A 51,133-nucleotide genomic window follows, 5' to 3' on the forward strand; every position below is an offset into this window, starting at 1 on the left:
GGGTGCGGGGGGTCGGCCCCCCGCAAGAGACGGGCATGAGCGAAGCGAAGCGGGGGGTGCGGGGGGTCGGCCCCCCGCAAGAGACGGGCATGAGCACCTCGAAGGCCGGTCCTGTGCACGAGACGGGCGGGGTGACACCTGAGCTGGGGCTCGATCTGCTGGGGGTGGAGGCGGAGACGTTCGCGGCGACGCCGACGCTGAACCTGCGGATCGGGCTGCGGCGGCTGGACGGCGGTCCCGTGCAGTGCGTCCTGCTCACCACGACGGTGACGATCGCGGCGGCGCGCCGGGGCTACGACGACGGCGAGCGCGAGCGGCTGGCGGGCGTGTTCGGCACGCCGGACATGTGGGACCGGTCGCTGCACGGCCTGACGTGGGCGCGCGTCGGCGCCACGGTGCCGTCGTTCCGCGGCGGGACGGAGGTGACGCTGGCGGTGCCGTGCGGGCACGACATGCAGGTGGCGGCCGACCGGTACCTGCACGCGCTCGGCGGCGGCGACGTGCCGCTCGACCTCACTTTCAACGGCACCGTCTTCTATCCGGGCGAGGACGGGCGGCTGCGCACCGGGCAGATCCCGTGGCACCACGAGGCCACGGGCGTGCTGCCGGTCCAGGCGTGGCGCGACCTGATGCGCCGCTACTACGGCACCGCGCGCTGGCTCCGCCTGGACGACGACTGCTTCGCCCGGCTGTCGGCCTACCGGGCGCGGCGCGCGCACTCCTCGTTCGACGACACGGTCGACGAGCTGCTCCGCCGGGCCGAGAGGCTGCGCGACGAGGAGGAGGAAGAGTGGACCGCGTGAGGTCGATCGCGGACGCGGTCCTCTACGAGGGCTACCTGCTGTGGCCCTACCGGCAGTCGGCCTTGAAGAACCAGCGGCGGTGGACGATCGGCGGCGTCTACCCGCGGCCGTACGCCGAGCGGGAGGACGACCGCTGGACGGTGCACGCCGAGTTCGTCCTGGAGACCGCGCCGGGCGCCGATGTCGAGGTGACGCTGCGGTTCCTGCAAGAGGTGCACCGCCAGGTCGTCGACGGCGACACGCCGGTCGAGCGGGTCCGCTTCGGGGACGAGACGTTCACGACCTGGCAGGAGGCCCGCGAGCGGGAGCTGACGACCGGCCGGGTCCCGGTCGATCGTCTCCTGGACGGCGCCGTGCGGCTGCCGGTCGCCATCGCCGCGGGCGCCGAAGATGAACGGATCGACGGGGACGTGCGGTTCACCCGGTCCTGGGGCCGCGTGGACGGGTGGGCGGAAGTGTCGGCCGTGCCCGCGGGGGACGGCGCCGTGCGGGTGCGGGTGGAGGTCGTCAACGCCGCCGACGCGGGGGAGCGCGCGGAGGCGGTCCGGTCCGGGATGCTGTGCGCGCACGTCGTCGCGCACACCACCGGCGGCTCGTTCGTCTCGCCGACCGATCCGCCGGAGGCGCTGGCCGGGGCGGTGGCGGAGTGCGGCAAGGACGGGCTGTGGCCGGTGCTCGCAGGGCGGCCCGGCACCTACGACACCGTCCTCGCGGCGCCGATCGTCCTGTACGACTGGCCGCAGGTGGCGGCGGAGAGCCCCGGCGACCTGTTCGACGGGACGGAGATCGACCGGCTGCTGATCCTCAGCGTGCTCAGCCTGACCGAGGAGGAGCGGCGGGAGATGGCGGCGACGGACCCGAAGGCGCGGGAGATCCTGGAGCGGTGCGGCGCCCTGTCCGCGGGCGAGCTGCTCGCCCTGCACGGCGCGCTGCGCGACCCGCGGAGGGACGTGTGGTGAGCGGGCGGGCGATCGCCGGCGGCGCGGAGCCGGCGCCCGGGAGCCGGGTCCGGCTGCGTCCCCGCGGCGGCGCGGACATCTTCGACCTGGCCCTCGTCGGGCGCGCCGCCACCGTCGAGCGGGTCGAGGAGGACATGGAGGGCGGCCTGCACCTGGTCGTGGCGGTGGACGGCGACCCGGGGCGCGACCTCGGCGCCCGCGACCAGCTCGGGCACCGGTTCTTCGTCCGGCCGGACGAGGTGGAGCCGCTGCCGGGGGAGGCGCCGCCGCGGCAGGTGCTCGTCGCGGGCATCGGGAACGTGTTCCACGGCGACGACGGGTTCGGGGTGGAGGTCGTCCGGCGGCTGAGGGCACGGGAGACGCCGCCGGGCGTTGACGTCGTCGACTTCGGCATCCGCGGTCTCGATCTGATGTACGCGCTCGGGGACGGGTACCGGACGGTGGTGCTGGTCGACGCGGCGGAGCGCGGCCACGCGCCCGGAACCGTGTCGCTCATCGAGCCGGACCGCGACGGCCAGGACGGCTTCGGCGCCGCCGTCGACGCGCACGGCCTCGACCCCGCGCGGGTGCTGAGGCTGGCCAGGGAGAACGGGGCCGTCCCGCCGCGGGTGCTGCTCGTGGCGTGCGAGCCGTCGGCGCGGACCACGGAGGCGACATGGGAGATGGAGCTCAGCGCCGCGGCCGGCGCGGCGGTCGAGGAGGCCGTCCGGCTGGTCGAGGGGCTGCTGGAAGAGGAACTCGCTCAGGGGGGAGCAGGGACATGAGGAAGGGAATCCACATCGGTCCGGGCATGCTCAGGCTGATGGCCGGGCTGTTCGCGGCGGGCGCGCTGGTCGTGCTCGTGAAGGAGATGCCGGCGCTGCGCCGGTACCTCAAGTCCGAGTCCATGTGATCGGGGTGCCCGATCGGACGCTGATGACGACGGTCGAGCGGCAGCTCGTCGGCTACCTGAAGGACGCGCACGCGCTGCAGGAACACGTCGAGGCCGCGCTGAGCGAGCTGCTGACCACCGCGGCGGACGAACCCCGCATCTGCCGCCCGCTCGGGCGGTACGCGGAACGGTCGCGGGCGCACACGCGGGCGATCGAGGGGCGGCTGCGCGCGCACGGCGCGGCGCCGTCGATCATCAAGGACGCGGGGATGCTGTTCGCCGCCGTGGTCGAGGGCGGGCTCGGGCGCAGCCGCCGCGACCGCGCCGGCAAGCACGTGCGGGACGCCTACGTCGCCGTCCACCTGCAGATCGCGGCGGGCGAGATGCTGCGGCGGGTCGCCGAGCGCGCGGGGGACCGCGAGACGGCGGCGGTCGCGGCGGCGATGTGCGACGACGCCCACGCGATGTCGCGGGAGCTGTCGGACCGGTGGGACCTCGCCGTGGAGATGTCGCTCCGCCGGCACGGGGTGCGGGACGTCCCGCCGCCGCCCGGAGGTGGTGACCGGTGACCGGCGCCGCGGCCGAGGTCTTCCGGCGGCGCGCGGAACCGGCCGCCGCCCTCGCGGACGAGGCCGGCGCGATCGCCGCCGCCTGCCACGCGATGGCGGTCCGGTTCCACCGCGGCGGGCGCCTGTTCACGTTCGGCAACGGCGCCGCCGCGACGGACGCGCAGCACGTCGCGGTCGAGTTCGTCCACCCGGTGATCGTCGGGAAGCGGGCGCTGCCGGCGCTGTCGCTCACCGGCGACGTCGCGACCCTCACCGGCGTGTGCGCCGGCGCCGGGTTCGACGACGTGTTCGCGCACCAGGTCCGCTGCTTCGGCGGCCCGGACGACATCGCGTTCGGGATCTCGCCGGACGGCCGCTGCGGCAACGTCCTGCGCGGCCTGCGGAGCGCGCGGGACCTCGGCATGCTGACGGTCGCGCTCGCGGGCGGCGACGGCGGGACGCTCGCCGGGGCGGCCGACCATCTGGTGACCGTGCGGTCCGCCGATCCGCTGGTCGTCAAGGAGGTGCACGTCACGGCGTACCACCTGCTCTGGGAGCTGGTGCACGTGTTCCTGGAGCAGCCGGGCGTGCTCGCCAAGGAGGTGGTCGCGTGACGGAGTGCACCGGTGACCACTGCGTGACCTGCTCGGACGAGGCGGTCCCCGTCGTGGTCGCGCGACTCCTCGGCGACGGCCTCGCCGACGTCGACACCGGGGGCGGCCGGCTGGAGCGGGTCAGCGTCGCGCTCGTGGACGCGAGGCCCGGCGACACCGTGCTCGTCCACGCCAAGGAGGCGATCGGGGTCGTGACATGACCGACATGCTCTATCCGTTCCTCTACGCGGGCGGCTCGGGCCTGGACACCCTCATGGAGGACGTCCGCCGTTCCACCGCGGAGAAGGTGCGCGACATCGTCCGGCTGCGCGAGGCCGTGCTGGAGGAGTACGGCGCGGACCTCGCCGGCTGCGCCGCGCGGATGGCGGACGCGTTCCGCTCCGGCGGCCGGCTCTTCACGTTCGGCAACGGCGGCAGCTCGACGGACGCTCAGGACGTCGCCGCGCTGTTCCTCAACCCGGGAGGGGCGGCGTTCCTCACCCCGGGCGGGGCCGCGCGCCCGCTGCCGGCGCTGGCGCTCACCACCGACGTCGCGGTCGTCACCGCGCTGTCCAACGACGTCGGGTTCGAGGTGGTGTTCGCCCGGCAGCTCGCCGCGTTCGGGCGTCCGGGCGACATCGCGCTGGCGCTGTCCACCAGCGGGAACTCCGACAACCTGATCGCCGCGCTGCGGGAGGCGGCGCGGCGGGGGATGGTGACGGCCGGCCTCGCCGGATACACCGGCGGGCAGATGGCGGAGCTGCCGGGCCTGCACCACCTGTTCGTCGTCCCGTCGTCGTCGGTGCACCGGATCCAGGAGGCGCAGACGACGATCTACCACGCGCTGTGGGAGCTGACGCAGCGGGAACTCACACGGGAGGCCGTCTGATGTGCCTGGCGATACCGGGCGAGATCGTGGAGATCATGCCGGACCGCCCGCTGGCGACGGTGGACGTCACCGGCGTGCGGCGGGCCGTGAACATCGCCCTGCTCGACGGGGAGCGGCTCGCCGTCGGCGACTGGGTCCTCATCCACGTCGGGTTCGCCATGTCGCGGATCGACGAGGCGGAGGCGAAGGCCACGCTGCGGATGCTGGAGGGCGTCGGCGCGGCCTACGACGATGAGATCGACGCGCTGCGGGAATCGGGGATCGGCTGATGCGCTTCGTCGACGAGTACCGGGACGCGGAGAAGGCGCGGGCGCTCGCGGCGTCGATCGCCGCGCTGTGCGAGCCCGGCCGGCAGTACAAGTTCATGGAGGTGTGCGGCGGCCACACGCACACCATCTACAAGCACGGCATCGAGGACTACCTGCCGGAGAGCGTCTCGCTGGTGCACGGGCCGGGCTGCCCCGTGTGCGTGATCCCGATGGGGCGGGTGGACGACGCGATCCACATCGCCTCCCGGCCCGACGTGATCATGGCGTCGTTCGGCGACATGATGCGGGTGCCGGGCGGGAGCGGCTCGTTCCTGGACGCCAAGGCCGCCGGCGCCGACATCCGGATGGTGTACTCGCCGCTGGACGCGCTGAGGATCGCCGAGCGGAACCCGTCCCGGCGCGTGGTGTTCATGGGGATCGGGTTCGAGACGACCGCGCCGTCCACCGCGATGACGGTGCTGCGGGCGGCGGCGGCCGGGGTGGAGAACTTCTCGGTGTTCTGCAACCACGTCACGATCCTCCCGGCGATCAAGGCCATCCTCGACTCGCCCGACCTGCGGCTGGACGGCTTCCTCGGCCCCGGCCACGTGTCCACCGTGATCGGCTGCGGGCCGTACTCGTTCATCCCCGGCGACTACGGCAGGCCGCTGGTCGTCGCGGGGTTCGAGCCGCTGGACCTGCTGCAGTCGGTGCACATGCTGCTGGCCCAGCTCGCGTCGGGCCGGGCGGAGGTCGAGAACCAGTACGGCCGGGTCGTCCCGTGGGACGGCAACCCCAGGGCGCTGGACGCCATCGCCCGCACCATGGAGCCGCGCCCGTACTTCGAGTGGCGCGGCCTCGGCTTCATCTCCAACTCCGCCCTCCGGCTGAAGGACGAGTACGCGGCCTTCGACGCCGAGCGCGTCTTCGACATCCCGGGCGGCCGGGTCGCGGACCCGAAGGCGTGCCAGTGCGGGGAGGTGCTGAAGGGCGTCCTGAAACCGTGGGAGTGCAAGGTCTTCGGGACCGCCTGCACTCCGGAGACGCCGATCGGCACCTGCATGGTCTCGTCCGAGGGGGCGTGCGCCGCCTACTACAACTTCGGCCGTTTCACCCGTGAGCGCGTCAAGGAGGCGACCCGATGACGATCCGCGAAGAGCAGGTCCTCGACCGCATCGACCGGGCGCGCGGGCGCAAGGCCCGGCTCCGCGAGGACACCATCACGCTCGCGCACGGCGCCGGAGGCAAGGCCACCCGCACGCTGGTCGACGCCGTGTTCCGCGAGGCGTTCGGCAACCCGCTGCTGGACCGGATGGACGACTCGGCGCGGTTCACGCTGAACGGCGCCGACCTCGCCTTCACCACCGACTCCTACGTGGTGTCCCCGCTGTTCTTCCCCGGCGGCGACATCGGCGACCTCGCCGTCAACGGGACCGTCAACGACCTGGCCGTCTGCGGCGCCCGCCCGCTGCACCTGTCGGCCGGGTTCATCCTGGAAGAGGGCTTCCCGGTCGCCGACCTGCGCCGCGTCACCGCGTCGATGCGGGCCGCGGCCGACGCCGCGGGCGTCGACATCGTCACCGGCGACACCAAGGTCGTCGAGCGCGGGAAGGCCGACGGCTGCTACGTCACCACCGCCGGCGTGGGCGTCGTGCGCGCCGCGCCGTCCGGCGAGCTCAGGCCGGGCGACGCCGTGCTGGTGACCGGGCCGATCGGCGAGCACGGCGTCACGATCATGCTGGCCCGCGGCGAGCTGGACATCGAGGCCGACCTGCGCTCGGACACCGCGCCGCTGAACTGCCTGCTCGCGGGCCTGGCCGACGCGTGCCCCGGCGGCGTCCGCCGGATGCGGGACGCCACCCGGGGCGGCGTGGCGACCGTCCTCAACGAGCTGGCGTCGGACGCGGGGCTGGCGGTGGCGGTGGACGAGGACGCGATCCCCGTCCGCCCCGCCGTGCGCGGCGCCTGCGAGCTGCTCGGCATCGACCCGCTGTACGTGGCGTGCGAGGGCCGCGCGGTGGCCGTGGTCGCGCCCGAGCACGCGGACGCGGCGCTGGCGGCGCTCCGCGCCCACCCCCTCGGCGCGGAGGCCGCCCTCATCGGCCATGTCCGGGACGACCCGTCCGGGCTCGTCCTGATGAAGACCGCCTTCGGCGGCACCCGCATCGTCGACCTGCTCGTCGGGGACCCGCTGCCCCGGATCTGCTGACGCGGGCCCCGTCAGCCGACCGGCCCGGCCGACCACCGGGGTCAGTCGACCAGCGCCCCGGCGGAGATGTTGACCTGCGTCGAGGTCAGGCTGGCGGCGTGGTCGGAGGCCAGGAACGCGGCGACGCGGCCGACGTCGGCGAGCGTCGCGGCGCGCTTGGTGAGGGTGGCGTCCACCATCTGCTGCTTGACCGGCTCCGTCTCCGGCATGTCCGGGATGGTCTCGGCGATGCCGCCGGTGCGCATCGACAGGACGCGGACCGAGTGCGGCCCGAGCTCGCACGCCCACTGGCGGCGCATCGCCTCCACCATGTCGTTGCCGACCTGCACGTTCCCGAGGCCGGCCATGCGGTTCCCGCTGTCGGAGCCGCCGAAGTGCAGGATCACGCCGGAGCCCTGCTTGACCATGTGGCGCGCGGCGGCCTGGGTCGTCAGCAGGAACGACAGGGCGACCTTCTCCAGCGAGCGGGCGAAGGCCGCGGGCTCCGCCTCGATCATGGGGCCGAACAGGGCGTCGTGGGAGATGACGTTGACCACGATGTCGACGCTGCCCGAGGTCTCCGCGACGGAGTCGACCCAGCCGTTCACCGCGTCCCGGTCCAGGGCGTCCACGCGGGCCGTCTCGGCGAGGCCGCCCTTGCCGCGGACGTCCTCGGCGACGATGTCGAGCGTCGCCGGGGTGCGGCCGGCGAGGAACACCCGCGCGCCCTCGGCCGCGAAGCCGCGTGCCATGGCACCGCCGATCTGTCCGCCGCCGCCGAAGACGATCGCGGTCTTGTTCTCCAGAAGCATGCCGTTCTCCGTCCGTCCGGGGCCGCCCGTCCGGTGCGGCCCGCCGATCGGAACCGACGCTAGGCGCGCGGCCGGACGGCCCGCATCGGTCGCGGTACGGGCCTTGAACGGCGCAGGTCAGAGGGCGAATCAGGCCTGCGGGGCGGTTCGGCTGCGGGCGCGTGACGGGACGGCGCGGAGAGGGTAAGTCATGTGTCCGATACGAGGCGGGCGAGCTCCACACGGCGGGTCACACCGATCTTCGGATACGCCTTGTAGAGGTGGTGCCCGACGGTGCGCGGGCTCAGGAAGAGCTGCGCGCCGATCTCGCGGTTGCTGAGCCCGGCCGCGGCGAGCCGGACGACCTGCAGCTCCTGCGGGGTCAGCCGTTTCAGCGGGTCGGCGTCCCCGGCGCGGGCCGCCGGGCGGTCGCCGAGGACCTCCAGCTCGGCGCGGGCGCGCTCGGCCCAGCCGGCCGCGCCGAGCCGGGCGAACGCGTCCCGGGCTGCGGCCAGCTCGGTCCCGGCCTCGGTGCGGCGGCGCCGCCGGCGCAGCCACTCGCCGTAGAGGAGCCGGGTCCTGGCCGCGTCGTAGGCGTGGTCGCCGTGCAGGTCCAGCGCGGCGCGGTAGTGCTCCTCGGCCGCGCCACCGTCCGCGAGGAGGGCGCGGCAGCGCGACAGCAGGGCGGTGCACGAGGCGGCCGCCGCCCACGCCTCGAACGCGGGGAGGTGGGTCCGGGCGAGGTCCGGGCGCCCGGCCCGCACCGCGGCCTCCGCGTGGTCCGGCACGGCGCGGATCAGCACGTCGTACCGCGCGGGGCCGGAGCACACCTCGTCCAGCCGCTCAAGGGCGGCCTCGGCGCGCCCGCCGGCGAGGTCGAGAAGGCCGAGCCCCCACGACGCCAGCGCCGTGTTGGTCGGGTGCACATCGGCGTGCTTGCGGAGGCCGGTCGCCATGGCGCGCGACCGCTCCGGGTCCGGCTCCAGCCGCACCACGATGCACCGGAGCGCGGTGACCTGTATGTCCATGCCGATGTCGGCGGCCAGCGACAGGCCCTCCTGCGCGGCCGAGTCCGCGCCGCGCAGGTCGCCGAGCAGCAGCCGGCCGATCGCGAGGGGCTCCAGGATGTAGGGCAGCAAGCCGAGCGCGCCCTCGGCCCTGGCCTGCGCCGCCAGCCGCTCCAGCAGCTCGGTCGCGGGACGGTCGGCGGCCACGAGCAGCCCCATGAAGCCGCCGATGATGTTGTCGACGACGTCCTCGACGAGGCCGTCCCGCGCCGCCTCGAACAGGGCGCGCATCGCGGGGACCGCGCCGGGCGCGCCGGCCGCGCCGCCGGCCAGCCGCCCGTAGGCGATCAGGCCCGCGGCGACCGGCGCCTTCGCCGACCCCGCCGGAAGCTCGATCTGGCGGAGCAGGTCGACGCTCTGCCGCACCAGGTCGTGCGCGCCGGCGTCCCGGGCGCACCAGACGGCCTCGGTCAGCATCGACACGGCCCGCTCGGGGTCGCTCGCGGCGATCAGCGCCGCGCCCCGCAGCGCCAGTGCCGCGTCCGCGGCCGGCGAGGTGCGCTCGTAGGCGACCTGGGCGCGGACGAAGGTGGCCTCGGCGACGATCCCGGCGTCCTCGGTGTTGTGCTCGGCCTCGGCGGCGAGGCGGGTGGCCTGGTCGGGGCGGCCCGCGTCGTAGGCGGCCCGCGCCGCCTGGACGAGCCGGCGGGCCTTGCTCTCGGCCGCGGTGCTGAGCCGCGCCGCGCGCTCGTAGGCGGCGGCGACGGCGGCCGACCCGCCGCGGCGCCCGGCGCGGTGCGCGACCCGCTCCAGCTCGGCCGCGACGTCCTCGTCCGGGCCGGTGGCGGAGGCCGCCAGGTGCCAGGCGCGGCGGTCGGCGTGCCCGTCGCCGGCGAGCGTCGCGGCCAGGGCGCCGTGCACCTCGATCCGCCGGTGGTGGGGGGCGTCCTGGTAGGTGACGGCGCGGATGAGCGGGTGCCGGAACCGCACCTCGTCGCCGTCGAGGACGACGAGCCCGGCCTCCTCGGCGGGACCGAGGTCGGCCGGCGTGAGCCCGAGCGCCTCCCCGGCGCGCAGCACGACGCCGAGGTCGGCGGTGGCGTCGGCGGCGACCACTAGCAGCAGCCGGCGGGTGGCGTCCGGCATCTCGGCCAGCCGGCGGCGGAAGGTCTCCTGGACCCGGCCGCCGACCGGCAGCGGCCCGGCGTGCCGGGCCGGGCGGGACTGGAGCGCGCTCGCCAGCTCGATGAGGGCGAGCGGGTTGCCGGCCGCCTCGTCCAGCAGCCGCTCCCGCACCGGGACGGTCAGCGCCGGCGCGTGCGCGGTCACGAGCTGCTCGGCGGCGGCGCGGTCCAGCCCCGCCAGCCGGACGACGTCGAGGCCGTGGCCGGGGAAGGGGCGGGCGCCGTCCCGCACCGCGAAGAGCATCGCGATCCGGTCGGCGCCGAGACGGCGGGCGGCGAACAGCAGCGCGTCCAGCGAGGCGGTGTCGAGCCACTGCGCGTCGTCGACCAGGCACGCCAGCGGCCGGTCGGCGGCCAGCTCGGACAGCAGGGTGAGGGTGGCCGCGCCGATCAGGAAGCGGTCGCCGGCGGGCCCGTCGCCGACGCCGAACGCCGACCGCAGCGCCGCCGCCTGCCGCGCCGGCAGCGCGCCGAGCCGGTCGATGTGCGGGTGCAGCATCAGGTGCAGGCCGCTGAACGCCAGCTCGGTCTCGGACTCGATGCCCACACCGCGGACGAGCCGCAGGTCCCCGGCGCCGGACGCGATCCGGTCGAGGAGCGCGGTCTTGCCGATCCCCGCCTCCCCTTGGAGGACCACCGTCCCGCTGCGCCCGTCGCGCGCGCCGTCGAGCAGCCGGGTGACGCGGTCCATCTCGCGGTCTCGCCCCATGAGCACGCCGAAACAGTACAAGGCGGGACGGTGCCGGGATACCGGCCTTGACCGGAGAGCCTGTCCGGTGGCCGGGACCGGCACCGGTCCGTCTTTCCTGGGCTTGGGGCTGTTTTGCCGTGAATTGACCGGGTAACCCGGCGCAGTACCCGAGTGGACGACGAAATGGACAGGACATGAACTTCCGGACCGGGCTGGCGGCGGGGACCGCCGCGGGCGCGGGCGGAGCGCTGGCCGTGCTCTCGGCCCGCCGGCTGGGACGCCGCGTGCTGGACCGGGCCCTCGCCCGGTTCGGGCGGCGGCTCGACCGCGAGGTCCGGCGCCTCACCGCGAAGGCGGAGCAGGGCGGGCCGCTGGTCAAGGCCGCGCTGGCCGGGTTCACCGCGCTGCGGGAGGGCAGGTCCCCGTTCCGCGCGCTGCTGAGCTTCGGCTGGACGGCCCTGAAGGAGACCCTTGCCCGCATCTTCGGGCGTGGGCGGAGGGGGAAGCTGACCAACATCGTCGAACAGACCGACATCGGTGCGCCGCGCCGCCTGGTCTACGACCAGTGGACGCGGTTCCAGGACTACCCGTCCTTCATGAAGAAGGTCGTCAGCGTCGCCCAGCTCTCCGACGAGAAGCTGAGCTGGAAGGCGAAGATCTTCTGGTCCAGCCGGACGTGGGAGTCGTCGATCGTCGAGCAGGTCCCCGACGAGCACATCGTGTGGCGCTCGAAGGGACCCAAGGGGCATGTGGACGGGACGGTCAGCTTCCACGAGCTGTCGCCCGACATGACCCGCGTCCTGCTCGTCCTGGAGTACCACCCCGTCGGCCTCTTCGAGCGGACCGGCAACCTCTGGCGCGCCCAGGGCCGCCGCGTCCGCCTGGAGCTCAAGCACTTCCGCCGCCACGTGATGACGCACGCGCTCACCCGCCCGGACGAGGTGGAGGGCTGGCGCGGCGAGATCCGCGACGGCGAGACCGTCACAACCCCGTAGTGAGGAACCGGACATGAAACGAGGAAGCACGATCGGGCGGCTGCCCGTCGGCGCCATCGCGAAACGGCTGCCGGGCGGGCGGCGCAAGCGCACCCCCGGCCTGAGCACCATCACCAAGGCCCTGCCCGGCCTGCCCGGCGGGCGGACCGCCGGGACGGCGGGCGGCCTGCTGCTCGGCGCCGGCGCGGCCGTCGCCGCGAGCCGCGCGCTGACCGGGCGCCGGAACGAGCAGGGCTCGTCCGACTCCGGCGAGCAGGAGCAGGGCAAGGGCCGCGAGAAGGAGGCGCCGGAGCAGAGCGGCGCCACGAACGAGGCCGGAAACGACACCAAGGACGAGAAGGACGAAGGGTCCGGCAAGTCCGAGGAGAAGCAGTCGGCCGGCAAGGGCCTGTTCGGACGTCTCAAGGACACCGTCGGCGGCGTCCTCAAGGGCGGCGGCAAGGGCGGCAGCGGCGGCGGGAAGAAGGTGAAGGTCACCAACATCATCGAGCACACCGACATCGGTGCGCCCCGCCGCCTCGTCTACGACCAGTGGACGCAGTTCCAGGACTACCCGTCCTTCATGAAGAAGGTCATCAGCGTCGACCAGGCCGACGAGACCAAGCTGAACTGGAAGGCCAAGATCTTCTGGTCCAGCCGGACGTGGGAGTCCACGATCGTCGAGCAGGTCCCGGACGACCACATCGTGTGGCGCTCGAAGGGGCCGAAGGGGCACGTGGACGGGACGGTCAGCTTCCACGAGCTGGCGCCGAACCTGACCCGGGTCCTGGTCGTCCTCGAATACCACCCGCAGGGCTTCTTCGAGAAGACCGGCAACATGTGGCGCGCCCAGGGCCGCCGCGCCCGGCTCGAACTGAAGCACTTCCGCCGGTACGTGATGACGAACTCGATCACCCGCGCCGACGAGATCGAGGGCTGGCGCGGCGAGATCCGCGACAGCGAGGTCGTCAAGACGCACGAGGAGGCGCTGGAGGAAGAGGAGAAGTCCGGCAAGCGCGGTGACGCCGACTCCTCGTCCTCGAAGAACGCCAAGAGCTCCGGCAACTCCCGCGGGTCCAAGTCGGCCTCCAAGAACTCCAAGACGGCCGAGGACCGCGAGGAGGAGTACGAGGAGGTCCGCTGACCCCGGCGGCCCGCCGGCCGGTCAGCGGATCAGCCGGGCCAGCTCGACGCGCGAGCGGATCCCGAGCCGGGTGAAGACGTTGCGCAGATGGTGGTCGATGGTCCGCGGGCTGAGCAGCAGCCGCGCCGCGATCTCCCGGTTGGTGGCCCCCTCGGCCGCCAGCCGGGCGATGTGGGCCTGCTGCGCGGTGAGCTTCGCGACGCCGGCCGCCGCGCGGGACGCGTCGTCGCCCGACCCGGCGGCGCGCAGCTCGGCGCGGGCCCGCGCGGCCCACGGGACGGCGCCGTAGCGTTCGAAGATCCGCAGCGCGGCGCGCAGGTGCTCGCGGGCGGCGCGGGGCCGCCGCCCGCGCCGCAGCCGGTGCCCGAAGAGCAGCTCGGTGCGGGCGAGCTCGAACACGGCGCCGGCGGCCTCGTGCAGGCGCAGCGCCTCGGCGAAGTGCTCCTCGGCCTCGCCGTCGCGGCCGGCGAGCAGCGCCCGGCAGCGCCGGGAGAGCGCCCGCGGCCCGGGGCCGGTGCCGGCGGCGTCCGTCCAGCGGCCGAAGTGCTCGAACGCCCGCGCGGCCCGGTCGTGCTCACCGGTGCGCACCAGCGCCTCGACCAGGTGCGGGACGGCGAGCAGCCGCGCCGGCGGGTGGGCGAGCCCGGCGCCGCCGGGCAGGGCGAGGCGGGCGGCGGCGTCGGCGGGCCGGTCCGCGGCGAGGTCCAGGCAGGCGGGCGCCCACGAGCCGAGCGCGGCGGCGCGGGTGAGGCCGTGCTGGTCGGCGGTCCCGGCCAGCCGCTCCAGGTGGCCGCGCGCGGCGTCCTCGTCGCCGTTGAACGCTGCGGTGAGCGCGAGCGTGGCGTGGTGCTCGGCGGCGTGCCCGTGCAGGCGGGTCGCCCGTGCGAGGCGCAGCCCGTCGTGGCACGCGGCGATGGGCGCCGGCGGGTGGCCGAGCAGCGCCTCGCAGCGGCCGGCGACCACGAGCGCGAACGACTCGGCGGGCGCGTCGCCGGACCGGCGGGCGGACGCCACGGCCCCGGCCGCCAGGGCGCGGGCGGCGGTGCCGTCGCCGAGCGCGAACGCCGAGAGCGCCGCCCACGCGCCCGCCGCGGGGTCGGTGACGGCCGCGCCGAGGCCCGCGGCGCGGCCGAGACGGTCCGCCGCCTCGCGGTACCGGCCGCGGATCGCGGCGGCGACGCCGGCGAGGTGGTCGAGCATCAGCCGGGTGCGCGGGCCGGGCCGCGCGAGATCGAGGGAGGCGCCGCGGCCCGCGACCTCCAGGTAGGCGCGGTGGTCGCCGGACGCGTCGGCGGCCTCGGCCGCCCACATCAGCGCGTCCAGCGCGGCCTCCGCGTCCTTTCCGGCGAGCCCTTCGGCGGCGTCGCGCAGCATCGGCAGCGCCGCCGCGGGGGAGCCGGCCGCCGCCTCGATCCGGCCGCGCAGGCCGGCGGCGCGGGCGGCGTGCGTCCCGTCGCGGCCGTCCGGGCGGGCCTGCCGGAGCATGGCGCGGGCCCGGCGCGACCGCCCGCTCGCCCAGGCGTCGTCGGCGGCGGCCAGGTAGCGGTCCGTCCGGGTGGCGTGGTCGACGGTCAGCGCGGCGGCGCGCTGCCAGGACCGCCAGGAGTCGGCGTACCGGCCCGCCGTCCGCGCCGCGGCCGCGGCGTCCGCCAGCTCGGCGGCGAGCCCGTCGTCGGGCTCGCCGGACACGGCCGCGCGGTGCCAGAGCCGCCGGGGGCGCTGCCATTCCTGGACGAGCGCGGCGGCGAGCAGCGCGTGGGCGCCCTGCCGCTCCTCGCGCGACGCGTCCGCCCACAGCGAGGACCGGACGAGCCGGTTCCGCACCGTGACCCCCTCGCCCTCGAACCGCAGCAGCCCGGACTCGCGGGCCGCGTCCAGGTCGCCGGCGCCGATGCCGTCCGCCCGCGCGGCCCGCGCCACGGTCGCGGCGCCGAGCCATTCCTCCGCCGCCGCCATCAGCACGAGCCGCCGCGCTCCTGCCGGAAGCCGCAGGTAGCGGCGGCGGTGCAGGGCGCGCAGGGCGCTGGCGGCCGGGAGCGCCCGCGGCGGCGGCGCGGCGCCGGACAGCTGCCCGGGGGTCAGCGCGGCGGCCAGGTCGCGGATCGCGGCGGGCCGCCCGCAGGCCAGGTCGACGATCTCCTCGGCGAGGTCGCCGCGCGCCGCGCCGTCGAAGGCCCCGTCGAAGGCGTCGCCGAGCGCGTCCCGTAACACGCGGCGGCCGGCGTCCTCGTCCAGCGGCGCGAGCCGGAGCCGGTGGACGCCGGCGAGCCCGCCGGGGTCGCGGCGGCCGTCGCGGACGGCGAACAGCACCGCCACCGGCTCCTCCTCGACGCGGCGGGCGGCGAACGCCAGCACCTCCAGCGAGCCCCGGTCGAGCCACTGCACGTCGTCCGCCCGGCACAGCACGGGCCCGTTCCGGGCGGCCCGGCCCAGCAGCTCGCACACCGCCGTGAACAAGACGAACGGCTCGGCGCGCGGCGCGCCGTCCAGGATCGTCGCGAGGGCGTCCCGGTGCGCCGGCGGCAGCCGCGCGACCTCGCCGGCCAGGGGCCGCAGCAGCCGGTGCAGCCCCGCGTAGGGGACGGCGGTCTCCCCGGGGACGCCGGTCGTCCCGAGCACCCGGAACGCCTTGCCCTTGCGGGATCCGGGCGTGCGCACGGTGACCCTCCCCACGGCGGCCTCCAGCAGCGCCGTCCGGCCGATCCCGGCGTCCCCGGTGATCGCCAGGGCGCCGCCGTGCCCGTCCCGGGCCCGGTCGAGCATCACCTCGATCGCCTGGAGCTCGCGTTCACGTCCGTGCAGCCGTTCGTGTGCCCGTTCGTGTGCCATGCGGGTCCCTCCTCGGCGGGAACCGACCCCGCCCGCGGCCGTCCGGCCCCTATTGGACGAGATCTCAAAAAGGGAAGGGGCCCATAGGGCACCACGGGGACCCGCCACCGGTCCAGAGCAGGTCCCCGTTTCGGGGACGCGGCGCAATCCGGGCGGGCGCCGATTGTGAGCGGGCACAGTCCCGGCGTCCCGCGATGGCCCGCCCCGTGCCCGCGATGGCACGATGAGGCCCCTGCGTTGTGCTGGAGGTGCCGCCGATGACGGGAGGACGATCCGGGACGGCCGGTCAGGTCGACGCGGACCGCACGATCATGCGCAAGGCGGTGCTGCGCCTGGCGGACCGGCTGCCCGATCTCGCCGACCGGCTCACCGCCGAGATCCTGTCCGGGGACCGCGGCGACCGCGACGACCCGTACCGCGGCGACGTCTGGGAGATGTGCCACACCGGGCTCGGGCACGGCCTCGACACGATCCTCGACCCGGACCGGGGCCGCGCCGACCTGGAGTGGGCGCGGCGGCTCGGGCAGCGCCGGGCCCACCAGGGGCAGCCGCTCGACCAGCTGCTGCGCTCCTACCGGCTCGCCGGACGGGTGTTCTGGGAGGCCGTCGTCGAGGTCGTCGGGCGGCACGACCCGGAGAACGTCCCGGCGCTGATCCGGCAGGCGACCCGCACCTGGGACACGATCGACCAGCAGTCCGGCGCCGCGGCCGCCGCGTACCACCGCACCGAGCTGGACCTGGCGCGGCGCAGCGAGGAGCGCGTCCAGGCGATCGTGGACGCGCTCCTGGACGGGCAGGGCGCCGACGGCGGGCTGCTCGCGACCGCCACGTCCGTCCTCGGCCTGCCCGCGACCGGCCGCTACGCCGTGGTCATGCTCGGCGCGGAGGGCGGCTTCGGCGACGGCGTCGACCGGCGCCCCGGCGACACGGGCGGGATGCGGTTCATCTGGCGGCTGCGCACCGACGCCCAGGTGGCGCTGGTCGCGCTCGGCGCCGCCGGGCTCGACGACCTGGTCGCCGCCGTCCGCCCCTGCGCGCGCTCGCACGCCGGCGTCAGCCCGGTCGTCGGCTCCCTCGCCGAGCTGGGCGGCGCCCGCTGGTTCGCCGAGCTGGCGCTGCGGACGTGCCGCGGCCCCGGCAACCAGATCGCCCGCCTGGACCGCCGGCTCCCCGACGCCCTGGTGCTGTCCCAGCCCCGCCTCGCCGGCCGGCTCGGGCATGTCGCGCTCGGCGGCCTGGCGGAGGTGGAGCCGGGGTTCCGCGACGCCCTGCTGGCGACGCTGGAGACCTGGCTGGAGTGCGAGGGGTCCGCGGCCCGCGCGGCGGACCGGCTGTTCTGCCACCGCAACACCGTCCTCAACCGGCTCCGCAAGATCGAGCAGCTCACCGGGCGGACGCTGGCCCGGCCCGGCGACCTCGTCGAGCTCGTCCTCGCGCTGAGCGCGCTCCGCCTCCACGGGGCCGCGGACGGCGCGCACGCCGAAGGGCCGCCCGCGCGCAACGGCGACGGGCGGCCCAGCCGATGAACCGGGCTACGAGTTCGGGCAGGTGTCCCGGTATTCGGAGATGTTCGCGTCCCGGCCGGGCGCCGGGCACAGGAACTGGTCGTAGCGGGTGTCGTTGTCGATGTACCGCTTGAGCCAGGAGATGCTGTACTTCGCGATGGTCGTGTTCGAGATGTTCGGCGCGAAGTGGCTGGCGCCGTTCAGCTCCAGGTACGCCTTCTCCGACGACGCCGGGATGCTCGTGTAGAACGGCTCGGAGTGCGAGGCGACCGGCGCGATCGAGTCCGCCTCGGCGCCGATGATCATGGTGGGGACGCGCACCCCGGAGAAGTTCTTCTGCAGGTTCCACGGCGTCAGCGGGATCGCCGCCTGGAGCTGCGGGCGGTCCTCGGCGGCCTCCAGCGAGCCGCCGCCGCCCATCGAGTGGCCCATCACGCCGAGCCGGCTCGCGTCGATCCGGGACCGCACGCCGCTGCGCTGGGTGAGGTAGTCGAGCGCGGAGAGCATCTGCCGCGCCCGGCTGCTCGGCTGGTCGGAACGGGTGTTGGTGTCGATCGTGAAGACGACGAAGCCCTGCGAGGCCAGCCGCGGCCCGAGCCACGCCATGCTGCTCTGGTCGGCGGTGAACCCGGGCGTGACCACGACGGCGCCGAACGTCCCCTCGGCGGTGCTCGTCGGGTAGTAGATCGTCCCGCCGCCGAAGCCGGTCACGACGAGCGACGACACGCTCGTCTGCGAGGTCGCGAAGGGGCCGCGCAGGGCCTCGATGCTCTGCTCGGTCGGCGCGGGGCCGCGTTCGTACGGGTTGTCGGCGGCCCGGGCGGCGACCTGCGGGGCGGTGAGGGCGCCGGCGGTCAGCGCCGCGGCGACCAGGGTCTTCGCCGCGCGGGCGGTGATGGGGTGCACGTCGGTTCGCTCCTGTTCGGGGGGCGGAGCCGTGGGCCGGCTCCGGGACGCGCACATTCTCGGCAGCCGCCCGCCCCGCGGACATCGGCGAAATCGCCGGTCATCCCGCGGCGACCGCCCTGACCGGCCCGGACGGGGCCCGTGTCACGGCTGCCAGTGGTCTGCCAGCGGTCTGCCAGGCCCTCTTCCGAGACTCGGAGGCGGAGAAGGGAGACCAGCATGGACGACGTCCTCATCATCGGGGCCGGGCCGACCGGCCTCACCCTCGCGGTGGACCTCGCGCGCCGCGGAGTCCGGCACCGGATCATCGACCCGGGCACCCGCGCGGGGTCGCGCGGGAAGGGGCTGCAGCCCCGCACCATGGAGGTCTTCGACGACCTCGGCGTGATCGGCGCGGTGCTCGGCGCCGGCGGCGCCTACCCGCCCATCCGCGCCTACGCGGGCACGGAGGTCGTGTGGGAGGGGGAGATGGGCGAGCGGAAGGAGCCGTCCGACGCCGTTCCGTACCCGAACGGCCTCATGGTGCCGCAGTGGCGCACCGAGGAGATCCTCCACGACCGCCTGGAGGAGCTGGGCGGACGGGTGGAGCGCGGCGAGCTGGCCGGCTTCACCCAGGACGCCGAGGGGGTGACCGCCGTGCTCGCCGACGGCACGACCCTGCGGGCCGCCCACCTCGTCGGCGCGGACGGCGGCAGGAGCGTCGTCCGCAAGACCCTCGGCATCGCGTTCGCGGGCGAGACCCGCGAGGAGGAGCGGATGCTCATCGGGGACGTGCGGACCGCCGACCTCGACCGCGACCACTGGCACACCTGGGCCGACATGCAGACCCGGACGCTGCGCGTGGGGCTGTGCCCGCTCGCCGGCACGGACGACTTCCAGTTCACCGCCCCCCTTCGGCCGGACGAGGACCCGGAGCTCACCCTGGCCACGTACCAGAAGATGCTGGAGGAGGGCAGCGGCCGGACCGACGTCCGCCTGACCGACCTCACCTGGAGCTCCATCTACCGGGTCAACATCCGGATGGCCGAGCGTTTCCGGGCCGGCCGGGTCTTCCTCGCCGGCGACGCCGCCCACGTCCATTCGCCGGCGGGCGGGCAGGGCCTCAACACCGGCGTCCAGGACGCCTACAACCTCGGCTGGAAGCTGGCCACCGTGATCAAGGGCGGCCCCTCCGCGCTCCTCGACACCTACGAGGAGGAGCGCCTGCCCGTGGCCGCCGGAGTGCTGGGCCTCAGCACGAAGCTCTACCAGAAGGCCGCCGAGGGACAGGCGGACGCCCTCAAGCGCGGCGAGGAGACCCAGCAGCTCCTTCTGGCCTACCCCGACAGCTCCCTGTCCGAGGGTTCGCTCGGCGGTACCCGCGCCGCTGACGCCGTCCTGCACGACGGGTCCGGTGCACGGGTCCGCCTGCACGACCTGCTGCGCGGCCCCCATGCCACCGTCCTGGCCTTCGGTGTGCGGGTGGGCATCGAGCACTCGGACGTCCGCGTCGTCACGGTCGGCGGGCCGGGCGGCCACACCGACCCCGGCGGCCGGCTGCGGGCCGCGTACGAGGGAGCCGAGGCCGTCCTGATCCGCCCGGACGGCTACATCGCCTGCGCCGGCGACGCGACCATGGTCCAGGCACACCTGGCGCGCCTCACCGCCCCCGCGTAAGGGCCGCGACCGGCCTGCGCCGCCGTATCAGGCGCGGGCCCTGGTGGTGCCGCCGTTGGCGTGCAGGATCTGGCCGACGAGCGTCGGGAGCCGCTCGTCGGCCAGGAACGCGATCGCCGCCGCGATCTCCTCGGGCGTCGCGATGCGGCCGAGCGGCACCCGGGCGGCGTACCGGTCGCGGATCTCCTCGACCGTCACCCCGGCGAACTCCGCGTCCACCTCCAGCCGGGGCGTGTCGATCACGCTCGGCGCGACCGCGTTCACCGCGATGCCGAGCGGGGCCAGCTCCCGCCCGAGCGACTTGGCGAGCGCGACGATGCCGGCCTTCGCCGCGGAGTAGGCGGTCGCGTGCGGCCAGCCGATCAGCCCCCACTCGGACGCGACGAACACCATCCGGCCGCCGCCGCGCTCCACCATCCCCGGCATGACGGCCTGCGCGCACGCGAACGTCCCGCCGAGGTCGACGTCGATGGCGCGCCACCAGCCGGCGAGGTCGTCGATCTCGGGGAACGGGGCCATCGTCATCTGGGCGGCGCCGGTGACGAGGAGGCCGACGTGCTCGCCCGTCTGGCGTTCGAGCCGCTCGACCATCGCGGCCACCGCGCCCGGGTCGGACACGTCCGCCGGCGCGGCGACGCCGCCCAGCTCGGTGGCGAGGGCGGCGACGTCGCGGCCGGGCTGGTCGTTGACGGCGACCAGGCGGCCGCCGGCCGCCAGCCGCCGCGCGACGGCCTCGCCGAGCCCGCCGCACGCCCCGGTGATCAGCGCGACGGTCATCAGATCACCGCTCCGGCGTTCGGGGAGAGGATCTCGCCGGTGCAGAACGTCCCGTCCTCGATCAGGTACGCGGTGGCGAGCGCGATCTCCTCCGCGGCCGCCAGCCGCCCGGTGGGCAGGGTCTGCAGGTAGGACGGCCTGCGCCACGGCGAGTCGGACGCCAGCAGCGGCGTGTCGGTGGGGCCGGGCGCCACCCCGTTGACCCGCACGCCGGACGGCGCCAGCTCGGCCGCCAGCGACCGGACGAACCCGATCATCGCGCCGTTGGCGGCGGTGTAGTGGGCCTCGGCGTGCCCGCCGCCGACGGCCAGGTCGGAGACGACCGCGACGACGCTGCCGCGGCCGCGCTCCACCATCCCGGGCGTCACGACCCTGCACACGTTGACCAGGCCGCCGAGGTGCACCCGCAGCATCCGCCGCCAGTCGGCCCAGGCGATGTCGGACACCGGGACGATCGCGTAGTGCCCGGCCCCGCAGACCACCGCCTCCACCGTGCCGAGCTCCCGCTCGATCCGCCGGACCGCCGCGGTCACCTGCGCCTCGTCCGCCACGTCCACGCTCACCGACTGGTCGGCCTCGGGGGCGGGACGCAGGTCCAGCCCGGCGGTCCGCCACCCGCGCCCGGACATCTCGCGCATCGTCGCGACGCCGATGCCGCCGGCCGCGCCGGTGACGAGCGCGACCCGTCCCCGCATCCGATCACCCCGCCTCCGCCGAAGCTCCGGCTCACCCTGGAAAGCTCCAGGCAAACCCGGCATCGCACCAGGTGACAAGGGACGTGGGGATTTCTTGGCCGAACGCACCGCGCCACGCCCGGCCTTTCGTGCCGTTCTCCAAAAAGTCGGTCACGGGCGCGGGCCATCGCCGGGGCGGGGTGAGAAGGTGAGGCTGTGACCAGCGATCCCGTGGTGCCGCGCGTCACCGTCCGGCAGCTCCTGGCGGTGCCGCGCTTCCGGCTGCGCCTGGTCGCCGGGGAGGCCGGGCTCGACCGCCCGGTCCGCTGGGCGCACTCCACCGAGCTGCTCGACCCGGGCCCCTACCTGCGCGGCCACGAGCTCGTCCTGACGGCCGGCGCGTCGCTGCGGGACGCGGGCACGTGCGCGGCGTTCGCCGACTCGGTGAAGGCCGGCCGCGGCAGCGCGATCGGCTACGGCGTCGGCGACGTGGCCGACACCGTCCCCGAGGCGCTGTGCCGGGCCTGCGACCGCACCGGCCTGCCGCTGCTGGAGGTGCCGGCCGAGGTGCCGTTCCTCGGCTTCACCGAGTGGTTCGCCGAGCAGGCCGCGTCCACCTCCGACGAGCGGCACGAGCGGGAGGAGACCGGGCGGCTGCTGCGCATGGTCCGGGACGGGCTCGCCTCCGCCGAGACGCTCCGCACGCGGGTCGACGACGCCGGGCTCGACCCCGCGTCCCTGCTCGTGATCGCGATGGACGGCGTCGAGGACGAGCTGCCGGGGGTGCTCGGCCTGGACGGCGACACGGCCCTGCTCATCACCAACGACGCGCACGCCTGGACCGAGCCCGCGGGGATCGGCAGCCCCGGCGGGCTGGAGCACCTGCCGGTCTCCCTCACCGAGAGCCTCGCCGCGCTGGACGCCGCGCGCCGCTCCGGAGGGGTCGTGCACGCCTCCGACCTCGCCACCTTCCCGGCCCTCCTCGGCCGGCTCGACCAGGACCAGCTGGCCCCGTTCATCGAGCAGATCGCCCGGCCGCTGAGCGACTACGACAGCGCGCACGGGACGCGGCTCGTCGAGACGCTCCGCACGTTCCTGGACATGGGCGGCGCGGTCGGCGCGACGTCCCGCGCGCTGTTCCTGCACCCCAACACGCTGCGCCACCGGCTCTCCCGGATCGAGGCGCTCACCGGCCGCAATCCGCTGCGCTTCGAGGACCGGGTGGCGCTCGCGATAGCGGTGTGGGCGGGACGCTGATCCTCCGGCTCCCGCGCGTATTCATCAATGTCCCGAATGGCACCGCTGACGGAGCCGAATATCGCGTTTCCCGCCGCCCCGGTCAAGCCGGGGCTAAGTTTGCGGAAGGCGGGAGTTCGCATGCCGGAAGGAGCGCCAGACCGATGACGGATGTCACCCCCGGCCCCGAAGAGGGATCCGACTCGAAGATCAATACCGACGTTCCGCAGTCGGCCCGCATCTGGAACTACTGGCTCGGCGGAACCGACAACTACGAGATCGACCGGATCGCCGGCGACCAGTACGTCGCGCTCTATCCGGGAATCGTGGACATCGCCCGCGCCGGCCGCTATTTCATGGACCGCGCGATCCGTTTCCTGGCCCTCGATCGCGGGATCCGCCAGTTCATGGACTGCGGCACGGGGCTGCCCACCGTCGACAACACCCACGAGATGGCCCAGCGCGCCGCCCCCGACGCCAAGGTCGTCTACGTCGACAACGACCCGCTCGTCCTCGCGCACGCCCGCGCCCTCCTGACCGGCACCCCCGAGGGACGCACCTCCTACATCGACTGCGACCTGCACGACCCTAAGACGATCATGGGCCGGGCGGCGGAGATCCTCGACCTCTCCCGGCCGGTCGGGCTGCTGCTGATCGGCGTGATGGGGCACGTCGTCGACCCCGGCGAGGCCTACGGCGTCGTCCGCGGGCTGATGGAGCCGCTCGCGTCCGGCAGCTACCTGATCCTGCACGACTCCACCGACCAGAACGAGGCGTTCAACGCGGCGCAGCGCGCCTACGACGAGACCGGCGCGATCCCGTTCCGGCTGCGCAGCCCCGAGTTCATCCGCGGCTACTTCGACGGCCTGGAGATGGTCGAGCCCGGGCTGGTCACGAGCGGTGCGTGGCGCCCCGAGGTGGGGTCCATGGACATCGAAGATCTTCCGACCCTGTGCGCCGTGGCGCGCAAACCCTGACGCCCGAGACAGGTCGCAGACGGTCTTATTCCCGACGCGGAGCGTGAAGCTATAGTTGGAGCGGTCGTTCTCGCCATCCTCCGTTGAGGAGTCCCCCTTGGCCTCCGTCACGATCAACGACAACCCGCGGTCGCCGTCGGCGCGCGTCCGCTCGGCACTCGCCCAGGGGGACCCGTTCGTCCCGCGGATGCTGCTCGGCCGGAGGCTCCGCGAGCTGCGCGAGGCGGCGCGGCTGTCCCGGCGGGACGCGGGGCGGCGGCTGCACGGCTCCGAGTCCAAGATCACCCGGCTGGAGCTGGGCCGGACCGCGGCCAGGCCCGCCGACGTCGCCCGGCTGCTGGCCGTCTACGGCGCGGACGGCGACGAGCGCACCCTCCTGCTCGCGCTCGCCGAGCAGACGGGCGCCCGCGCCTGGTGGCAGGACGACGGCGACATCGTCTCGCGCTGGGTCCGGCCCTACCTCAGCGCCGAGCAGGCGGCCAAGCTGGTCCGCACGTTCGAGTCGCAGTACGTCCCGGGCCTGCTGCAGACCGAGGACTACGCCCGCGCGGTGATCCGCCGCGCCTACCCCGAGCCGGAGGTCGAGCGGCGCGTCGCGTTCCGGATGCGGCGGCAGCGCGTCCTGCGGCGCCGGCCGCGCCCGCTCAACCTGTGGGTCGTCCTCGACAAGGCGGCGCTGTGGCGCCCGATCGGCTCGCCGGCGACGATGCGCGACCAGATCCGGCACATCGTCGAGATCTGCGCGCGCCCCAACGTGACCGTGCAGATCGCGCCGTACGGCATCAGCGGGCGGGTGGGGTGCGAGGGGCCGCTCACGCTCGTCCGGTTCCCGCAGCAGGGGCTGCAGGACATGGTCTACCTGGAGCGCCCCGACAACGCCCACTACCCGGCCCGCCGCGCGGAGATCGAACGGTACTGGCACGTCTTCAACACCCTCGTGACGGAGGCGGCGCCGCCCGAGCGCACGCCGCACATCCTCGCCGAGATGCTCACCACCTACTGATCCGCGCCCGCGCCGCGCCTGTCCGTAACCCCGCCGGCCCGCCCCATGCCCGCTGCCTGCGGATTCATTGTTGTATGCCCAGATTGTCCGATAACAAAGGGTGATCGTCGGGGCGAATGATCACATATTCCCGTCTGACCACTTCCGGCCTACATTGATAAATGCTGGCATTTCGGGAGGGTTCGCGCGGCTCTTCGGGGACGTACGCCACAGGAGCCTCTCGATGGCCACGTTTACCGGGTGACCGCCCGGATATCGGGCATCGATGTACGTCTCCGTGCCGCCACCGCCCCCGAAGGAACCACATGTCCGTCAGCGAGCGTTTGCGGAACGCCGACGAGGAGCGCCGCACCAGGGCCGAACTGCAGTCCCGGGAGAACTTCCCGGTCGCCACCCGGCTGCTCCCCGCGCGCCACCGCGAGCACCTGCTGAACGTGTACGGCTACGCCCGGCTGGTCGACGACATCGGCGACGAGGCGCCGCCGGGCGACCGGGCGGACCTGCTCGACCTGGTCGAACGCGATCTCGACCGCGTCTACGCGGGGACGGCGCCGGAGCTTCCCGTCATCCGCGACCTCGCCGGGACGATCGTCGCCCGCCGCGTCCCGGCGGAGCCGTTCCGCCGCCTCATCGAGGCCAACCGCAGGGACCAGGCCGTCACCCGGTACGCCACGTTCGACGACCTGGTGGGGTACTGCGCGCTGTCGGCCGACCCCGTCGGGCACATCGTCCTGCACGTGTTCGGCGCCGCCACCCCGGCCCGGCTCCGGCTGTCGGACAAGGTGTGCACCGCCCTGCAGATCATCGAGCACTGCCAGGACGTCGGCGAGGACTACCGCAACGGGCGGATCTACCTCCCGGGCGACGACCTGCGGCGGTTCGGCTGCGTCGAGGCCGACCTGGCCGCGCCCGTCACCCCGACCCGCCTGCGCGGGGTCGTCGCCCTCCAGGCGAAGCGGGCGAGGCGGATGCTGGACGAGGGCGCCGCCCTCACCGGCGGGCTCCGCGGGTTCGCACGCGTCGCCGTCGCCGGATACGTCGCGGGAGGTCTCGCCGCGATCGCCGGGCTGGAACGCGACGCCTACGACGTCCTGGGCGGCCCGTCACGACCACGCAAAGGGCGGCTGCTCGCCGAGTGGTCGCGGACCTTGGGAAGGAGATGAGAAGACCAGATGGACGCACCCACCGCCTACCGGCACTGCGAGAACGTCGTGCGTTCGCAGGCGCGCAACTTCTCGTACGGGATCCGGCTGCTTCCCCAGGGGAAACGACGCGCGCTGAGCGCCGTCTACGCGTTCGCCCGGCGGATCGACGACATCGGCGACGACCACGGCGCGCCGGCAGCCGGCCGGCTCGCCCGGCTGGCGGACCAGCGCGCCCGCCTCGCCGACCTGGACGCCCACCCGTCCGACCCGGTCCTGGTCGCGCTCGCCGACGCGGCCCGCCGCCATCCGATCCCGCTGGAGGCGTTCGGCGAGCTGATCGACGGCTGCGAGGCCGACGTCCGCGGCGAGACCTACGACACCTTCGACGACCTGCACTGGTACTGCCGCTGCGTGGCCGGCGCCGTCGGCCGCCTGTCCCTCGGCGTGTTCGGGACGTCCGACCCGGACACGGCCGTGCCCCGCGCCGACGCGCTGGGCGTCGCGCTGCAGCTGACGAACATCCTGCGGGACGTCCGCGAGGACGGGCTGAACGGCCGCGTCTACCTTCCCGCCAAGGACCTGGCCCGGTTCGGGTGCACGCTGGAGCGGGACGCGTCCGGCCGCCTGACCGACGACCCGGAGCGGCTGGCGAACCTCGTCCGGTTCGAGGCGGCGCGGGCCGCCGAGTGGTACGGCACCGGCCTGGAACTGCTGCCCATGCTCGACCGGCGCAGCGCCGCCTGCGCGGGCGCGATGGCGGGCATCTACCGGCAGGTGCTGAGACGCATCACGGCCGACCCGCTGGCCGCGCTGGAGAAGCGCACGTCCCTCCCGGCCTGGGAGAAGGCGGCCGTGTCCGCCAGGGCGATGGCCGGGATCCGCAGATGAGCGCCGGGGACGGCACCGGGGGAGAGGTCGCGATCGTCGGCGGCGGCCTCGCCGGGATCACCGCGGCGCTGGCGCTCCAGGAGACCGGCGCGCGGGTCACGATCTACGAGGCGCGCCCCCGGCTCGGCGGCGCCACCCACTCCTTCACCCGGGACGGCCTGACCGTCGACAACGGGCAGCACATCTTCCTCAAGTGCTGCTCGGCGTACCAGGGGCTGCTGGCCAGGCTGGACGCGCTGGACCGCGTCCGCGTCCAGGACCGCTTCGACGTCCGGGTGCTCACCCCGGACGGCGCCGCAGGGCGGCTCCGCCGCGCCAAGGCCCCCGGCCCGCTGCACCTCCTGCCCGCCCTCGCCCGCTACGAGCTGCTCTCCCCGGCCGACCGGCTGCGCGCGACCCTCGCCTCCCTGGCCCTGGACCGCCTCGACCCGGCCGACCCGTCGCTCGACGGGATCCGCACGGGCGCCTGGCTGGCGCGCCACGGCCAGCGGCGGCAGGCCCGCGAGGCGCTCTGGGAGCTGTTCGTCACCGCCGCCCTCAACGTCCGGCTCGACGACGCCGCGCTCGGGCCGGCCGCCTTCGTGTGCAAGACCGCGCTCCTCGGCCGCCAGGACGCCGCCGACATCGGCGTGCCCACCGTCCCGCTCGGCGACCTGCACGGCACGATCCCGGCGGCGAGGATCGAGCGGGACGGCGGCCGGATCCACCTCGGCGCCAAGGTCACGGCGATCGACGCGGGCCCGAAGCTCGTCGTGAACGGCTCCCCGGTCGGCGCCGACGCGGTCGTCGTCGCGGTGCCGCACCGGGCCGCGTCCGCGCTCGTCCCCGCGGAGGCGTCCCCGGACCGGGGGAGATGGGACGGCCTCGGCTCCAGTCCCATCGTCAACGTCCACGTCGTCTACGACCGGCCCGTCCTGCGCGAGCCGTTCGCCGCCGCGGTCGGATCGCCCGTCCAGTGGGTGTTCGACCGCACCGCGGTGAGCGGCCTCACCGGCGGCCAGTACCTCGCGGTCTCGGTCTCGGCGGCCGACCGCTGGATCGACACGCCCACCGCCGAACTTCGCGAGGTGTACCTCACCGCGCTGGAGCGGCTGTTCCCGGCCGCCCGCCGCGCCCGCGTCACCGACTTCTTCGTGACCCGGGAGCGGCACGCCACATTCCGCCAGAGCCCCGGCAGCGGCGCGCTGCGCCCAGCGTCCGCGACCCGGCTGCCGTGGCTGTTCCTCGCCGGCGCGTGGACGGACACGGGCTGGCCCGACACGATGGAGGGAGCCGTGCGCAGCGGCCTCACCGCCGCCCGCCTCGTCCGGCGGCACCTGCAGCAGGTGGACACCGGCGGGGTGAACGGCCGATGACCACCGTCCCCACCTCGATCACCGACGGGCGCGCCCTGGTCGACCAGGCCATGCGCGCCTCCGCGGAGCGGCTCGACCCGTGGACCCGCCGCGTCGTCGCCTACCACCTCGGCTGGACCGACGAGGACGGCCGGCCCGCCGCGGCGGGCGGCAAGGCGCTGCGCCCCGCGCTCGCGCTGCTGTCCGCGCGGGCCGCCGAGACCTCCTACGAGACGGCGCTGCCCGGCGCCGTCGCCGTCGAGTTCGTGCACGCGTTCTCGCTGCTGCACGACGACATCATGGACGGCGACCGGACCCGCCGGCACCGGCCCGCCGCGTGGACGGTCTTCGGCCCGTCCGCCGCGATCCTCGGCGGCGACGCGCTGCTCGCGCTGTCGGAGGAGCTGCTGCTCGACCAGCACACCCGGGGCGCGCACTGGGCGGCGCGCGCCCTGACCGCCGCCACCCAGCGGCTCATCTCCGGGCAGGCGCTCGACATCGGGTTCGAGTCCCGCGACGACGTGGCCCTCGACGAGTGCCTGACCATGGCGGCGGACAAGACCGGCGCGCTGCTCGCCTGCGCCTGCTCGATCGGCGCGATGCTCGGCGAGGGCCCCACCCGCCTCGTCACCGCGCTGACCGGGTACGGCGCCGAGCTCGGGCTCGCGTTCCAGCTCGTGGACGACCTGCTCGGCATCTGGGGCAGCCCGGAGACGACCGGCAAGCCCGTCCTGTCCGACCTGCGGGCGCGCAAGAAGTCGCTGCCGGTGGTGTACGCGCTGACGTCCGGCCGGCCGGAGTCGCGGAGGCTCGCCGACCTGTACGCCGACCCGGAGCCGCCGTCCGAGGACGCCCTGCGGGAGATGGCCCGGCTCGTCGAGGCGGCGGGCGGCCGGGACTGGGCCGCGGCCGAGGCGGACCGCCGCATCGCCGCCGCGGACCGGTGCCTCGACGACTCCGGCATGGACGGCCTCGTCGCCGCCGAGTTCCGCGACATCGCACGCTTCGTCACCTCCCGGGACCACTGACACGCCGGCGCGCGGACGAGAAGGGAAAGCGCTGAATGACCACGACCGAAGTTCCCGGACTCACCGGCGCGGCCTCCGCCGCCGTCGAGGCCGCCCGCGACCGCCTGCTCGGGCTCCAGTCGCCCGAGGGCTGGTGGAAGGCCGAGCTGGAGACCAACGTGACCATGGACGCGGAGGACCTGCTGCTCCGCGAGTTCCTCGGCATCGGCTCGGAGGAGGAGACCCGGGAGGCGGCCCGCTGGATCCGGTCCCGGCAGCGGGACGACGGCACCTGGGCGAACTTCCACGGCGGCCCCGCCGACCTGTCCACGACCGTCGAGGCGTACGTCGCGCTGCGGCTCGCCGGGGACCCCGTGGACGCCCCGCACATGCGCCGGGCCGCCGCGTACGCGCGGGAGGCGGGCGGCATCGAGGGCAGCCGCGTCTTCACCCGGATCTGGCTGGCGCTGTTCGGGCAGTGGTCGTGGGACGACCTGCCCGTCATGCCGCCCGAGCTGATGTTCCTGCCGAGCCGGGTGCCGCTGAACGTGTACGACTGGGCGTGCTGGGCGCGGCAGACGATCGTCCCGCTGACGATCCTCGGGTCGCTGCGCCCCGTCCGGAGCCTGCCGTTCGACCTGCCGGAGCTGCGCGCCGGGCGGGCGCCCGCGCGGGCGGCGACGGGCTGGGGGCGGGCGTTCAACGCGCTCGACCGCGTCCTGCACGTGTACGAGAAGCGGCCGGTGCGCCCGCTCCGGACCGCCGCGATGCGCCGCGCGGCCGACTGGATCATCGCGCGGCAGGAGGCCGACGGCTGCTGGGGCGGGATCCAGCCGCCGTGGGTGTACTCCCTGATGGCGCTGCACGAACTCGGCTACGGCCTGGACCACCCGGTCATCAAGCGCGGGCTGGCGGGGCTGGAGAGGTTCACGATCCGGGACGAGAAGGGGCGCCGGCTGGAGGCGTGCCAGTCGCCGGTCTGGGACACCGTGCTCGCCGTGAACGCGCTCGCCGACGCGGGCGTCCCGCCGGACGACCCGGCGCTGCTGCGGGCGGCGCGCTGGATCGTCGGGGAGGAGGTCCGCGGGCCGGGGGACTGGGCGGTGCGGCGGCCGGACACCCCGCCGGGCGGCTGGGCGTTCGAGTTCGACAACGACGTCTACCCCGACACCGACGACACCGCCGAGGCGATCCTGGCGCTGCGGAGGGTGGCCCTGCCGGAGGCGGAGGCGCCGATCGAGCGGGCGGTCCGCTGGCTGAACGGCATGGCGTCGCGGGACGGCGGCTTCGGCGCCTTCGACGCCGACAACACCCGCGAACTGTGCACCAAGCTGCCGTTCTGCGACTTCGGTGCTGTCATCGACCCGCCGTCGGCCGACGTCACCGCGCACGTCGTCGAGGCGCTCGCCAAGGAGGGCCTCGCGGAGTCGACCGTGGTGAAGCGGGCCGTCGTGTGGCTGCTGAAGGCGCAGGAGCAGGACGGCTCCTGGTTCGGGCGCTGGGGCGCCAACCACGTCTACGGGACGGGCGGCGTCGTCCCGGCGCTGATCGCCGCCGGCGTCCGCCCGGACAAGCCCGCGATCCGGCGCGCGGTGGCGTGGCTGGAGGCGCACCAGAACGAGGATGGCGGATGGGGCGAGGACCTGCGCTCCTACGACGACCCGGCGTGGATCGGCCGGGGCGCGTCCACCCCGTCCCAGACGGCATGGGCGCTGCTGGCCCTGCTCGCCGCCGGCGAACGCTCCGCCGCCGTGGACGCCGGCGTGCGCTGGCTCGTCGACAACCAGCGCCCGGACGGGAACTGGGACGAGGACGCGTTCACCGGCACCGGCTTCCCCGGCGACTTCTACATCAACTACCACCTGTACCGGCTGGTGTTCCCCGTCAGCGCCCTGGGCCGCTACCTCGGAGGTGCCACATGACGCGGCTCGTGGTGTGCGCGGCGCTCGGCATCGAGGCCCGCGCGCTCTCCCAGGACGGCGACCTGAACGTCGTCCGCATCGGCATGGGGCCGGCCAAGGCGCGGTCGGCCGCCGGGCACCTGCCGGAGTTCGGGGCGCTCGCCATCGTGGGGTGCGGCGGCGCGCTGGACGACCGGCTGCGTCCCGGCGACCTGTTCGTCGCGACCGAGGTGCGGGGCGCGTCCGGCACCGTGCGGTGCCGGTCGGCCGAACCCCTCGCCGGCCTGCTGGAACGCACCACCGGCGCGACCGTCCACCGGGGGCCGCTCGTCACGGTGGACCACATGGTGACGGGCTCGGAGCGCGCGTCGCTGGCCGCGACGGGCGCGCTCGTCGCCGACATGGAGTCCGCCGAGCTGGCCGCGGCGGCGGGGGAGCGGCCGTTCGCGGTCGTGCGCGCCATCGTCGACACCCCGGGCCGCCCCCTGGTCAGCCCCGCGACGATCCCGGGCGGGACCGCCGCGCTGCGCCGGCTGCGCACGGTCGGCCCCGCCCTGCGGGAATGGGCGGGCGCCGCCGGCCCGCGCCGCCTCCTCCTCGCCGGTCCCCGGTCGTTCTGCGCCGGGGTGGAGCGGGCGATCGAGATCGTGGAACGCGCGCTCGCCCTGCACGGGCCGCCCGTCTACGTGCGCAAGCAGATCGTCCACAACTCCCATGTGGTGGACGACCTGAGCGGCCGCGGCGCCGTCTTCGTCGACGAGCTCGACGAGGTGCCGCCCGGCTCGGTCACGGTGTTCTCCGCGCACGGCGTCGCGCCCGCCGTCCGGGCGGAGGCCGGGCGGCGCGAGCTGCGGGTGATCGACGCGACCTGCCCCCTCGTGTCGAAGGTGCACGCCGAGGCCCGCCGGTTCGCGGCGCAGGGCCACCTCGTCGCGCTGATCGGGCACGCCGGGCACGAGGAGGTCGAGGGCACCCTCGGCGAGGCGCCGTCCTCCACCTACCTCGTCGAGAACCCGGAGGACGTCGCGTCGCTGCCCGCGGACCGTCCCGTCGCCTACCTGACCCAGACCACCCTCGCCGCCGACGAGGCCGGCGAGGTCGCCGCCGCGATCACCGGCCGGTTCCCGGACGCGGTCGGCCCGCACACCGACGACATCTGCTACGCCACCACGAACCGGCAGGAGGCCGTGACCGGCGTCGCCCGGGACTCCGACCTCGTCCTCGTGGTCGGCTCGGCCAACTCGTCCAACTCCCGCCGCCTCGTCGAGGTGGCCGAGAGCCGCGGCACGCCGGCGGTGCTGATCGACGGCCCCGCCGACATCCCGCTCGGACGGCTCCGCGAGGCCCGGGTCGTTGGCCTGACCGCCGGCGCCTCCGCGCCCCCGTCCGTCCTCGACGCGGTCGTGGACGCCCTGCGCGGCCTCGGCCCCGTCGACATCAAGGAGCACACGGTCACGGTGGAGACCACCGAGTTCACCCTGCCCAAGGAGGTCCGGACATGAGCATGCCGCTTCGCCAGAGCGTCCGCATCGGCACCTACATCCTCCGCAACAAGCTGCGCGGCAGGGAGAAGTTCCCGCTGATCGTCGAGCTGGAACCGCTGTTCGCCTGCAACCTCGCCTGCGCCGGCTGCGGGAAGATCCAGCACCCGCACGACGTCCTCAAGAAGCGCATGCCGGTCGAGCAGGCCCTCGCCGCGATCGAGGAGTGCGGCGCCCCGATGGTCTCCATCGCGGGCGGGGAACCGCTCATGCACCCGCAGATCGACGAACTCGTGGCCGAACTCATCAAGCGCAAGAAATTCGTCTTCCTCTGCACGAACGCGCTGCTCATCCCGAGGAAGATCGACAAATTCAAGCCGTCGCCCTACTTCGCCTGGGCCGTGCATATCGACGGCCTGCGCGAAAGGCACGACGAGTCCGTCTGCAAGGAAGGCGTCTTCGACGACGCCGTGGCGGCCATCAAGGAATGCCAGAAGCGCGGTTTCCGCGTCACCACGAACACCACGATCTTCAACACCGACACGCCGCAGACCGTCATCGACGTCCTCAACTACCTCAACGACGACCTCAAGGTCGACGAGATGATGATCTCGCCGGGCTACGCCTACGACAAAGCCCCGGACCAGGAGCACTTCCTCGGCGTCCAGGAAACCCGGGAACTGTTCAAGAAGGCGTTCGCGGACGGCAACCGCAGACGCTGGCGCTTCAACCACTCCCCGCTCTTCCTGGATTTCCTGGAAGGCAAGGTCGACTTCCCCTGCACGGCCTGGGCGATCCCGTCCTACTCCCTCTTCGGCTGGCAGCGCCCCTGCTACCTCATGTCGGACGGCTACGCGCAGACCTACCAGGAGCTCCTGGACGAGACGGACTGGGACTCCTACGGCCGCGGCCGCGACGCCCGCTGCGCCAACTGCATGGCCCACTGCGGCTACGAACCCACGGCCGTCTTCTCGACCCTGACCTCCCTCAAGGAATCCCTGAGAGCCGTCCGCTCCGTCTGACGACCGCCGACCCGCCCGGAAAGCCACCTTTCCGGGCGCCGGCCGTCAGCCCACCTCCGCGATGTACTTGGTGCCGAATCCGTCCCTTGCCCGGCGAGGGTGGGCCGGGCACCGCTGGCGGGTGTCAGTCCACGACGCCCAGGGCCCAGCCGCGCGCCGGGTCGAGCTGGCAGATCTAGCCGGAGTAGCGAGCCGTCCGACCTGCGCGGACTTTCGAAGAACCGGCGGGCACCGGTGTGGCGGGGGGATGACGGGGGAGCATCCGCGCAGTGGCGTGGAGGGGGCGCACGTGAGCCTTCAGATACTCCCGCTCGCCGTCACCATGATGGTGGGGCCGCAGATCATGTCCGCGGTCATCCTGGTCACGGCCGAGCGGGCGGTGCGGGTGTCGCTGGCGTTCCTCGCCGGGGTGGCGGTCGCGACGATGCTGGGGGTCGCCGCGACCAGGGGCGTGTTCGCTCTGGTGGGGAACAATGTCGAGCTGGGTGACTCGTCCGATCGGGGGGCGGCGGGGACCATCGTCCAGTACGTCCTGGTCGGCCTGCTGCTGCTCGCCGCGCTGAAGTCGTACGTGCGGAGGGAGACGGCGGCACCGCCGAAATGGCTCGGGGCGCTGATGGAGGCCGGCACCCGGAAGGCGTTCACGACCGGGTTGCTGGTGATCCTGCTGATGCCGTCGGACATCGCGGTCATGCTCACCGTCGGGGCGAACCTGGAGCAGTCGGACGCGACCCTGGTGTCGGCGCTGCCGTTCGTCGGGGCCACCGTCCTCGTCGCCGCGCTGCCGCTGCTGGCCCTGCTGCTGTTCCACCGGCGTGCCGAACGGGCGATGCCCCGGGTCCGGGAGTGGATCGGCTCGCACAGCTGGGTGGTCAACATCGTGGCCTACTTGATCTTCGCCGTGCTGCTGCTGTGATCGGCCCGCGCACCGGACCAGGCCTGCCACAGGGCCGCGTACCGGCCGCCGGCCGCGCGCAGCTCGTCGTGGGTGCCGCTCTCGACGACCCGGCCGTCCTCCATGACGACGACGCGGTCGGCGGACGCGGCCTGGGTGAGGCGGTGCGCGACGATCAGCGCGGTGCGGCCCGCGACGGCGCTGTCCGCGGCCCGCTCCAGGGTGCGGGCGCCGCTGCTGCCGGCCTCGGCGGTCGCCTCGTCCAGGACGGCGATCCGCGGGTCGGCGAGGACCAGCCGGGCCAGCGCGAGCTGCTGAGCCTGCGCGGCGGTGAGCCGGTGCCCGCCGTCGCCGACCACGGTGTCCAGGCCGTCCGGCAGTGCCCGCGCCCACTCCAGCGCCCCGACCGCGGCGAGCGCCGCGCGCAGGTCGGCGTCGGTGGCGCCGGGCCGGGCGAGCCGCAGGTCGGCGGCGAGCGGCCCGGCGAACACGTGCACCTCCTGGGTGACCAGGGCGACGGCCCGCCGCGCCGCGCCGGGGCCGAGGTCGGCCAGGTCGACCCCGCCGACCAGGACCGTCCCGGCGCCCGGGCGGTGCACCCCCGCGATCAGCCGGGCGACGGTGGTCTTGCCCGCGCCGCTCGCGCCGACCAGCGCGACCCGCTCGCCGGGCCGCAGCTCCAGGTCGACACCGTGCAGGACGGGCCGTCCCGGCACGTAGGCGTGGCCGAGCCCGGTGGCGATGACCGAGGCGTCACGCGGGGCGACCGGGGGCGGCGGCTCGGGCGCGGGCCGGTCCGCCACGCCGGTGAGGCGGGCCAGCCCCGCCCCGGCGGCCTGCGCGTCGTCCAGCAGCGCGAGCGCGGTGTTCATCGGGCCGAACAGGTTGTGGAAGTACAGGGCGGCGGCGGTCGCGGTGCCGACGGACGCCGCCCCGCCGCGCACCAGCAGGAACCCGGTGACCAGGACGGCCGCCAGGCCCGTGTACTCGGCGACGTGCAGCCGCATGTAGAAGCGCAGGACGAGCCTGATGCCGCGCATCGTCAGGTCCACGACGGCCGACGAGCGGCGGGCGACGAGGCCGGCGTGCTCGTCCTCCAGGCGGAACGCGCGGACCGTCGCGCCGCCGCCGATGCTGTCGAGGAGCTGCTGCTGCTGGACGCCGTTCGCCGCACGCTGCTCGGCGTAGACCGGCACCGCGCGCCGCACGTACCAGCGGGCGGTGTACGCCTGGACGGGCGCGGCGAGCAGCGCGGCGAGGAAGAACCGCCAGTCGAGCAGGGCCAGGCCGGCGAGGGTCAGCGCGATCGTCAGGAGGGACCGCACCAGCTCGGGCAGCGCCCGGCGGACGGCCTCCGCGATCAGCGACACGTCCCCGGTGACGCGGGCGACGAGGTCCCCGGACCCGGACCGCTCCACCTCGGCGAGCGGCAGGTGCAGGGCCCGCTCGACGAACCGCTCGCGCAGCCGGGCGAGGACGGTCTCGCCGAGCCGCGCCACCAGGGTCAGCCCCCAGGCGGTGGTGAGGCCCTGGACGACCGCGACGGCGGCCAGCAGCGCGATCAGCGGCGTCACCGCGTCCGGCCGGTGCTCGGCGACGGCGTCCACCACCCTGCCGAGCAGGGGCGGGGTCAGCATCCCGGCGGCGGTCGCGGCGGTCATCACGGCCGCCGCGCCGGCCGCGAGCCCGCGGTGCGGCCGCAGCAGCTCGCCGAGCAGCGCCCGGACCCGCGCGCCGGACGCGACGGGCAGCGGCTCCGCTCCGTCTCCGGCCGTCATACCGGGGCCTGTCATGACAGGGCCCGTCATGACAGGACCGTCGCGCGGTAGCCGTCGTGGCGGGCGGCGAGCTCGGAGTGCGTCGCGGCGTCCCCGGTCCGGCCGCCGGAGACCAGCACGACCCGGTCGGTGACGGCGAGCAGCGCCGGGCTCGTCGTGACGACGACCGTCGTCCTGCCCCGGCGCAGCGCGCGCAGCCCTTCGGCGATGCGCGCCTCGGTGACCGCGTCCACCGCCGTCGTCGGATCGTGCAGGACGAGGACGGGCGCGTCGGCGGCCAGCGCGCGGGCGAGGGCCACGCGCTGCCGCTGCCCGCCCGACAGCGACCGGCCCCGCTCGCCGACGGACGCGCCGTCCCCGAGGGCGGCGGCGATCTCGCCGGCGCCGGCCGCGGCCAGCACCCGGTCCAGGTCGCCGGACGCCAGGTCACGGGATGCGCGGTCGCCGGACGCGATGGTGCCGGCCAGATCGCCGGAGAACAGGTCGGCGTCGTGCGCGGCCACCAGGATCGAGGCGCGCACCGCCGCCGGGTGCAGGGTGCTCAGGGGGACGCCGTCCAGCTCGACGGTGCCCGCGTCCGGGTCGGTCTCGCGTCCGAGGCAGCGCAGCAGCGCCTCGGCGTCGCCCGGGTCGGGGGCGACGACGCCGAGCAGCTCGCCGGGCCGCGCCTCCAGATCCAGTTCCCGAAGGCTTCCGGACGCCACGCCGCTCAGCCGCACATGCCCGGCGACCGGCTCGGGCGGCACGCCCTCCCCCTCGGGGACGGCGGACGGCGCGGCGAGCACGTCCGCGATCCGGGCCGCGGAGGCGCGCCCCTGCGCGAACCGCGCGTTCACCCACGCCAGGACCGACAGCGGGCCGAGCAGCATCAGCGCCAGGCCGACGGCCGCCACGAGCTGCCCGAGGCTCACCTCCCCCTGCGCGGCGAGCCGCCCGCCGACGAGCGCGACGAGCGCGATGAACACCCCGGTCAGCGCGAGGACCGTCCCGCTCTGCCAGGCCTCCGCCCGCGCGGCCCGCAGCGTCGCGCCGAGCGAGTCGGCACTCGTGCGCCGGTACCGGTCGACCGCGGCGGGCTCGGCCCCGAGGCCCTTGAGGACCCGGAGCCCGGCGACGAGATCGGCGGCGACGGCGGACGCGTGCGCCGCGCGCTCCTGCTCAGCGCGGCTGCGGCGTTCCAGCGGCCTGCTCAGCAGGTGCCCGAGCAGCATCAGCAGCGGCGTCCCGAGCACCACGACCAGACCGAGCGGCAGCGAGATGCTCAGCAGCACCGCCGCGCCCGAGGCGATGCCCACCAGCGCGGCGATCCCGGCCATCAGCGCCAGGTTCACGGCGCCGACGCGGCGCGCGTCCTCGGTGGCGATGGCGGTCAGCGCGCCGGGGAGCCGCCCGCTCTCGGCGCCGCCGCGAGGGTCCAGCACCCGCTCCACGAGCGCCAGCCGCAGCCCGTGCGCGGCCCGCGCCCCGGCCCGCTCCCCGGCGTAGGCGCCGATCCGGAAGCTCCACGACAGCACGAGGTACACGGCGGCGAGCGCCCCCAGCCACAGGACGAGGGCGCGCCCGTCGTCCCCGGCCATGGCCTGGTCGATCGCCATGCCGATGAGCACGGGAACGAGCGCCTCACCGACCTGGTGCGCCGAGGCGAGCACCGCGGCGATTGCGACGTCCCGCCGCTGCGACCGAACCGCCCACCCCAGCACGGCCCTTCCCGTGACCACTCCCGCTCCAATGATCGGCACAGTTGAGGAAAGGCAAAGCTAACTCATCGGCCGCGGGCCCCTACGCCTCGCCTCCGGCGAAGGCGAGGAGGTCCGGGAGGGCGGGGTCGTAGCCGTCGCCGGTGTCCACGGTGATGGTCGGAGCGTCCAGGGAGATCCAGACGAAGGAGTCGTTGGAGTGCCGCCCGGCGGCGATCGCCTCCAGCAGGGCCCGGTCGCCGTGCGCGGCCCGGTGGGCGTCGCTCGCGGCGCGCCGGGCGACCCGCTCGTGCGCGACGGCCGCCGGCGCCGTGCACCGGACGATGCGGACGGCGGCGATGTCGCCGAGCGGTTCGAGGCGCGGGCGCCACACCCGGTCCTGGAACGCGGCCTCGGCCACCACGGTCACCCCGGCCTTCGCCAGGACGGCCAGCGTGTCGAAGAAGGCGGACAGCGTCGGCAGGTTGAGCCGGTCGTTGCCGCCGGTGCCGGAACCGGCCGCCGCGAGCACCATGCCCTGCTTGATCTCGTCCCGGATGATCGCGGGGCAGCCGAGCCCCTGCGCGAGCCGGTGCGCGAGGGTGGTCTTGCCGGTTCCGGGCGGCCCGCTGACGACGATCAGACTCGGCTTGCTCACACCGCATTGTGGCACTTCAGAACCCTCGCAAGTCCGCGTTCTCGCAACTCCGCGTCCTCGGGGTCCGGTCAGGCGGCGACGGTGTAGGCGGCCAGGCTCAGGTAGACGCCGCCGATCGCGTAGCCGTAGCGGTGCGCCGAGCCGGAGTGGCGGCCCAGCCAGCGGCGGGCGGCGCCGCCCGCGACGGCGTAGCCCGCGTCCAGGGCGAGCGCCAGCACGAAGAACACCGCGCCGAGCACCATCATCTGCGCCCGCGCCCCGGCCGTCCCGGCACCGGACGTGACGAACTGCGGCAGGAACGCCAGGAAGAACAGCGCGACCTTGGGGTTGAGCACGTTGACCACCACGCCGTCCCGGAACACCCGGCGCAGCGGAAGCGGGGCCGCCCCCTCGCCGAGGTCCAGCTCGGACGGCCGCAGCATGGTGCGTACCGCCAGGTAGACCAGGTATCCGACCCCGGCGAACTTCAGGACGGCGAACGCGACCGGTGAGGCCGCGATGAGCGCGGACACGCCGAGCACCGCGAGCGCGATGTGCGCGAGCGTGCCGGTCTCGACGCCGAGCGCGGAGACCAGGCCGGCCCGGTACCCCTGGGCGGCGCTGCGGGTCATGATGTAGATCCCGTTCGGGCCGGGGATCACGATGAGCGCGATGGAGGCCGCGGCGAAGGCGAGGAGGGTGTTCACGGTGGTAGCTCCCTGGATCGGCCGCCGGCTGCGGCGTCACCGCTAGCCTGTCGCCATGGACGCGGGCGAACCCGGGCCAATCGGGCCGCAGGTGGACCGTTTTCGCGACCCGGGCGAGCTGGCGGAGATCCTCGGCGACTGGACGAGCGGGCCGGGCCCGCTCTACCGCAAGCTCGCCGCCGCCCTCCACCGGGCCGTGCTGGACGGCTCCCTGGACGCCGGCGAGCGGCTGCCCGCCGAGCGCGTCCTGGCGAAGGCGCTCGTGGTGAGCCGGGCGACGGTCGTCACCGCCTACGACGAGCTGCGCGGGCTCGGGGTGGTCGACAGCCGGCGCGGCAGCGGCACCCGGGTGGTCCGGCAGCCGGGGTCGGCCCGCCCGGGAGCCGACGGCCGCGTGCCCGGCGGCCGGGCGACGGCGATCTTCCAGCGGCTGATCGACGGGCCGGAGGACGTGATCTCGCTGCGCCACGCGATGGAGGGCGCGGTGCCCGAGCTGGGCACGGAACTGGCCGCCCTGCTGGCCGAGGACCTGCCCGCCCTGATGGCGGACACCGGCTACCACCCGCACGGCCTGCCCGCGCTCCGCGCCGCCGTGGCCGCGCACTTCACCTCCGCCGGATCGCCGACCACGCTCGAGCAGGTGCTCGTCACGACGGGCGTGTCCCAGGCACTGGCGCTGGTGGCGCAGATGTACCTGCGGCGCCGGTCGGTCGTCGTCGTGGAGTCGCCCGGCTGGCCCGGCTGCTTCGACGTGTTCCGGGCGGCCGGCGCGACGCTCGCGGGCGTGCCGCTCGACGAGGACGGCATCCGCCCGGACGAGCTGGCGCGGGCGTTCGCCGAGCACCGCCCCGACCTGCTGTACGTCATGCCGACGGTGCACAACCCGACCGGCACGCTGATGGGGGAGGGGCGCCGCCGCCGGGTCGCGGAGCTCGCCGCCGAGCACCGGGTGCCCGTTCTGGAGGACAACGCCTACGGCATCGGCGGCCGGGACACGCCGCCGCCGATCGCCGCGTACGCGCCGCGCGGCGCCGAGATCCTGTCGGCCGACTCGCTCGCCAAGTCGGTGTGGGGCGGGCTGCGCACGGGATGGGTGCGCGGCCCGGCCGGGGTCATCGAGCGGCTCGCCCGCCACAAGGCGCTGGCCGACCTCGGCAGCCCCGTCCTCGACCAGGCGCTCGCCGCCCGCCTGCTGCCGCGGCTCCCGGACATCGCCGCGGCCCGCGCCGCCGTCCTGCGGCGGCGCCTCGACCATCTCGCGGCGCTGCTGGGCGAGCGGCTGCCCGGCTGGCGCTTCCGGCCGCCGGACGGCGGATCGGCCCTCTGGATCGAGCTGCCCGGACGGGACGCGCGCGACTTCGCCCAGGTGGCGCTGCGGCACGGCGTCGAGGTCGTCCCGGGCGCCGCCATGGACCCGACCGGCGCCCACGACCGGTATCTGCGGCTCCCGTACACCTTCCCCGCCGACGTGCTCACCGAGGCGACCGCCCGGCTGGCCGCCGCCTGGGACGAGCTGACCGGCCGCGCCGGCTCCTGATGCGCCGCCGCCGCGCGGGCCGCGGCGGTATCATCGCGGGAGATCACGGCCGCCGGGCACACGAGAACACGAGGGTCTCCGACCGTGCTCGTCCCCCTGCGCGATCTTCGAGGGAGCACTTGTGAACGACGCCTGGGCACCGACCGGCATCGACACCTCCACACCGAGCCCGGCGCGGATGTACGACTACTGCCTCGGCGGCAAGGACAACTTCGCCGTCGACCGCGCGGCCGTGCTCGGCTTCGTCACCCAGTTCAACGAGGGGCTCGACGTCACCAGGGAGAACCGGCAGTTCCTTTACCGGGTGGTGCGCTACCTGGCCGAGGAAGAGGGGATCCGCCAGTTCCTCGACATGGGCAGCGGCCTGCCGACCCAGGCGAACGTCCACCAGGTCGCGCAGCGGTTCCAGCCGGACGCGCACGTGGTCTACGTCGACAGCGACCCCATCGTGCTGGCCCACGGCCGTGCGCTGCTGAGCGCGGAGTCCACCACGGTCATCCAGGCGGACATGACCGACCCCGGGGACGTCCTCGCGCACCACGACGTCCGCCGCCTCATCGACTTCGACCGGCCGGTCGCCGCGCTCTTCCTGTCGGTGGCCCACTCGATCCCGGACGACGAGCAGGTCCGCGGGATGTTCGCCGCGACGGCCGACGCGCTCGTCCCGGGCAGCTTCCTCGCGATGTCCCAGTTCGTCGGGGCGGACCGGGAGGCGGCCGACGCCCACACCGGCAAGGCCACCGAGATGGGGCTGGCGTGGAAGACCCGCACGGTCGAGGACTTCCGGCCGCTCGTGCCCGACCTGGAGCCGGTTCCGCCCGGCCTGGTGGACGTCGCCGACTGGCGCCCGGACCCGGACCAGCCGCCCCCGGCGACCGTCGACGCCCCCCTCCAGCCGTTCCTCGGCGCGGCCGGCGAGAACAAGCAGGTCAAGGAGTTCGGCGGCGTCCTCCGCAAGGGCTGACGCCCTCCGCGAGAGCTGACGCCCTCCGCGAGAGCTGACGCCCTCCGCGAGAGCTGAAGCCCTCCGCGAGAGCTGACGCCCTCCGCGAGAGCTGACGCCGGGGCCGGCGGTCAGGCGCCGAGCGCGGGGACGGGACGCAGCGGGGGCCGCGCCGGCGAGAGCGAGCCGGGGACGGCCTGGGTGAGCCGGGCGGTCTCGTCGTCGGCGGACGCGGGGTCGGACATCGCCTGGAGGCGCCGGATCATCAGGCCCTCGCGGATCGCCCACGGGCAGATGTCGACGCTGTCGATGTCCATGGCCGTCATCCAGGCCTCGGCCACGATCGCCCCGGCCAGGATCTGCGGTGCCCGGGGACGGGAGACGCCCCGCAGCTTCGCCCGCGCCGAGGCCTTCTTGGCGGCCAGCACGGGGATCGCCTCCCGGAGCCGCTCCACGTCCAGCACCCGGTGGGCGTAGGGGCCGGCCTTGCGCCGCGGGGCGCCGGTCAGCCGGGCCAGCTGGGTGAAGGTCTTGGAGGTCGCCACCGGCCGCACCGGCTGCTCGCCGGCCAGGCCCGGCCGCACCTCGGCGGCGAGCTCCTCCAACTCGTCGTACACCCGGCGGCCCAGCCGCTGGACGTGCTTGTTGGACGGCGGGTCACCCGGCAGCATCTCGCGGGTGAGGCGTCCCGCGCCCAGCGGAAGCGACAGGGCCAGCTCCGGTTCCCGTCCCTCGCCGTGGGCGATCTCCAGCGACCCGCCGCCGATGTCGGCCAGCAGCAGCCGCCCGGCCCACCAGCCGTACCAGGCCCGCGCGGCCAGGAACGTCAGCCTGGCCTCGTCCCGGCCGGACAGGAACCCCAGCCGTATCCCGGTCGCCGCGGTCACCCTGGCGACGATCTCGTCCCGGTTCGCCGCCTCCCGCACCGCCGAGGTCGCGAACGCGATCAGCTCCTCGACCCCGTGCGCCGCCGCGGCGCAGGCGGCCTCGCCGACCGAGCCCACGAGCCGGCAGACGGCGTCGTCCGCCACCCGGCCCTCGGCATCGATCGCCTCGGCCAGCCGGGTCGGGCACTTCACCGCCGTCACCGGACGGGGCGGCTCGCTCACGCTGAGGTCCACCACCTTGAGATGTGCGGAATTCGAACCCACGTCCAGTACACCGACTCGCATGGGAACGCTTTACCCGCACAGCGCGGCTCAACCGCTTCCCGGCCGACCCGGCGGGCGTGCCCCGGCACCCGCCCCCCTCGCGCAACGGGACATGATCTTGACTTCGCGCGGGCGCCGACGGACGCTGAACGCGCCGATCTTGGTCCTCTGTGGCGTCCGGAACGGGAGTCATATGCCGGTCCATGCTGTCGAGCCCGCCCGCAGGGCTCCGTATCTCGCGGCGGCGCTGCTGCTCCTGGTGATCAGCGTCAGCGGCCTCCTGTGGGCCAAGTGGTGGCCGTACAGCCTCAAGCTGGACACCCTCCTGGACGACCGCTCGTGGCCGGGGGCGTCACCGCTGGACAGCGCCGGCCACAGCGGGTCGGGTCCCAGCCTGCGAGGCGGATGGGACTTCGCCGTCGGCTACGGCGAGGCGGTCTGGAAGGCCCTCGTCGTGGCACTGGTGGTCGCCGCCGCCGTGGACGCCCTGGTGCCGCGCCGGCCGCTCGCCGCCGCGCTGGCACGGCGGCGGGGATTGGGCGGGTCCCTGCTCGGGGGATTCGCGTCCATGCCGTGCATGATGTGCACGTGCTGCGCGGCGCCGATCGTGGGCACGCTGAGGCGCAACGGCGCGTCGACGTCCTCGGTGCTGGCCTACTGGCTCGGCAATCCCACGCTGAACCCGGCGGTGCTCGCGTTCCTGGCGATCGTCGCGCCGTGGCAGTGGTTCGCCACGCGCCTGGCCGTCGGCGTGGTGCTGGTGTTCGCGGTGACCGTCCTCATCGATCGGCTGGCCGCGAAGAGGGACGCCCCGCCGTCCGGGGACGTCCCGGCCGCCCCGGCGGACGACGGCCTGCGGGCCGCGCCGCGACGGTTCGTCCGGAGCCTCGCCCGGCTGTCCATGACACTGGTCCCCGAGTACGCGGTCGTCGTCTTCACGATCGGGGCCCTGCGCGGCTGGCTGTTCCCCTTCGAGGGCGACGCGACGCAGTGGGGGGTTCTCGCGGTGGCCGCCGCGGCGGTGCTCGGCACCCTCGTCGTCGTCCCGACGGCGGGCGAGATCCCCATCCTGGTCGGGCTCGCCGCGGCGGGAGCGGGGGCCGGGGTCGTCGGCGCCCTGCTGATCACCCTGCCCGCGATCAGCCTGCCCTCGATGATCATGGTGATGCGGGAGCTCTCCTGGCGCGTGACGGCCGCCGCGGGCACCGCCGTCGCGGTCGCCGGCCTGGCCGCCGGCGGACTGCTCTGGACGCTCGGCTGAGCCGCCGCTTCCCGACCGAGAGACCACCGCTTCCCGACCGCGGGACCACCGGGCCCGGCCCGCCTAGGCGCGGTCCGCGGAACCCGGCTCGGGGGTGTCGCCCGGGGCCGCCCCGGCGTTCGTGTGGAGGACCTCGCGGGCCTGCTCCGCGGCGCGCAGGAGGCTCTCGGTGACGAAGTCGAGGAAGCGGGCGATGTTCTCCAGGCGCGCGGCGGCCGGGGTGCCGGGACCGAGGACGGCGGCGCCCTGCCGGGCGGTCCGGACGAGCCGGTCGTTGGACCGGGCGCTGGCGATGATCGACTGGAAGAACAGCTCGTCGTCGACGAAGTAGCGCTCGCGGCGGCGCCCGTCGCGTTCCCGCCGGACGAGGTCCTGGCTCTCCAGGAACGCGATCGCCTTGGAGATGGACGCCGGGCTGACCTGGAGGCGCTGGACGAGCTCGGACGCGGTGAGGCTGCCCGCGTCGGTCGTGTACAGGGCGCCCAGGATCCGGGACATCATCGCGGGCAGGCCCGACTCGACGAAGACGGTGGTCAGCGTCTCCTCGTACTCGCGCACGGCCTCGCCGTCGCGCCCGTCGGCCCGCGAGGGCGTCTCCGGCGCCCGCGACGGGGTCTGCCCGCGCCGCCGGGCGCGGCGCTCGGTGGCGCGGTGGGCCAGGTCGGCCCGGTAGGCGGTGGGGCCGCCGTTGCGCATCACCTCGCGCGTGATCGTGGAGGTGGGACGGTCGAGCCGCCTGGCGATCTCCGCGTAGGCGAGGCCGTCGGCCAGGCCCTGCGCGATCTGCCGGCGGTCCTGCTGGGTGAGCCTGCCTCCCGGCATCGCGTCTCCTCCGCTCCTCGGATGCCCTCACCGTAGCGTTCGACCTCAATTCGTTGCAACGCGAAGAGTTCGAATCGTTGCATTGTTACACAGACTCATTGCAACAATTCTGCTGTGTTTACCTGCAACTATGGAAGTACAGTGCAACGAGAATGTTGCTCAAATAAGAAATGCAACGTAGCGTTTCAGGCATGCGAAACAAGGAAGCGCACGAGGAGGAGTGGCCGTCATGACCGACCTGGCGATCTCGGTGGACGGGCTGCGCAAGTCCTACCCCGGCAAGGACGGCGACAAGGTCGTCCTCGACGGCGTCGACCTGGCCGTCCCCGAAGGAACGGTCTTCTCCCTGCTCGGGCCGAACGGCGCAGGCAAGACCACCACCGTCCAGATCCTGTCCACGCTGATCCCCGCCGACGGCGGCACCGTCCGGGTCGCGGGCCACGACCTGGCCCGGAGTCCGGACGACGTGCGCGGCGCCATCGGCGTCACCGGCCAGTACTCGGCCGTCGACAAGCTGCTCACCGGCGAGGAGAACCTGCTCCTGATGGCCGACCTCAGGCACCTGTCCCGCGCCGAGGGCAGGCGCAGGGCCGCCGAACTGCTCGACCGCTTCGACCTGGTCGACGCGGCGCGCAAGCCGGCCGGAACCTACTCCGGCGGCATGCGGCGCAGGCTCGACCTGGCGATGACGCTGGTCGGCGACCCCCGCGTGATCTTCCTGGACGAGCCCACGACCGGCCTCGACCCGCGCAGCCGCCGCGCCACGTGGCAGATCGTCCGCGACCTGGTCGCCGGCGGCGTCACCATCTTCCTCACCACCCAGTACCTGGAAGAGGCCGACGAGCTCGCCGACCGCATCGCCCTGCTCGACCACGGACGGCTGATCGCCGAAGGCACCGCCGAGGAACTGAAGCGGCGCATCCCCGGCGGCCACATCACCCTCACCTTCGCCGCCGCCCCCTTGCTCGACGCGGCCCGGGAGGCCCTCGGCGCGGGGATCGCCGACCCCGAGGCGCTCACCCTGCAAGTGCCGGGCGACGGCGGCGTCCGCGCGATCCGAGAGCTGCTCACCCTCCTTGACGAGCGCTCGATCGACATCGCCGACATGAGCATCCACACCCCCGACCTCGACGACGTCTTCCTCACCCTCACCGGCCGCCCGAAGGAGACCACCCGATGAGCACCCTCACCCTCGCCGCGCGCGACTCCTCCACGATGGTCCGGCGGCAGCTCAAGCGGCTGCTCCGCTACCCGTCCATGACCGTGCAGCTGGTGGTGACGCCCGTCATCCTCCTGCTGCTGTTCGTCTACGTCCTCGGCGGCACTCTCGGCAGCGGCCTCGGCGGGGGCCGCGACACCTATGTCAACTACGTGGTCCCCGGCATCCTGCTGATGGCGGCGGCGACCGCCGCGACCGGGACCGCCGTCATGGTCGCCACCGACATGACCGAGGGCATCATCGCCCGCTTCCGCACCATGCGGATCTCCCGGGCGTCGGTGCTGACCGGCCACGTGGTCGGCAGCGTCGTCCAGCAGCTACTCGGCATGGCCGTGCTGATCGGCATCGCCTTCGCGATCGGCTTCGACCCCAGCGCCACCGCCGTCGAATGGCTGGCCGCCATCGGCCTGCTCACCCTGTTCGTCGTCGCCATCACCTGGCTCTCGGTGGCGCTCGGCCTGAAGTCGCCGACCCCCGAGGCCGCCAGCAACGCCCCGATGCCGCTGATCGTGCTGCCCTTCCTCGGGAGCGGCTTCGTCCCCACCGACTCCATGCCCACCGCGCTGCGCTGGTTCGCCGACTACCAGCCCTTCACCCCGATCATGGAGACCGTGCGCGGCCTGCTCCTCGGCACCCCGATCGGCGACGACGCCGCAATCGCCATCGCCTGGTGCGCCGGCATCGCCGTCGCGTCCTACCTCTGGGCCAGGAACACCTTCGCCAAGGCCTGACTCCGAACCCCACCCGTTCTCAACCGGGCCGTTACCGATCGCTGCGCACAATGCGGACGGAGGTGTGCCCGTGCGCATGGCGGACCGCGAACACTACGCCGATCTTCTACGGCTGGCGTATCTGGTACTCGACGACGGCGACGCCCCGCTCATGCGCGCCCGGCGCGCCGCGGCCGGCGCCGCGCGGGGGCGCCCCGGCGGGTACCCGGCCATGCGGGCGCGGCTCGTCGGGATCCTGCTCACCGGCCCGCCGCCCGCCGGGCACCGGCCGCACCGCCTGTTCGTCGAGCCGGCGCGGATCCCGCCGGGGCCGGTCCGGGCGGCGCTGCAGGAGCTGACGCCGTACGAGCGGCTCGCCTACCTGCTCCGCCTCGACGGCCTCACCGCCCCCGAGGTCGCCGCCGAGCTGCGCGTCCACACCCACGCCGACTTCGAGAGCGTGGACCGGGCCACCGCCGCCGTGGACGGCCGGACGCGGCTGGACGAGGCCGCGCAGCGGGCCGAGATCGAGGCGTTCGACCCCGGCCTCGTCCGGCTCCGCCCGCCGCGCACCGTCTCCCGCGCCGCGGTGGCGGCCGTGCTCGCCGCGGTGCTGCTCGCGGTCGCCGCGGTCGTCCTCACCCGCCCGGACGAGAGGCCCGGCGCGCCGGCCGAGGTCGACCCGCGCGCGTGGCAGGCCACCGGCACGCCGACCATCCACGAGTGGCCGGCCCAGGGCGCGTTGAGGCACGACACCGCGCTGCTGCGCCGGGCCGCCGGCGCGTGGCGCGCCGACCGCCGCGACCCGCCGCACGGCCGCGTCGTCCTCCTGTACGCGGGGACCGTGGACGGGTCCTCCCTCGTCGTCCTGCGCGATTCCCCCGGCCTGGGGGACCCGCCCAGCATCGCGCAGTACTTCGAGCGGCGCCTGTCGCGCGGCGTGGAGTCGGTCCGCAGGCTCGGGACGGGCGCGGGGCAGCTCATCATGCTGGGCATGACGTGGCGCTACCTCGTCCCGCCCTGGATGGGGGAGCTGCGGGCGGCGGTGCCCTCCGAGCGCTCCGCGGACTGGGTGCGGGTGGCGGTCCGGGACGGCCTGAGCGATCCGCTGCCGTGGCGCTGGTTCACGCCGCGCTGCCAGAACTACGTGGCGTTCCAGATGACGTACCGGCCGGCCGGCGGCGGGGAGGCGCGGACGATCACGCAGCTGGCCTCGCACGACCCGCGGTCGGCGGCGCCGCTGGTGTGGTTCCGCGATCCGCCGGAGCTCAGGGACCGGTTCCGCTGGGCGGCGCTGCACGCCCTCGCCTGCGAAGGGGCGGCGACGCTGACCGAGTCGGGCGACCTGAAGCTCGGCCATCTGTGGAGCGGCTCGCTGCCCGACGGCGGTGGCCGGGCGATGCTGCTGACCGTGGACTCGTCGCTCCAGCAGGGCGTCTCCGGCACCTCGATCCTGATCTCCGACACCGGGCGGGCGCTGTCGGAGCGGGGCCGGACGAACAGCGCCGCCGTCTCCTCCGCCGGGACGATGGCCGCCGCCCTGTGGTGGCGGTCGTCCCGCCGCTGGCATCTGGTGGCCGCGGCGGGCCCGAACGTCGCGCGGCTCAAGACGGTCGGCGAGCTCGGCGCCCACGACACGAAGGCGACCCGGCCGGGCGAGACGCCCCTGCTGACCGTACCGGGCCCGCCCGTCGGGGAGGCGCCCGCCGAGACGACCCACCTCCCGATCGTCCAGGTCGTGGCCTACGAGCACGACGGCGACCGCACGACCGTCAGCCCGTCCTAGACGGCCGGGGCGGCGGGGGCGAGGACGATGTCGAACCGGACCCTCGACCAGGTGCCCTCGACGGCGCGGCCGTCCGGGGTGGGGGTGCCGGCCGGCAGCCGCTCGAAGTCCTTGACCAGCGACTCCTTGACGCCGAAGACCGCGTCGGAGTCCAGCGTCTCGTCGCCGCGGACGAAGATGTGGGTGACCAGGGTGCGGTGGCCGTCGGCGATCACCATGAAGTGCAGGTGGGAGGCGCGCATGGGCGACCGGCCGACCGCGTCGAGCATCGCCCCCACCGGTCCGTCGTGAGGGATGGGATAGGGGGTGGGAGTGATCGCCCAGAAGCGGTACTCGCCCGCCGGGCCGGTGAACAGGTGGGCCCGCCCGGCGGTGCGGCCGTCGCCGTACTGGACGTCGTAGCGGCCGGTGTCGTCGGCCTCCCACACCTCGATCCGGGCGCCGGGGACGGGCTCGCCGCCGATGCCGCGGACCGTCCCCTCCACCCAGCACGGCTCGCCGGGCGCGCCGCCGCCGATGTCGCCGCCCGGCTCGATCCGGGGCGCGTCCTCGACGAAGAACGGCCCGAAGACGGTCGCCTCGGTGGCGTCGCCGCGGGCCGGGTCGTTGATCGTGATCGTCTGCATGGACGCGCCCAGGACGTCGGAGAGCAGGATGAACTCCTGCCGCTCTCCGTCGGTGATGTGCCCGACGCCGGTGAGGAACTCGACGGCCTTCCGCCATTCCCCCTCGGTGAGGCGCACCTCCCGGAGGTAGGCGTGCAGGTGGCGCACCAGCGCCTGCATCAGCTCCTTGAGGCGAGGATCGGCGCAGTCGTCGAACGAGCGCAGCACCCGGCCGAGAAGCTCCTGTTCGCGGCGCGCCTGCTCGGTGGCGGTGTCGGGCGCGGTGTCACTGTGGGTCATCGGTTCGGCTCCTTCCCGGGCCGCCCGCGGCAGGACGGTCGGCTCGCCGGCGGTCACGAGGCATGAATACCCAGCGCGTCGTCGGGGTCGTATCCGTAGATCCAGCCGTTGGCGACCAGCGGGTCCGCCTCCGCGAAGGATGCGTCGCGGGCCCGCTGCTCGGGGCCGTCGGGCAGGTGGTTGATGTGCGCCCGGCCGTGGCTGACCTCCTGGAGCCGGGTGGTGCGGGGGATGCGCAGCTCCTCGTACCGGCGCAGGGCCCGGGACGGGTCGTCGAGATCGCCGGCGAGGCACCTGGCGAGGACGGCGGCGTCCTCGACGGCCTGGGCGGCCCCCTGCCCGAAGAAGGGGAACATCGGGTGCGCGGCGTCCCCGAGCAGGGTGATCGGGCCCCTGCTCCAGCGCCGCAGCGGCGCCCGGTCGAGCAGGGCCCACCGTCCGGGGGTCTCGCTCGCCCGGATGAGACCGGTGAGCCGCGGGTCCCAGCCGTCGAACTCGGCCAGGAACTCCGGCATCGTCGCGGTCGCCGTCCAGGACTCGACGGCGTCGCCCGCGGGGGCGAACGCGACGAGGTTCACCAGCCGCCCGGCCGAGACGGGGTAGTGCACCAGGTGGTGGCCGGGTCCGATCCACAGCGTCTGGGCGCGGCGCCTGGCGAAGCCCGGGGCGCGGCCGGCCGGGACGAGGGCGCGGAACGCGCAGATGCCCGAGTAGGCGGCGGGCGCCGGCTCCGCGATCGCGCCGCGCACGATCGAGTGGATGCCGTCCGCCCCGATCAGGACGTCGGGGTCGGCGCGCTCCCCGTCGGCGAAGCGCAGGGAGGGCCGGCCGTCCACGCGGACGGTCAGGCCGACGCAGCGCCTGCCGTACCGGACCCACGCGTCAGGCACGGCCGAGCGCAGGACCTCCAGCAGGTCGGCGCGGTGCGCGGTGTAGGTCTGCTCCCCGTACAGCCGCCCGCAGGACGAGGCGAGGTCTTCGGCGGACAGCACCGTGCCGTCCTGCCAGCGCCGGAACTCCCATCCGGTGTCGAGCCGCACGGCACGGGCCAGGAACTCGTCCATGACGCCGAGCCGCCGCAGCAGCCGGGCGGCGTTCGGGGCCACCACTAGGCCCGCGCCCACTTCCTTCAGCACCGGCGCCTGCTCGTAGACGGTGGCGGGGATGCCTTCGCGGTGCAGGAACGCCGCGGCCGCCTGCCCGCCGATCCCGCCCCCCAGGATCGCGATCCGCGGGAGGCCCGTCCCTGCGTTGCCCATCCCCGCTCCGTTCGCCTCACCTGTCGGCGTGGTCATCGTGCCGTCCAGGCCGCCGTGAGAGGACACTGTGTCCATTCAACGAACACCTTGTTAGGGTTCCGGCTCTGCCCACCTGGACGGTGCAGGAGGTCTCAGCCGGTATGCCGCGCACGCGTGAACCTGGCAGGACGGTGAGTTCCCGCCTGCTGGACATCCTCTTCGCCTTCCGTCCGGACCGTCCTGACCTGAGCCTGGCCGATCTGGTGCGGGCGACCGGCATGCCGCATCCCACCGCGCGCCGGCTGGCTCTGGAGCTGGTCGAGGCGGGCGCGCTGGAGCGCGGGGAGGACCGGCGGTTCACGATCGGTCTGCGGCTGTGGGAGCTGGGCACCCTGGCGCCGCGGACCGAGTCGCTGCGGGCCAGGGCCCAGCCGTTCATGGAGGACCTGCACAGCGCGCTGCACCAGCATGTGCAGCTGGCCGTCCTGGAGGGACACGAGGCGGTGATCATCGAGCGGTTCTCCGCGCCGCACGCGCTGGGGCTGGTGTCGCAGGTCGGGGGGCGCCTGCCGCTGCACTGCTCGGGCGTGGGCAAGGTGCTGCTCGCCCACGGCGGCCCGGAGCTGATCGACAAGGT

At 74.8% G+C, this 51,133-nt stretch carries 47 protein-coding genes; 33 read left to right on the forward strand and 14 right to left on the reverse strand.

The features are described from left to right. Positions 1–89: 89 nt before the first annotated feature. Genes BM339_RS34825 through hypE form a run of 11 tightly spaced genes read left to right on the forward strand, consistent with a single transcriptional unit; the run spans position 90 to position 7,120 of the window. Positions 90–803: a DUF6084 family protein gene (locus tag BM339_RS34825; RefSeq protein ID WP_075023626.1), complete on the forward strand. Its 714-nt coding sequence runs from the start codon at positions 90–92 to the stop codon at positions 801–803. After that, a complete protein-coding gene (locus BM339_RS34830) occupies positions 791–1,762 on the forward strand; it encodes a hypothetical protein (RefSeq protein WP_075023627.1) in 972 nt (323 codons plus the stop codon). Before BM339_RS34825 ends, BM339_RS34830 begins: the two co-directional genes overlap by 13 nt. After that, a complete protein-coding gene (locus tag BM339_RS34835; RefSeq protein WP_075023663.1) occupies positions 1,759–2,526 on the forward strand; it encodes a hydrogenase maturation protease in 768 nt (255 codons plus the stop codon). The genes BM339_RS34830 and BM339_RS34835 overlap by 4 nt, the downstream gene beginning before the upstream one ends. Continuing rightward, positions 2,523–2,654 (forward strand): DUF6893 family small protein, encoded by a 132-nt coding sequence (locus tag BM339_RS51900; RefSeq protein WP_021597128.1) that lies wholly within the window; start codon positions 2,523–2,525, stop codon positions 2,652–2,654. Before BM339_RS34835 ends, BM339_RS51900 begins: the two co-directional genes overlap by 4 nt. Before the next feature lie 5 nt (positions 2,655–2,659). Next, on the forward strand, positions 2,660–3,202 hold the full coding sequence (locus tag BM339_RS34840) for a DUF892 family protein (protein ID WP_021597127.1): 543 nt from the start codon (positions 2,660–2,662) through the stop codon (positions 3,200–3,202). Beyond that, positions 3,199–3,795: a D-sedoheptulose-7-phosphate isomerase gene (locus tag BM339_RS34845; protein ID WP_075023628.1), complete on the forward strand. Its 597-nt coding sequence runs from the start codon at positions 3,199–3,201 to the stop codon at positions 3,793–3,795. The genes BM339_RS34840 and BM339_RS34845 overlap by 4 nt, the downstream gene beginning before the upstream one ends. Beyond that, positions 3,792–3,995, forward strand: a complete 204-nt coding sequence (locus BM339_RS34850; RefSeq protein WP_021599680.1) for a HypC/HybG/HupF family hydrogenase formation chaperone — start codon at positions 3,792–3,794, stop codon at positions 3,993–3,995. Before BM339_RS34845 ends, BM339_RS34850 begins: the two co-directional genes overlap by 4 nt. After that, on the forward strand, positions 3,992–4,663 hold the full coding sequence (locus tag BM339_RS34855) for a D-sedoheptulose-7-phosphate isomerase (RefSeq protein WP_075023629.1): 672 nt from the start codon (positions 3,992–3,994) through the stop codon (positions 4,661–4,663). Before BM339_RS34850 ends, BM339_RS34855 begins: the two co-directional genes overlap by 4 nt. Further along, positions 4,663–4,932, forward strand: a complete 270-nt coding sequence (locus tag BM339_RS34860; RefSeq protein WP_021599682.1) for a HypC/HybG/HupF family hydrogenase formation chaperone — start codon at positions 4,663–4,665, stop codon at positions 4,930–4,932. Before BM339_RS34855 ends, BM339_RS34860 begins: the two co-directional genes overlap by 1 nt. Continuing rightward, positions 4,932–6,056: a hydrogenase formation protein HypD gene (gene hypD / locus BM339_RS34865; protein ID WP_021599683.1), complete on the forward strand. Its 1,125-nt coding sequence runs from the start codon at positions 4,932–4,934 to the stop codon at positions 6,054–6,056. Before BM339_RS34860 ends, hypD begins: the two co-directional genes overlap by 1 nt. Continuing rightward, positions 6,053–7,120 (forward strand): hydrogenase expression/formation protein HypE, encoded by a 1,068-nt coding sequence (gene hypE / locus BM339_RS34870; RefSeq protein WP_075023630.1) that lies wholly within the window; start codon positions 6,053–6,055, stop codon positions 7,118–7,120. The genes hypD and hypE overlap by 4 nt, the downstream gene beginning before the upstream one ends. A 41-nt stretch (positions 7,121–7,161) precedes the next feature. On the opposite strand, the gene BM339_RS34875 is transcribed toward hypE, so the two are convergent. Together BM339_RS34875 and BM339_RS34880 are read right to left on the reverse strand one after the other, a co-directional pair. Continuing rightward, complete coding sequence (locus tag BM339_RS34875) at positions 7,162–7,911, reverse strand: SDR family NAD(P)-dependent oxidoreductase (RefSeq protein ID WP_021599685.1); 750 nt, start codon at positions 7,909–7,911, stop codon at positions 7,162–7,164. A gap of 188 nt (positions 7,912–8,099) precedes the next feature. Beyond that, a complete protein-coding gene (locus BM339_RS34880) occupies positions 8,100–10,790 on the reverse strand; it encodes an ATP-binding protein (RefSeq protein ID WP_075023664.1) in 2,691 nt (896 codons plus the stop codon). Between the two features lie 176 nt (positions 10,791–10,966). Between BM339_RS34880 and BM339_RS34885 the strand changes: the two genes are divergently transcribed. Together BM339_RS34885 and BM339_RS34890 are read left to right on the forward strand one after the other, a co-directional pair. Continuing rightward, positions 10,967–11,767, forward strand: coding sequence for an SRPBCC family protein (locus tag BM339_RS34885; protein WP_075023631.1), 801 nt, complete (start codon positions 10,967–10,969; stop codon positions 11,765–11,767). Between the two features lie 13 nt (positions 11,768–11,780). Then, positions 11,781–12,890, forward strand: coding sequence for an SRPBCC family protein (locus BM339_RS34890; RefSeq protein WP_075023632.1), 1,110 nt, complete (start codon positions 11,781–11,783; stop codon positions 12,888–12,890). Between the two features lie 21 nt (positions 12,891–12,911). On the opposite strand, the gene BM339_RS34895 is transcribed toward BM339_RS34890, so the two are convergent. Then, positions 12,912–15,719: a helix-turn-helix transcriptional regulator gene (locus BM339_RS34895; protein WP_075023633.1), complete on the reverse strand. Its 2,808-nt coding sequence runs from the start codon at positions 15,717–15,719 to the stop codon at positions 12,912–12,914. Positions 15,720–15,976: 257 nt separating this feature from the next. Between BM339_RS34895 and BM339_RS34900 the strand changes: the two genes are divergently transcribed. Continuing rightward, positions 15,977–17,245, forward strand: a complete 1,269-nt coding sequence (locus BM339_RS34900) for a PucR family transcriptional regulator (RefSeq protein WP_075023665.1) — start codon at positions 15,977–15,979, stop codon at positions 17,243–17,245. 6 nt (positions 17,246–17,251) lie between these two features. Here the strand turns inward: BM339_RS34900 and bdeA are convergent, their stop codons facing one another. Then, entirely contained in the window at positions 17,252–18,187 is a 936-nt protein-coding gene (bdeA, locus tag BM339_RS34905; protein ID WP_081842582.1) for a bis(hydroxyethyl) terephthalate hydrolase, read from the reverse strand. Positions 18,188–18,349: 162 nt separating this feature from the next. Between bdeA and BM339_RS34910 the strand changes: the two genes are divergently transcribed. Then, positions 18,350–19,786: an FAD-dependent monooxygenase gene (locus BM339_RS34910; RefSeq protein ID WP_075023634.1), complete on the forward strand. Its 1,437-nt coding sequence runs from the start codon at positions 18,350–18,352 to the stop codon at positions 19,784–19,786. 27 nt (positions 19,787–19,813) lie between these two features. Here the strand turns inward: BM339_RS34910 and BM339_RS34915 are convergent, their stop codons facing one another. Continuing rightward, positions 19,814–20,563, reverse strand: a complete 750-nt coding sequence (locus tag BM339_RS34915; RefSeq protein ID WP_075023635.1) for an SDR family NAD(P)-dependent oxidoreductase — start codon at positions 20,561–20,563, stop codon at positions 19,814–19,816. After that, a complete protein-coding gene (locus BM339_RS34920) occupies positions 20,563–21,258 on the reverse strand; it encodes an SDR family NAD(P)-dependent oxidoreductase (protein WP_075023636.1) in 696 nt (231 codons plus the stop codon). Before BM339_RS34920 ends, BM339_RS34915 begins: the two co-directional genes overlap by 1 nt. 195 nt (positions 21,259–21,453) lie before the next feature. Here BM339_RS34920 and BM339_RS34925 point away from each other — a divergent pair, with 195 nt between their 5' ends. The 11 genes from BM339_RS34925 to BM339_RS34975 all read left to right on the forward strand — a co-directional run bounded on the left by BM339_RS34925 (position 21,454) and on the right by BM339_RS34975 (position 34,147). Further along, positions 21,454–22,494 carry a PucR family transcriptional regulator gene (locus BM339_RS34925; RefSeq protein WP_021595766.1) on the forward strand — a complete coding sequence of 347 codons (1,041 nt, stop codon included), beginning with the start codon at positions 21,454–21,456 and terminating at the stop codon, positions 22,492–22,494. Between the two features lie 143 nt (positions 22,495–22,637). Beyond that, entirely contained in the window at positions 22,638–23,450 is an 813-nt protein-coding gene (locus BM339_RS34930) for an SAM-dependent methyltransferase (RefSeq protein WP_021595765.1), read from the forward strand. Positions 23,451–23,547: 97 nt separating this feature from the next. Further along, on the forward strand, positions 23,548–24,453 hold the full coding sequence (locus tag BM339_RS34935) for a helix-turn-helix domain-containing protein (protein WP_244938720.1): 906 nt from the start codon (positions 23,548–23,550) through the stop codon (positions 24,451–24,453). A 305-nt stretch (positions 24,454–24,758) separates the two neighbouring features. Then, positions 24,759–25,616, forward strand: coding sequence for a squalene synthase HpnC (gene hpnC / locus BM339_RS34940; protein WP_075023637.1), 858 nt, complete (start codon positions 24,759–24,761; stop codon positions 25,614–25,616). A 9-nt stretch (positions 25,617–25,625) separates the two neighbouring features. Beyond that, positions 25,626–26,486 carry a presqualene diphosphate synthase HpnD gene (gene hpnD / locus BM339_RS34945; protein WP_021595762.1) on the forward strand — a complete coding sequence of 287 codons (861 nt, stop codon included), beginning with the start codon at positions 25,626–25,628 and terminating at the stop codon, positions 26,484–26,486. Then, complete coding sequence (hpnE, locus tag BM339_RS34950) at positions 26,483–27,841, forward strand: hydroxysqualene dehydroxylase HpnE (RefSeq protein WP_075023638.1); 1,359 nt, start codon at positions 26,483–26,485, stop codon at positions 27,839–27,841. The genes hpnD and hpnE overlap by 4 nt, the downstream gene beginning before the upstream one ends. Continuing rightward, complete coding sequence (locus BM339_RS34955) at positions 27,838–28,848, forward strand: polyprenyl synthetase family protein (RefSeq protein ID WP_075023639.1); 1,011 nt, start codon at positions 27,838–27,840, stop codon at positions 28,846–28,848. The genes hpnE and BM339_RS34955 overlap by 4 nt, the downstream gene beginning before the upstream one ends. A gap of 35 nt (positions 28,849–28,883) precedes the next feature. Beyond that, positions 28,884–30,749, forward strand: coding sequence for a squalene--hopene cyclase (shc, locus tag BM339_RS34960; protein WP_021595759.1), 1,866 nt, complete (start codon positions 28,884–28,886; stop codon positions 30,747–30,749). Beyond that, entirely contained in the window at positions 30,746–32,230 is a 1,485-nt protein-coding gene (gene ispH / locus BM339_RS34965; RefSeq protein WP_075023640.1) for a 4-hydroxy-3-methylbut-2-enyl diphosphate reductase, read from the forward strand. Before shc ends, ispH begins: the two co-directional genes overlap by 4 nt. Next, entirely contained in the window at positions 32,227–33,231 is a 1,005-nt protein-coding gene (hpnH, locus tag BM339_RS34970; RefSeq protein ID WP_075023641.1) for an adenosyl-hopene transferase HpnH, read from the forward strand. The genes ispH and hpnH overlap by 4 nt, the downstream gene beginning before the upstream one ends. Before the next feature lie 289 nt (positions 33,232–33,520). After that, positions 33,521–34,147 carry a GAP family protein gene (locus tag BM339_RS34975; RefSeq protein WP_024935173.1) on the forward strand — a complete coding sequence of 209 codons (627 nt, stop codon included), beginning with the start codon at positions 33,521–33,523 and terminating at the stop codon, positions 34,145–34,147. Here BM339_RS34975 and BM339_RS34980 read toward each other — a convergent pair. The 4 genes from BM339_RS34980 to BM339_RS34995 all read right to left on the reverse strand — a co-directional run bounded on the left by BM339_RS34980 (position 34,117) and on the right by BM339_RS34995 (position 38,924). Beyond that, positions 34,117–35,904: an ABC transporter ATP-binding protein gene (locus BM339_RS34980; protein ID WP_075023642.1), complete on the reverse strand. Its 1,788-nt coding sequence runs from the start codon at positions 35,902–35,904 to the stop codon at positions 34,117–34,119. The two genes, BM339_RS34975 and BM339_RS34980, sit on opposite strands and share 31 nt — an antisense overlap. Positions 35,905–35,930: 26 nt before the next feature. Further along, on the reverse strand, positions 35,931–37,622 hold the full coding sequence (locus BM339_RS34985; protein WP_218163830.1) for an ABC transporter ATP-binding protein: 1,692 nt from the start codon (positions 37,620–37,622) through the stop codon (positions 35,931–35,933). A 61-nt stretch (positions 37,623–37,683) separates the two neighbouring features. Further along, a complete protein-coding gene (locus tag BM339_RS34990) occupies positions 37,684–38,238 on the reverse strand; it encodes a P-loop nucleotide/nucleoside kinase family protein (protein ID WP_021599452.1) in 555 nt (184 codons plus the stop codon). Between the two features lie 68 nt (positions 38,239–38,306). Further along, positions 38,307–38,924, reverse strand: coding sequence for a LysE family translocator (locus BM339_RS34995; RefSeq protein ID WP_021599451.1), 618 nt, complete (start codon positions 38,922–38,924; stop codon positions 38,307–38,309). A gap of 55 nt (positions 38,925–38,979) precedes the next feature. Between BM339_RS34995 and BM339_RS35000 the strand changes: the two genes are divergently transcribed. Together BM339_RS35000 and BM339_RS35005 are read left to right on the forward strand one after the other, a co-directional pair. Then, a complete protein-coding gene (locus BM339_RS35000; protein WP_075023643.1) occupies positions 38,980–40,461 on the forward strand; it encodes an aminotransferase-like domain-containing protein in 1,482 nt (493 codons plus the stop codon). 121 nt (positions 40,462–40,582) lie between these two features. Continuing rightward, the gene (locus BM339_RS35005) at positions 40,583–41,425 is read left to right on the forward strand and encodes an SAM-dependent methyltransferase (RefSeq protein WP_021599449.1); all 843 of its coding nucleotides are present in this window, start codon (positions 40,583–40,585) and stop codon (positions 41,423–41,425) included. A 110-nt stretch (positions 41,426–41,535) separates the two neighbouring features. Here BM339_RS35005 and BM339_RS35010 read toward each other — a convergent pair whose 3' ends face one another. Next, positions 41,536–42,576 carry a Ppx/GppA phosphatase family protein gene (locus BM339_RS35010; protein ID WP_024935177.1) on the reverse strand — a complete coding sequence of 347 codons (1,041 nt, stop codon included), beginning with the start codon at positions 42,574–42,576 and terminating at the stop codon, positions 41,536–41,538. Between the two features lie 172 nt (positions 42,577–42,748). On the opposite strand from BM339_RS35010, the gene BM339_RS35015 reads away from it, so the two are divergent. Continuing rightward, on the forward strand, positions 42,749–43,816 hold the full coding sequence (locus BM339_RS35015; protein WP_075023645.1) for a permease: 1,068 nt from the start codon (positions 42,749–42,751) through the stop codon (positions 43,814–43,816). 63 nt (positions 43,817–43,879) lie between these two features. Here the strand turns inward: BM339_RS35015 and BM339_RS35020 are convergent, their stop codons facing one another. Next, entirely contained in the window at positions 43,880–44,638 is a 759-nt protein-coding gene (locus tag BM339_RS35020) for a GbsR/MarR family transcriptional regulator (protein ID WP_021600059.1), read from the reverse strand. A 229-nt stretch (positions 44,639–44,867) separates the two neighbouring features. On the opposite strand from BM339_RS35020, the gene BM339_RS35025 reads away from it, so the two are divergent. The 3 genes from BM339_RS35025 (at position 44,868) to BM339_RS35035 (ending at position 48,353) form a co-directional block, all read left to right on the forward strand. Further along, the gene (locus tag BM339_RS35025) at positions 44,868–45,818 is read left to right on the forward strand and encodes a daunorubicin resistance protein DrrA family ABC transporter ATP-binding protein (protein ID WP_024935179.1); all 951 of its coding nucleotides are present in this window, start codon (positions 44,868–44,870) and stop codon (positions 45,816–45,818) included. Beyond that, positions 45,815–46,588, forward strand: coding sequence for an ABC transporter permease (locus BM339_RS35030; RefSeq protein WP_075023646.1), 774 nt, complete (start codon positions 45,815–45,817; stop codon positions 46,586–46,588). The genes BM339_RS35025 and BM339_RS35030 overlap by 4 nt, the downstream gene beginning before the upstream one ends. Positions 46,589–46,664: 76 nt before the next feature. Next, positions 46,665–48,353, forward strand: coding sequence for a hypothetical protein (locus tag BM339_RS35035; protein WP_075023647.1), 1,689 nt, complete (start codon positions 46,665–46,667; stop codon positions 48,351–48,353). Here the strand turns inward: BM339_RS35035 and BM339_RS35040 are convergent. Together BM339_RS35040 and BM339_RS35045 are read right to left on the reverse strand one after the other, a co-directional pair. Further along, positions 48,350–49,258, reverse strand: a complete 909-nt coding sequence (locus BM339_RS35040) for a dioxygenase family protein (RefSeq protein WP_075023668.1) — start codon at positions 49,256–49,258, stop codon at positions 48,350–48,352. The two genes, BM339_RS35035 and BM339_RS35040, sit on opposite strands and share 4 nt — an antisense overlap. Positions 49,259–49,311: 53 nt before the next feature. Further along, positions 49,312–50,592 carry an FAD-dependent monooxygenase gene (locus BM339_RS35045; RefSeq protein WP_244938719.1) on the reverse strand — a complete coding sequence of 427 codons (1,281 nt, stop codon included), beginning with the start codon at positions 50,590–50,592 and terminating at the stop codon, positions 49,312–49,314. A gap of 95 nt (positions 50,593–50,687) precedes the next feature. On the opposite strand from BM339_RS35045, the gene BM339_RS35050 reads away from it, so the two are divergent. After that, a partial coding sequence (locus tag BM339_RS35050; protein WP_218163815.1) for an IclR family transcriptional regulator occupies positions 50,688–51,133 on the forward strand: 446 nt, incomplete at its 3' end.

The organism is Actinomadura madurae, from assembly GCF_900115095.1.
GTDB lineage: Bacteria > Actinomycetota > Actinomycetes > Streptosporangiales > Streptosporangiaceae > Spirillospora > Spirillospora madurae.

Coding starts and splice junctions, on each gene's coding strand:
- BM339_RS34825 (WP_075023626.1), top strand. CDS start 90: ATGAGCACCTCGAAGGCCGGTCCTGTGCACGAGACGGGCGGGGTGACA.
- BM339_RS51900 (WP_021597128.1), top strand. CDS start 2,523: ATGAGGAAGGGAATCCACATCGGTCCGGGCATGCTCAGGCTGATGGCC.
- BM339_RS34855 (WP_075023629.1), top strand. CDS start 3,992: ATGACCGACATGCTCTATCCGTTCCTCTACGCGGGCGGCTCGGGCCTG.
- BM339_RS34860 (WP_021599682.1), top strand. CDS start 4,663: ATGTGCCTGGCGATACCGGGCGAGATCGTGGAGATCATGCCGGACCGC.
- hypD (WP_021599683.1), top strand. CDS start 4,932: ATGCGCTTCGTCGACGAGTACCGGGACGCGGAGAAGGCGCGGGCGCTC.
- hypE (WP_075023630.1), top strand. CDS start 6,053: ATGACGATCCGCGAAGAGCAGGTCCTCGACCGCATCGACCGGGCGCGC.
- BM339_RS34875 (WP_021599685.1), bottom strand. CDS start 7,911: ATGCTTCTGGAGAACAAGACCGCGATCGTCTTCGGCGGCGGCGGACAG.
- BM339_RS34880 (WP_075023664.1), bottom strand. CDS start 10,790: ATGGGGCGAGACCGCGAGATGGACCGCGTCACCCGGCTGCTCGACGGC.
- BM339_RS34885 (WP_075023631.1), top strand. CDS start 10,967: ATGAACTTCCGGACCGGGCTGGCGGCGGGGACCGCCGCGGGCGCGGGC.
- BM339_RS34890 (WP_075023632.1), top strand. CDS start 11,781: ATGAAACGAGGAAGCACGATCGGGCGGCTGCCCGTCGGCGCCATCGCG.
- BM339_RS34895 (WP_075023633.1), bottom strand. CDS start 15,719: ATGGCACACGAACGGGCACACGAACGGCTGCACGGACGTGAACGCGAG.
- BM339_RS34900 (WP_075023665.1), top strand. CDS start 15,977: ATGACGGGAGGACGATCCGGGACGGCCGGTCAGGTCGACGCGGACCGC.
- bdeA (WP_081842582.1), bottom strand. CDS start 18,187: ATGTGCGCGTCCCGGAGCCGGCCCACGGCTCCGCCCCCCGAACAGGAG.
- BM339_RS34910 (WP_075023634.1), top strand. CDS start 18,350: ATGGACGACGTCCTCATCATCGGGGCCGGGCCGACCGGCCTCACCCTC.
- BM339_RS34915 (WP_075023635.1), bottom strand. CDS start 20,563: ATGACCGTCGCGCTGATCACCGGGGCGTGCGGCGGGCTCGGCGAGGCC.
- BM339_RS34920 (WP_075023636.1), bottom strand. CDS start 21,258: ATGCGGGGACGGGTCGCGCTCGTCACCGGCGCGGCCGGCGGCATCGGC.
- BM339_RS34930 (WP_021595765.1), top strand. CDS start 22,638: ATGACGGATGTCACCCCCGGCCCCGAAGAGGGATCCGACTCGAAGATC.
- hpnC (WP_075023637.1), top strand. CDS start 24,759: ATGTCCGTCAGCGAGCGTTTGCGGAACGCCGACGAGGAGCGCCGCACC.
- hpnD (WP_021595762.1), top strand. CDS start 25,626: ATGGACGCACCCACCGCCTACCGGCACTGCGAGAACGTCGTGCGTTCG.
- hpnE (WP_075023638.1), top strand. CDS start 26,483: ATGAGCGCCGGGGACGGCACCGGGGGAGAGGTCGCGATCGTCGGCGGC.
- BM339_RS34955 (WP_075023639.1), top strand. CDS start 27,838: ATGACCACCGTCCCCACCTCGATCACCGACGGGCGCGCCCTGGTCGAC.
- shc (WP_021595759.1), top strand. CDS start 28,884: ATGACCACGACCGAAGTTCCCGGACTCACCGGCGCGGCCTCCGCCGCC.
- ispH (WP_075023640.1), top strand. CDS start 30,746: ATGACGCGGCTCGTGGTGTGCGCGGCGCTCGGCATCGAGGCCCGCGCG.
- hpnH (WP_075023641.1), top strand. CDS start 32,227: ATGAGCATGCCGCTTCGCCAGAGCGTCCGCATCGGCACCTACATCCTC.
- BM339_RS34980 (WP_075023642.1), bottom strand. CDS start 35,904: ATGACGGCCGGAGACGGAGCGGAGCCGCTGCCCGTCGCGTCCGGCGCG.
- BM339_RS35000 (WP_075023643.1), top strand. CDS start 38,980: ATGGACGCGGGCGAACCCGGGCCAATCGGGCCGCAGGTGGACCGTTTT.
- BM339_RS35010 (WP_024935177.1), bottom strand. CDS start 42,576: ATGCGAGTCGGTGTACTGGACGTGGGTTCGAATTCCGCACATCTCAAG.
- BM339_RS35015 (WP_075023645.1), top strand. CDS start 42,749: ATGCCGGTCCATGCTGTCGAGCCCGCCCGCAGGGCTCCGTATCTCGCG.
- BM339_RS35020 (WP_021600059.1), bottom strand. CDS start 44,638: ATGCCGGGAGGCAGGCTCACCCAGCAGGACCGCCGGCAGATCGCGCAG.
- BM339_RS35025 (WP_024935179.1), top strand. CDS start 44,868: ATGACCGACCTGGCGATCTCGGTGGACGGGCTGCGCAAGTCCTACCCC.
- BM339_RS35030 (WP_075023646.1), top strand. CDS start 45,815: ATGAGCACCCTCACCCTCGCCGCGCGCGACTCCTCCACGATGGTCCGG.
- BM339_RS35035 (WP_075023647.1), top strand. CDS start 46,665: ATGGCGGACCGCGAACACTACGCCGATCTTCTACGGCTGGCGTATCTG.
- BM339_RS35040 (WP_075023668.1), bottom strand. CDS start 49,258: ATGACCCACAGTGACACCGCGCCCGACACCGCCACCGAGCAGGCGCGC.
- BM339_RS35045 (WP_244938719.1), bottom strand. CDS start 50,592: ATGGACACAGTGTCCTCTCACGGCGGCCTGGACGGCACGATGACCACG.